We start from the raw sequence: 56,413 nt of genomic DNA, 5'->3' as shown, positions 1-56,413 counted from the left end.
CGACCCTGGTAAACGATCGTTCATTGTCGACGAGGCGGGGAACCCGGAGGTGCTGACGCGCCCTTCGGTCTCCCCGCCTCGCGGTTTATCCGGAGAAGAGCCTAGCGAGCGGCGTTCTTGATGACGGTGCGCAGCTCGTCGATGCCCGTTCCCTTTTCGGAAGAGCACACCACCAAAGGCACGTCGGCATGCAGCTTCAGCTGCTTTTTCAGGGCTGCCTTCTGCTTCATTTGCTGCTGTCGGGATAGCTTGTCGGCTTTCGTCAGCACCACGGCGAAGGGAAGTTCCGCCTCCTGCAAGAACTCGATCATGTTTTCATCCAGGCTTGAAGCGGGGTGGCGGATGTCCACCAGCGACACCACGAGCGCCAGGTTGCGATCTTGGTTGAAGTACCCTTCGATCAGCTCCGACCAGCGTCCCTTCTCGGATTTCGCCACCTTGGCGTAGCCGTAGCCCGGCAGGTCCACGAACCGTACGCCGTCACACGAGAAGAAGTTGATGGTGGCCGTCTTGCCCGGCGTTTGCGACACTTTCGCCAGGCTTTTGCGATTGAACAGCTTGTTCAGCAAAGACGACTTGCCCACGTTGGACCGGCCGGCGAATGCGATTTCGGGCAACGTGGACGCCGGCAGCTGCAGCGAGGTGCCGAACGATTTCTCGAACGCGACGTTGTTGATGTTCATGCTGGGCTCCTTGCGGTTCCGTCCCTCGCGTTGCCTGCGCAAGGGGAGGGTGCGGATGTTGTTGCGTTCATGGTAGCGGAACTGCGCCCATCGCGCGCGGAAAACCCCAAGCTCTCCTTGACGTCGCTTCGCTAGGAGCGCTTCCTGCCCGTGTACATGGCCATGGCCATGCAGGCTATGGCGGCCCAGGCCCAGAACGTATGCTTTTTCATGAGGTTCCTTTCAACGATCGATTCATATTAGTTAGCTTTAATTGACTTTTACCGGAGCTCTCATTATGCTAGAAAAGTTAACTTTAAGCAACTGTAAAGGATGTTGCGAACGATGCGCGCGAGCGCAAGAAAGGGGCATGCATGGACTTCCCGAAGAAGAGCGGCTGGCTGATCGGGGCGGGCGTGTTGCTGGGGGCGGTGGGGGCGAAGGCCCTGACGGGTCCAACGGCTAAGAAGTGCTACGTGCAGGGCGTTGCGAAGGGGCTGCAAGCGAAGGCCGCCTACGAGGGCATCGTCGAGCAGGCCAAGGCCGAAGTCGCCGACATCGTGGCCCGGGCTTCCTACATCAACGTGCAGGCATCGCTCGCTGACGAGCCGTCCGCTGCCGCCGACGAGCCGTCTGCGGTCGAACCGGCGAAGTCCAAGGCGGATTCGGCTCAGGCATCAAAGAAGTAGCCGCGATGCAGTACGCCATTGCGAACGAACTCCCGGGCCGCGTGCGCGTCAAGCTTGCCGGCCCGGTTCCCTCCGCCGACCTCGACGCACTGTATCGGGTGCTTGCGGCTATCCCAACGGTGGAGAAGGCGTCGGTCTATCCGCGCATCGGCAGCATCGCTTTGACGTACCGCCCGCTCGAGGGAGCGCGGGACCTGGTTTTGGAGCGCCTGTCCGCCATCGATGCGAAATGCATCGACGAGGCTCGATCCGGTTTCGGCCTTGACCTTGCCCCGCGCTCCCAGTCGCTTCTCATGGACCTGGCGCGCCTTGCGGGCTTGTACGTTTTGCGGCGCTGGTTCGTGCCCCGGCCACTTGCCGCCGTTGCGGCGGCGTGGCGTTACCGGCGCTTCCTGGGGGCGGGTCTGCGCTCGCTCGGGCGCTCGCGCCTTGACGTTGCGGTGCTGGACGCCGCTGCTATCGGGACGTCGTTTCTCAAGCGCGATCCTCGGACGGCCGGGCAGACCATGTTCTTGCTCGATGTGGGCGAAACGCTGGAGGAGTACACGCGCTCGCGCTCGGAAGGGGCCCTTGTCAGCGCGTTGCTCGATCTGCCCGAGACTGCCCAGCTGCTTCGCGACGACCAAGAGGTGCAGGTGCGCGCGTCCGATCTCGAGCCGGGGGATTTGGTTGTCGTGCGCACGGGCATGCCCGTATGCGTCGATGGACGCGTGGTGCGCGGCGTTGCGATGGTGAACCAGGCCTCGCTTACCGGAGAGCCCCTTGCTGTCGAGCGCGCCGAGGGCGACGACGTGTTCGCCGGCACCGCCGTGGAGGACGGCCAGATCGTCGTGCAGGTTCGCGCGAAGGCTGCCGAAACGAAGCTGCGCTCCATCGTGTCGCTGGTCGAGCAGTCCGAGGCGAACAAGGCGCAGGCCCAGTCTCGGATGGAGCGTCTCGCCGACGGCATCGTTGTGTGGAACTTCCTGCTGGCGGCGGGGGTTGCCCTGGTCACGGGCAGTTTGACGAAGGCGTCGGCTGCGCTCATGGTGGACTACTCGTGCGCACTTAAGCTGACCAGCTCGATCGCCGTGCTTTCGGCCATGAGCCAGAGCGCGAAAGCGGGTTTCGCCGTCAAGGGCGCGAAGCACTTCGAGGCCATGGCCGCTGCCGATGTGATCGTGTTCGACAAAACCGGAACCTTGACCGAGGCTACGCCGGAGGTGGCGTGCGTTTTGGCTCTTGACGGCTGGAACCGGCGCGAGGTGCTGCGGTTGTCGGCATGCCTGGAGGAGCACTTTCCGCATCCCGTGGCGCGCGCCGTGGTGCGCGCGGCGGCGCAGAAGAACCTCAAGCACCGCGAGCGCCATGCCGAGGTGGAGTACATCGTGGCGCACGGAATAGCCTCGTCGTTGGGCGGCAAGCGCGTGGTCATCGGGTCGGAGCATTTCGTGATGGGCGACGAAGGCGTTGCCGTGTCGGAGGACCAGCGCGCGAGGATCGCTTCCGAAACCGAAGGGCTCACGCCGCTGTACCTGGCGGTCGACGGCGAGCTGGTGGGCGTCATCGGCGTCTACGATCCGCTCAAGGAAGGCGTGGCGCAGGCGGTGGCCAATCTGAAGGCGCTGGGATTTCGCCGCGTGGTGATGCTGACGGGCGACGGGGACCGCACGGCGGCGCGCATCGCGCGGGAAGCGGGCGTGACCGAGTACCGGGCCAACCTGCTGCCCGAGGACAAGCATGCGTTCGTCGAACGGCTCAAGGCCGAGGGACGACGCGTGGTCATGGTGGGCGACGGCGTGAACGACGCGCCCGCGCTTTCCGCAGCCGATGTGGGGATCGCCATGGGGCAGGGGACCGCCGTGGCCAAAGAGGTCGCCGACATCACGCTTGCGGGAGGAGATTTGGGGGCTATCGTGGAGCTGAGTCGCTTGAGCAAGGGTCTGACGCAGCGTCTGGATGCATCCTTCAGAGAGGTCATGCTGGTCAACTCGGCCTTGCTCGCGGCGGGCATCGGCGGGGTTCTGACCCCGCAGGCGTCGTCGCTTCTGCACAACGCGTCCACGGTGGCGCTCAGCTTGCGCAGCGCAGGCGCGTACCGCTCGTGACCGCATGCGTGCGGCTGTCGAGCCGGCGTCCGACCGGCCGGCTCGACAGCCGCGAGCGTCAACCGCTTCTCGCGAAAGGACGTGCATGTATGCGGTCTTCGAGAAGTGCTTGCATTTCATTTTCTCTGTGGTAAGATTCAACGGTTTCTAATTACACATGCTTGCGCGACCTGATCCGCCAGTGGCCAACCGAAAAAGGCTGCGGATTCGGGGATGACCGCAGGCAGAGGACTAACGAATGGAGAAAGTCATGACGAAAGTCGGCATTAAGTCGCTGCTCGACGCAGGCGCACACTTCGGGCATCAGACCCGTCGCTGGAACCCCAAGATGAAGCCGTACATCTTCGGCAGCCGTGGGGACATCTACATCCTCGACCTCAAGCAGACGCTCGTGGGCCTGGACCAGGCGTACACCTTCGTGTCCGAGATCGCTCGCAAGGGCGGCACCGTGCTGTTCGTCGGCACGAAGAAGCAGGCTCAGGAAGCCGTCGCTGATGCTGCCAACAAGTGCGGCATGCCCTACGTGAACGCTCGCTGGCTTGGCGGCATGCTGACCAACTTCGTCACCATCCGCTCCCGCGTGACCCGCATGGAGGAGCTGGAGGCCATGGAGGCCGACGGCCGCATGGCGATGCTGCCCAAGAAGGAGCAGATCCTGCTGCGCAAGGAGCTGTCCAAGCTGCAGACCAACCTCAACGGTATCCGCAACATGAAGCGCGTGCCCGACGCCGTGTTCGTGATCGACACGAACCGCGAGGCCATCGCCATCCACGAGTCCCGTCGTCTCGACATCCCCGTGGTGGGCACGCTCGACACGAACTGCGATCCGGACGACGTCGATTTCGGCATTCCCGCCAACGACGACGCCATCCGCTCGGTTCGCCTGCTGGCCGACTTCATCGCCGATGCCGTTATCGCCGGCGTGGGCGCGCCTGTGACGGTTGCCGAGATGGCCGCTCCGGCCGAGGCCGAGGCTGCTCCGGCAGAGGTTGAGGCTCCGGCCGAGGCCGCTGCTCCCGCTGCCGAATAACCTGCTTTTCAGATGAACGAATGCGCCGCCGGTTTCGAAACCGGCGGCGTTTGACAGACCAGGGCCGCGCTTGCGCGCGGCGCATAGAGAAAGGAACAACGTGGCTGCTGTTACCGCTTCCATGGTCAAGGAACTCCGCGAGATGACCGGCGCCGGCATGATGGAGTGCAAGAAGGCGCTCGTCGAGGCCGACGGCAACCTGGACGCCGCTGTCGACGTCCTGCGCACCCGCGGTCTGGCCGCTGTTGCCAAGAAGGCCGGCCGTGCCACCAACGAGGGCACCGTCATGGCGCTCGTGTCCGAGGACGGCAAGGCTGGCGCCGTTGTCGAGCTGAACTGCGAGACCGACTTCGTGGGCATGAACGACAAGTTCAAGGCCTACGCCGAGAAGATCGCCAAGGCCGCGCTGGCCGCTAACCCCGCCGACATGGAGGCCCTCAAGGCCGCCGACGCCGAGGGCGAGACGGTGGAGGCTGTCGTGACCGACGCCATCCACACGCTGGGCGAGAACATCCAGCTCTCCCGCTTTGCGGTGGAGCAGGGCGGCGCCGTGTCGTCCTACATCCACGGCGGCGGCAAGATCGGCGTGCTCGTGCAGTTCGAGGTCGAGGGCGTCGATCCCGCGTCCGCTGAGTTCAAGGCGTACGGCCGCGACGTTGCCATGCAGGTTGCCGCTGCGTCTCCCGTTGCCGCGAACCGCGACTCCGTCGACCCGGCCATCGTCGAGCATGAGAAGGCCATCTACATGGCTCAGGCTGCCGAGTCCGGCAAGCCCGAGGCCATCCAGGAGAAGATGGCCGTCGGCCGTCTGGAGAAGTTCTTCAAGGAGAGCACGCTTACGGAGCAGGCCTTCGTCAAGAACCCGGATCAGACCGTTGCCGAGTACACGGCCGAGGTCGCGAAGAACCTGGGCGGCGAGATCAAGGTCGTCGACTTCAAGCGCTTCGTCCTGGGCGAAGAGGCGTAAACCCTCTTTTCCTTACCGGTAAAGCTGGGACCCGAAGCTTCGGCTTCGGGTCTTTTTTGTGCGTCGGAAAAGACGTGCTCTTGCGTGAAATCCGATGGGGGTCCACCAAACCAACTCCGCCGCCGCCATTGTCGATCAAAAAACAGGTTTTTTCGTCAAAAAAGGTTTTTTTGGATCGACAATGCATCCGGATGCCACTCGTGTTTCGATGCCGCCGCCCTGGCTTGCTGGGGAAGGGGCGCGCGATTCGACCGCGACCAACATTCCCCCATGCCGTTCTGCTTTCGTTGTGAAGGGCCGCATTATGCGGGCCTTCACTTTCTATAATGGACGCATTGCGAACTGAACGCGCCGTCTCACGGCGCGCATCCATAGACGAGTCAAGCCGAGGGCGCGCACCTCGGCGTTAAGGAACACCCATGGCAGAAGAGATCATCATTGTCGAAGGCAACGGCGTGCTCGCGGGCGAAGTGGCCGTGTCGGGCGCCAAGAATTCCGCGCTCAAGCTCATTGCCGCCGCCTTGCTCGGCCAGGGCAAAACGCTCGTGCGCAACGTGCCGCTCATCTCCGACATCAGCATCATGTCGGAGGTGCTGCGCCGCTTGGGCGCAACCGTGGAACGCGACGGCCATACGCTGATCGTGGACACGACCGACGTCGAGCAGTTCGAAACGCCGTACGACCTGGTATCCAAGATGCGCGCGAGCATTTCGGTCCTGGGTCCGCTGGTCGGTCGGTTCGGGCGGGCGCGCGTGGCCATGCCCGGCGGGTGCCAGATCGGCGCGCGCAAAATCGACATGCACCTCGTGGGGCTCGAAGCGCTGGGCGTGGAGTTCACCATCGACCACGGATTCCTGGAGGCGCGCACGCCGAACGGCTTGGTTGGAGCGGACGTCGTTTTGGACTTCCCCAGCGTCGGCGCAACCGAGAACTTGCTTATGGCGGCCGTGACGGCGAAAGGCACGACGGTGCTCGAGAACGCCGCGCGCGAACCCGAAATCGTGGACTTGGCGAACATGCTGGTGTCCATGGGAGCGAAGGTGGCCGGGGCCGGTTCCTCGATCATCGAGGTGGAGGGCGTTCCGCTTTCCTCGCTGCATCCTTGCGACCACACGACGGTGGGCGATCGCATCGAGGCGGGCACCTTCTTGGTGGGCGGCGCGCTCACGGGAGGCCCCGTTACGGTACGCGGCATCGATCCGTCGTATCTGCGCGTTGCCCTCATGAAGCTTGCCGCCATGGGCTGCGAGGTGCAAACCGGAGCCGACTGGGTCACCGTCAGCCGTACGCGCCCCCTTGTTCCCATCGATATTCAGACCCTGCCGCATCCGGGCTTCCCGACCGACCTGCAGGCGCAGTTCATGCTGCTGGCCGCGCGCGCGGAGGGCGTGTCGGTCATCACCGAGAACGTGTTCGAGAACCGCTTCATGTTTGCAAGCGAGCTTATCCGCATGGGAGCCGATATCACTATCGAGGATCATCATGCGCTGGTCAGGGGCGTTGCGGGCCTGCAGGGCGCCGACGTGTCCTCCACCGACCTGCGTGCGGGCGCGGCGCTTGTTCTTGCGGGAGTGTCTGCCGAGGGGCAGACGCGGGTGCACAACATCGGCCATATCGACCGCGGCTACGAAGACTACGTTGGCAAGCTGGGCGATCTGGGGGCGTGCGTTCGCCGCGCGCCCGTCGACGGTATGCCGGATATCCGCGGTTAGCGGAGGCCGCACATGGTCAAGCGCCGTAAGGGCTTTTCGGCAACGCAGTCCAAAATCACCTCGCGCCGTTTGCGCACCGCCACGCTGGGCACGCACGTGCCGCGGCGTTCGCGCGGGCGCATGAACGCCGATTCTGTCGGGTTTTCGAGCGCGCGCAAGCAGAAGCGCGCGGCGCGCGGCTACGTGGAAACCATTTTGCCGAACACGTCGTCCGGGGAGAGCGCTTCCCAGTTCTCTCGTCGCGTGAGCAGGCGCGAGTTCTCCCATGGCATCCAGCGCCGCGCGCGCATGCGGCGTCTCGTCGCGGTGGTCGCGTGCGTCGTTTTGGTGGCGGTCGTTGCGGCGGGCGTGGGGACGTTCGCGTTCTTCGGTTCGCTCGATTCCAAGATAGGCCTCAAGAACTCGGACGCCTCGTCGGCGCTTGTCGCTCCGAAAGAGGCAGCCGACGCCTTCTACACGTTGGTCGCTGCAGATTTGGACCCGGTGGGGGCGGCGAACGCCCAAGCCGGGCCTGATGCGCTTGCCCTGGTGCGGGTGGACCGAGCTGCGCGGTCGGCGGTCATCGTGTCCGTACCCGCCACCTTGCAGGTTCAGCTTAAAGACGGAAAGCCCCATCAGCTTCGAGACGCCGCTGTGCAGGAAGGCGATGCGTCCCTGATCAAAGCCGTGTCGAACTTCGCCGGGGTGAACGTGTCGCATCTGGTCAAGATCGATGCCGGCGGCGTGGCGAGCCTGGTCGATGGACTTGGCGGCGTGCAGGTAAACGTAGCCGAAGAGGTGGACGACCCGGCGGCGGGCGACGTCTACCTATCTCCGGGGGAGCAGACGCTCGACGGCAAGGCCGCCCTTACGTTTTTGCGCGCGTCGAACTTTTCGGGAGGCTTGCAGGTGCAGGCGGCCAACCAGCGCGAACTGCTTGCGGCGCTGTCCCTTCGCCTGCTTGACGAGGGGTCGCTTTCCTTCTTGTCCACGCTGGACAAGGTGGGGGGTTCTTTCGGCACCGACATGGGAGCGAAAGACGCGCTGGGCTTGGCCGATGCGCTGCGGGGCATGGACGCGTCTACGGTGAAGGGCGCCCTCGTTCCCGGTTACGAGACAACGCGCGATAGCGTCTCCTATTACGTGGCTTCAACCGACGCATGGTCGTCCATGATGGAATTGGTGAAGCAGGGGCAAGACCCGGTGGTCGAGAAGAAGATCGCCTCGGTCGATCCGGCCAGCTTCACCCTGACCGTCCGCAACGGCGGAGGCATTACCGGCGCGGCGGCCCAGATATCGCAAACGCTTGCAGGCATGGGGTTCAAGGTCGAGGAAACCGGCAATACCGATACTGCCGCTTACGCCGAAACGCTGGTCATCTACAAGGACGGCGCGTTCGAGCCGGCCGCGCAAACCGTGGTCTCCGCGTTGGGCCTTGGCCGTACGGTTGCCGACGCGGGGTTCTATACGTTCGACACGGACGTGCTGCTGGTTCTGGGGAAGGATTGGAAGCCTTCTTCGTAGCGCCATGCGCCTCGTCGATGTTTCCTCCGCATTTCCCGGCTTCGGCCGTGCGCGCCAAGGCTCTGTGGTAGAATCGGCACCTGATAACACCCATTCAGACGAAGGAGCGATTCCTATGGTGGATAAGAACGACGTGGCGGCTGTGCTCGAGCTCATTCGCCCCAGCCTGCAGGCTGACGGCGGCGACGTGAAGCTCGTCGACGTTGCCGAGGACGGCGTGGTCACGGTCGAGCTGCAGGGCGCGTGCAAGGGCTGCCCGATGTCTCAGATGACGCTCGCCAACGGCGTGGAGCGCATCCTGAAAGAGCGCGTCCCCGGCGTGACGAAGGTCGTGCCCGCGGCTGAATAGCCGTGAGCGTTCGGGATTGAAGGGAAGGCGGATATGGCGAACTGCTGGGAACTGCGCGGATGCGACGAGGAGATGATGTCGCGTTGCCCGCACAACATACCCGGAGAGCCTTGTCCTGCCGACTGCCGCTTTGCAGCCTGCGTGCGGTCTACGCATGAAGTGTGCCAGGACTTCAACGTATTGTTGAACCCGGAGCGCGACTACGATGCGGCCATCAAGGAGATATGCCGCTTCTGCACGCACTTTTTAACGCACGGGCCGCACATGGCCGATCGCAAAGAAGGCTGCGTGGCCCGACAGGGCAACCCGAACCGGTTTCTGCTCTAGCCCCGTTCTTCGCTTCGCGCGTTACGGTTGCGTTAACGTGCTCGCGTCGAGGCGCAGGAACGGGTATCGTACATGCTTGGATTCGAGCGCGGCCGCACGGCCATTCGTGCGGCCGCGCTCTGCATGCTGTCGGCGCGTTGCGGGCAGCTACTCGAACGATCGCGATGAAAGGACGGCTCGATGACCGAACAGGCGCATGGCACGCTCAAAGTGAAGACCGGCTTCGCCGAGATGATGAAGGGCGGCGTCATCATGGACGTCGTCAACCCCGAGCAGGCGAAGATCGCCGAGGATGCGGGCGCTGTGGCCGTTATGGCTCTCGAGCGCGTCCCTGCCGACATCCGCGCGCACGGCGGCGTGGCGCGCATGAGCGACCCCACCATGATCGAGGGCATCGTGGAGGCCGTGTCCATCCCTGTCATGGCGAAGTGCCGCATTGGGCATTTCGTGGAGGCGCAGGTGCTGCAGAGCCTGGGCGTGGACTTTATCGACGAGAGCGAGGTGCTCACGCCGGCCGACGACGAGTACCATGTGAACAAGTGGGATTTCGACGTGCCGTTCGTGTGCGGCGCGCGCAACCTGGGCGAGGCTTTGCGCCGTATCGCCGAAGGCGCGGCCATGATCCGCACGAAAGGCGAGCCGGGCACGGGCAACGTAGTGGAGGCCGTGCGTCACATGCGCACCGTGACGACCGACATCGCCCGTATCAAAGGCTTGCGCGACGAGCAGTTGTTCACGGCTGCAAAGGAGCTGCAGGCTCCCTACGAGCTGGTGAAGTGGGTGGCCGAGCACGGGTGCCTTCCCGTGGTGAACTTCTCGGCCGGCGGCATCGCCACGCCCGCTGACGCGGCGCTCATGATGCAGTTGGGCTGCGACGGCGTATTCGTGGGCAGCGGCATTTTCAAGTCGGGCGACCCGGCCAAGCGCGCTCGCGCCATCGTGGAGGCCACGACGAACTACGACGATCCCGACACTGTCGCGCGCGTTTCGCGCAACCTGGGCGAGGCCATGGTGGGCATCGAGATCTCCGACATCCCCGACAACGAGCTGATGGCGCAGCGCGGCTGGTAGAGACGCGTCGCGTGAACCTATGAGGTCTGGCCATGCAACCTATGAATAAAACCATCGGCGTCCTGGCGCTTCAGGGCGCGTTCCGCGAGCATCGAGCCATGCTCGACGGGCTGGGAGCGGCCACGCGCCTCGTGCGCTGGCCGCACGAGCTCGACGGCTTGGACGGCTTGGTGCTGCCGGGCGGCGAGTCGACGGCCATCGCGAAGCTCTTGGCCATCCACGGCATGTACCAGCCGCTGCGCGATGCGTTTGCGAAGGGGATGGCCGTGTTCGGCACGTGCGCCGGCGCTATCCTCATGGCGCGCGACATCGAAGGCGCGCGGCCCGATCAGGAACCGCTCGCTCTTATGAACGTGCGGATCCGGCGCAACGCCTACGGCCGGCAGATCGACTCGTTCGAGACGGCGGTGCCGTGGGCCGGGATCGAGGGCGGCCCCGTGAAGGGCGTGTTCATCCGCGCGCCGAGGTTCGCCGATTGGGGGCCGAACGTGGAGGTCCTCAGTGCCGCCGAGGACGGCGAGCCGCTTGCTGTGCGCGAAGGGCGCGCGCTCGCCGTGGCGTTTCATCCCGAGTTGACCGACGATGCGCGCGTGCATGCGTTCTTCCTCGACCGCGTAGTGGGCGAGGGGCGCGCCTCGTGCTGATGTGAAGCCCGTCGGCGTGGACGTCGTTCGGCGTTCGCGTTGGCGGGCTTCTGCTACAATGAGGACAAAAGAAGGCGGGCGAACGAGCGAAGGAGCGTGAACCGATGAGTCGAAGCGCAATCTGCCCTGCATGCGGCGCGAACGATCTGGACGTATGTCGCTACGATGCCATGATGGTCCTGCGGACGGACCTGGCCCTGTTCACGCTGCGCTGCCCGCACTGCGACGCCTCGGTTTCCATCGTGCACCCCATTCCGCCTCAGCTGCGCGACGAGGTCCGCTTCGCCGCCATCGAGGTGGGGGCTGGCATGGGCCAGGAGTAGGCCCTGTACCTCGCTTCCGAAGGCGATCGCTTCGCCTCGGATTTTTGCGAAAGGAACTTCATGCTCAACAACATCTACCAAAGCCTTGACCCGGTTGCGTTCGCTATCGGGCCGTTCGCGGTGCGCTGGTACGGCATCGCCTACGTGCTCGGGTTCGTGTGCGCGGCGCTTGTGGTATGGCGCGTAGCGCGCCGATGGCGCGTGCGCGTGGACGTGGATTCTTTGCTTACCATCATGTTCTGCGTGATCGTCGGCGTGATCCTTGGAGGGCGCTTGGGCTACGTCTTGTTTTACGGCGATGGCTACTACCTGGCTCATCCTGCCGAGATCCTTGCGTTCAACCGTGGCGGCATGAGCTTTCACGGCGGCCTGATCGGGGCGCTTCTTTCGGGTGTCGTGGCGGCTAAGCTGACGAACATCCCGTATTTGACGCTGGCCGATCTGGGCTGCATCGGCGCTCCGCTTGGCCTGCTGTTCGGTCGCTGCGCGAACTTCGTGAACGGCGAGCTGTGGGGTGCGCCCACCGACGTCGCGTGGGGCGTGGTGTTCGGTGGGGCCGCTGGAACGATGCCGCGCCATCCCTCTCAGCTGTACGAGGCGTTTCTGGAGGGAATCGTTATCTTCGCCGTGCTCTACCTGCTCTCGCGGATGCGTCCGGCTCGCCCGCGCGGCACCTTCCTGGGCTTGTTCCTGATCATGTACGGATGCTTCCGCTTTCTGGTTGAGTTCGTGCGCGAACCGGACGTGCAGCTGGGCTACTTGTGGGGCGGGTGGCTTACCATGGGGCAGCTTTTGAGCGTTCCGTTGATCCTGGTAGGTGTGGGCGTGTTGGTTTATGCGATTGTCGTGAAAAAGCCTCAGCAGGGTCTTCCCGAAATGCAACAGAGTGAGTAACATTTAAGGAAGCAAAGGGTACGGTGCTTGGCAAGCGAGGCGTTTCGACGACGTTACGGTTCGGCTCCAAGCATCGCGGTGCGCTCGCCGCGCATCGGCCCTGCGCTATCATTGGGAAGAAGCAGGTAGACCTGTACGCGAAGCTAAAGGGGGCCCGAATATGGATCTCAAGTTTTACAAGTGCATGCACTGCGGCAACATCGCTGTGAAGCCGTTCGACGCCGGCGTTCCGCTGGTTTGCTGCGGCGAGAAGATGACCGAACTCACCGCCAACACCACCGACGCCGCGCTCGAGAAGCACGTTCCCGTCGTGAGCGTCGACGGCGCGAACGTCCACGTCGAGGTGGGCAGCACGCTGCACCCCATGACGCCGGAGCACTACATCACCTTCATTTGCCTGGTTACGAAGAACGGCTACCAGATGCGCGAGCTCACCCCCGAGGATGCTCCCGTTGCCGATTTCGCCGTGGCCGAGGGCGACGAAGCGCTCAAGGTGTACGAGTACTGCAACCTGCACGGCCTGTGGGTCGCCGAGGTGTAAAGACGTTTTGCAATCGTTTCGAGAGCGCCCGTTCCGTGCAAGCGGAGCGGGCGCTTTGCGCTATCATGAAGGAAAACGGCGTACGACGGGGAGGCTATGGCTAGGCGAACGAAAATCGTGTGCACGTTGGGGCCGGCGGTCGACGACGAGGGCGCGCTGCGCGACCTCATTGCGGCGGGCATGGACGTGGCGCGCTTCAATTTCTCGCATGGATCGCACGTCGAGCACGCCGCGCGCATGGAGCGCTTGCGCACGGTATGCCACGAGGTTGACTCCCCGTGCGCGGTGCTGCTGGACACGCGAGGACCCGAGATTCGCACGGGTCGCTTGGCGGGCGGCGCGCCGGTGCAGCTTGCCTCGGGGAACCGGATCGTGCTGACTGAAGCCCAGGTAGAGGGTACGGCGCAGCGGGTTTCTCATACGTGTCCGGGTTTGGCGGACGTGGTTGCGCCGGGAACTTCCGTGCTGATCGACGACGGGCTTATCGAGTTGCGCGTGGATGCAACGGAGGGTTCCGACATTCTGTGCGCGGTTCTTAACGCGGGCATGCTGGGAGAGCGCAAGTCCGTGAACCTTCCGGGCACTTCGGTTCCGCTTCCGGTTATGACCGATCAAGATCGCGATGATTTGCTGTTCGGCGTTCGCCAGGAAGTCGATTTCGTCGCGGCCTCCTTTGTGAGGGACGCGCGCGGGGTGCGCGAGATTCGCGACTTCCTGGACCAGCACGGCGGAGCGGGCATCATGCTGATCGCGAAGATCGAGTGCTCGGAGGCTGTGGAGAACATCGAGGAAATACTCGAAGCCGCCGACGGGATCATGATCGCGCGCGGAGACTTGGGTGTGGAGGTTCCCGCGTACCGCGTGCCGCATATCCAGAAGGAAATCATCCGCGCATGCAACCGTGCGTCGAAGCCGGCTATCACGGCCACGCAGATGCTGGATTCCATGATTCGCAACCCGCGTCCCACGCGTGCCGAGGTTGGGGATGTGGCGAACGCCATCTACGACGGCACCGACGCGGTCATGTTGTCGGGCGAAACGGCGTCGGGAAGCTATCCGGTGGCTGCGGTGCGCATGATGGCGCGCATCGCCGAAGCCAGCGAACCGTACCTGTTCGAAGAGCGCGCGCCCGACCGGCGGCGCGTCCATGCGCGCGTCGCGTTGGCGGTGGGCATGGCGGCCGTGCAGACGGCCGAGAACGTGGGCGCCTCGTGCATCGTCGCCCCCACCATGTCGGGGCGCACGGCGCGCCTGGTGTCGAACCTGCGTCCGCGCGTGCCCATCTACGCGGTTACGCCGTTTTCGCGCGTCATGCGTCAGCAGCAGTTGAACTGGGGCGTCGTCCCTATGATCGGCGACGTGCAGGGCGATATGCGCTGCGTTATCGACCATGCGCACGCCACCGTGCTGCAGCGCGGTTTGGTGAACCCGGGGCAGTTGGCCGTGTTCACGGCAGGCGATCCTTTGACCAGCCCGGCGGCGGGTACGGACGCGCAGGGAGCCGAAACGGTAGCCGCCACCAACGTGATGTACGTCGTGCGGATTCGCAATGACGAAGAGCAGCCGGGCGTTGGCGCGCCGTCGCCGGCGCATGAACGATAGGAGAGGCTATGGGTTTTTTCGATGATGCTCAAGAGATGCTCGATCGGGGCGTCTCGGCTGCGAAGGGCGCCGTTTCCGGCGTCGCCGTGGAGCAGCAGCAGTTCGCGAAATCGTTCGTGCGCCTGTGCGCCGACGGGTGGGCGCAGGGGTGGCACGAAAGCAACGGCGGCAACCTGTCGTATCGCATGAAGCCCGAAGAGGTGGCTTCTTGCCGATCGTTTTTCTACGACAACCCCAGCTCATGGGTGCCGCTCGGCCTTCGCGCGGAGAATTTGAGCGGCGAGTTCTTCATGGTCACGGGCGCGGGCCGCGTCATGCGCAACGTCGCGCTCGATGCAGACGGCAACGCCGGCATCGTGGAGATTGCTCCTGCGGGCGACGCGTGGCGCATCGTATGGGGGTTCAAGGACGGCGGCCGCCCCACCAGCGAGTTCGCCAGCCACTGCGCCGTTCACTCAGTGCGCAAGGATGCTTCCTCCGGGGCGGACCGCGTGCTCTACCACGCCCATCCAACCCAGGTCATAGCCTTGACGAACGTGTTGCCGCTTGACGCGCGCACGTTCACGCGCACGTTGTGGAAGGCCATGCTCGAAAGCATGGTGGCGTTCCCGGCCGGCGTCGGCGTGGTGCCGTGGATGGTTCCGGGCGGCCCGGAGATCGCGGACGCGACCGCCGCCGCAATGCGCGATCACGGCGTGTGCGTATGGGCGCATCACGGGCTGTTCTGCGCGGCTCCCGGCTTCGACGCTGCGTTCGGCGTGGTGCAGACCGTGGAGAAGGCTGCCGGGGTGTACGCGCAGGCGCGTGCGATGAACGGGGGCGGCGACCGGTTTCTCAATACGATTCCCGACGAGGGCCTGCGCGGCATTGCCGCAGCTTACGGCCTGCCCGTCAACGAAGCGTACCTGTAAGGATCGGCGCCGGCTGTTTTCGACGCGTTTCGCGTTTCGGCGGGCTGCCGTATCGTGAAGTTATTCCGCAAAGAAGTGGTATTCGGACTGCTGGTGTGCTATAGTGCAAAGGCTTGTCTTCACCTTGGTCGGAAACCAAGGTCAGTAAAGGAGAACCAGAACCATGAAACAGGGAATTCATCCGGAGTACGGGGAGTGCACCGTCAAGTGCAGCTGCGGCAACACGTTCACGACGCGTTCCACGAAGTCTGAGCTGAAGGTCGACATCTGCAACGTCTGCCATCCGTTCTACACCGGCCAGCAGCGCTTCGTCGACACCGGTGGACGCGTCCAGCGCTTCGCCGACAAGTTCGGCGCTGCCGCCAAGGAGAGCGTGGCCGAGCGCGAGGCAGCCAGGAAGGCTGCGCGTGCCGCCGCCGTCGCCGAGGCCGAGGCCAAGAAGAAGGCCGAGCGCGAGGCGAAGGCCGCCGAGAAGGCTAAGCGTGCCGAGGAGTTCGCGAAGAAGTCCGAGGCCGAGGCCAAGAAGGCCGCCGAGGCTGAGGCTGCTGCCGCCGAGGCTGCTCCGGCTGAGGCTTCCGCCGAGGAAGCTGCCGCCGTCGACGCTCTCGTCGAGGAGGCGCCGGCCGCTGAATAGCGTGCCGAACGCATAACGCGAAACGCGCACAGCAAGGGCCGCATCGAAAACGATGCGGCCCTTGTGCATGCAGAAGCGTTCCGTACGGCCCGCATGCGGTTCGCGTGCGGGCCGTGCTGCTTCATCGGTTGGCTCGGCGTGCCTCGATGAACTCCTCGCCCCGAAGAAGCTCCACTTCCAGGAGGTCTCCTTCCTCCCAGCCTGCTTCGCCGATGGGGGATACGCGTTGCGCGTTCGACGTCATGCAGGCGGCCAGCTCGCCCGCTTTGAAGTTGAGAAAGCGGGCCGTGTAGCCCTCGCCGTCGCGCTCCACCTGCACGCGCGCGATGTTCGCCATCTTCGGGATGCTCGACTTCGCTGCATCGGCGCGCGCCTGCACCGTGGGATGACGATGCAGGGGGATGTCCAGCATGCGCGCGATTACGGCTTGCAGGCACCATTCGGATCCGAAGTAGGCCGCCATAGTCGGCCCGGGCAGGTTGACGACCGGCTTTTCGTCCACCACGGCCATCATGAGCGGGCGTCCCGGAACGGCAGCGATATAGTGATGCACCACGCGTCCCCGCCGCTTGATCAGGCGGGCGTTGAAGTCCTCCTCGCCAAGCGCGGAACCGCCGTTGATCACCACCAGGTCGGCAGTCGAGAGCGCTTCCTCGAACGCCCGCTCAAGGTCGGCGGGATCGTCGTGCACGAGAGGGAACAGCACGGGTTCCGCTCCATACTCGATCAGCAGGTGCTTGCACATGAGGCTGTTCGCGTCGACGTTCTGCCCGCGGTGCGGCTTGATGCCGGCGGGCACGAGCTCGCTGCCCGTGGGAATGAAGGCGACGCGCGGCTTGGCGCGCACGGGCACCATGGCAACGCCTCCCATGGCAAGCGCGGCCAGATCGGTGGGACGGACGATGGTTCCTGCGTTCATGAGCGCATCTCCTGCGCGCAGCGTTGATCCTGCGGGTCGTACGCCCGAGCCGGGCTCGACGAGCGCGTCCTTGTCGAGTATCACCGATCCGTCTTCCTGGATAGCCGCTTTCTCGATCATCACCACGGCGTCGAACTCGTCGGGGAAATCGTCGCCGGTATCGGCGCGCGCGTAATCGACGCCGAGCTTCCAGCTGCTCGTGTCGGGCAGTCCGTTCGCGAACGCGGCGGACTTCATCGCGATGCCGTCGAACGAGGACGCGCGCACCACCGGCAGGGTGTTCGCGGACGTCAGGTCGCGCGCCAGCACGCGGCCTACCGCATGGTCGAGCGTTACGTATTCGGTGCGCCGCACCGGCTCCCATGCGGCGAAGAAATCGTCCAGAGCCTCTTCCTTCGAGGGGAATCCATCGAGTATCTTTTCTCCCATGCGCCTCTCCTTGTCCGGTTTCCCTTGTGCGTCAGGAGAGCCCGGCGTACCGGGCTCTCCTGCGGTTCTTCTATACGAGCGCGGCTGCTATGCCTTAGGCTGCGCGTGCGCTGCGATCTGATCGAACTCGGCCTTGCTCAAATCGTAGCCGTAAAACGTCTTGAAGTAGCCCGACACCGTTTCGTGCAGATCGTTGTCGTACTTGTCAGGATAGAGCAGGCGGGGAAGCCACTGCATGCCCAGCACCTGGTTGACCGTAGGCGGGTTGTTCAGCCAGTTCCACGGCGTACTGGGCACCTCGTAGTAGGATCCGTTCTTGACGGCCGTCAGCTCTGCAAACGCGGCATCGGAACCTACGGAGTCGTAGATGCTTCCTCCTGCGAACAGGATCAGCTGCGGATCCCACAGAGCCAGCTGCTCCATGCTGATCTCGACGCCCGCGCCGCTGCCGGAGACCTTGCCCAGGTCGGCCACGTTGTTGGCAACCAGATCGACCACCTGTCCCTGATAGGAGTTCTTCGCGATGGTGTTCGTCCCCTTGCCACCCAAAAGGTAGGCAACGTTGACGCGATCGGACTCGGGGATGGTGCTCATGACGGACACGGTTTCGTCGTAGGCTGCCTTGCAGTAGTCGGACAGCTCCTTGCCGCGGTTCTGCATGCCCAGAAGCTCGCCGAGCATTTCATAGGCTTTGCCGTAGTCGCTCATCTTGGTTTCGATGACCACCACGGGGATGCCCAGCTGCTGCTGCAACGTGTCCAGGTCTTCCTTGATGCCGTCTTTGAGCTCGCCGGTATCGATGAGGATTTGGGCCCCGGAGGCGGCGACGGCCTCTTTGTTGAGGTCGCCCTTCGCGCCGAACGCTGCTCCCGTTACGGGCAGGTTCGCATAGTCCGCTCCCAGATACTTCGCCTGATCCGCGGTAAGCTCGGTCGAGATCGACACCAGCTTGTCGGGGGCCATCGTGAGCAGTACCTGTGTTGCGGTGTGGCCGGCCGGCGCAATGCGGTCGATTTGCGCCGGCACCTCGACCGTGCGCCCCGCCGAATCGGTGAACGTGCGGGTCTCGTTTTGCGCGGGCTGATCCTGCTTCGCGCCTTCGTCCGCGCTCGGCGCTTGCTGGGCGCAGCCGCTTGCGATGAACGCCAAGCCAAGACATAGCACGCATGCGATCAGCAAGCGCGCGGTCCAGGGCGCTTTCTTCGTTTTCGTAGTCCCTCCCATGGGAGCCTTCCTTTCCGTTGCTTCTTGAGCCTACCGTTCTATCTCGCGTACCGGCACGCAAACGCGCACCTTGTCGCCGTATAGGGAGTTGACCTCCACGTCCACGTGGTAGATGGCGCTTACCAGCTCCTTCGTGATGACCTCTTTGGGGTCGCCGAAGGCGTGCACGCGGCCCTCGTTGATGACGAGGGTGCGGTCGGAGTAGAGAAAAGCCTGGTCAGGCTGATGGGTTGATTGCACGATGCTCATGCCTTCGCGAGCAAGCTGACGTACGGTGGACAGCACGCGCACCGTGTTGCCGTAGTCCAGCGCGCTGGTGGGCTCATCCATGACGATGGTGCGCGCATTCTGGGCGATGGCGCGCGCGATAAGGACCAGCTGCTTCTCGCCGCCGGATATCTGCGTGTAGGGGCGGTGTCCCAAATGCGCCACGCCCACGCGCTCGAGCGCTTCCCAGGCGCGGTCCGTATGCTGGCGTTTCGGCGTTCCGAACAGCCCGACGTCGCCTCCAGCGCTCATGAGCACCACGTCGAGCACGTCGTAATCGTACGTGGACGAGTGCGACTGCGGGATGTAGGCCACCTCGCGCGCCCGTTCGCGAACGGGGAGGTCGCGCAGGTTCTTTCCATTCACGGTGATCTCGCCTGTCCAGGCGGCGTTCAGGCACAGGATGCAGCGAAACAACGTGGATTTCCCTACGCCGTTGGGTCCCAGCACGTTCACCAGCATGTTGTCGGGGATGGAGAAGCTGACGTTGTGCAGCACCTCGCGGCTTCCGTAGGAAAAGCTCAGGTTCTTGACGTCGATGCTCATAGCTTCTGCTTCTTCCGGGTGATGAGGTACAAGAAGAACGGCGCGCCTACGAATGCGGTCAGTATGCCGATGGGTATCTCCGCGGTTGCGACCAGCCGGGCGATGTCGTCCACTATCAGCATGAAGCTGGCGCCCATGAGCATGCTCGCCGGCAGCAGTTTGCGGTAGTCGCAGCCGATGACCATGCGGGAAAGGTGGGGGATGACCAGGCCGACCCATCCGATCATGCCCGATACGGCTACGCTGGAGGCGGTGATCAGGGTTGCCGCCAGAATGACGATGAGCCGTGTTCGACGCGCGTTCACGCCCATGGTGGAAGCTTCGTCGTCGCCCATGGTCAGCACGTTGATGCGCCAGCGCAGGGCGAACAGCGCTCCCAGCCCGACTGCCATGGGGATGGCCGCCAGGGCCATGTCGCTCCACTTGGCTCCGGTCAGGCTGCCCATGAGCCAGTACGTGATGGCGGCAAGCTGGTTGTTGGGATCGGCTATCAGCTTGGTGAACGAGACGCCCGCTGAAAACAGCGAGCTGACCATCACGCCCGCCAGCACCACGATGAGCAGGTGATTCCCTCGGGCTCGCGTGCCGATGAGCAGCACCAGCATCACGGCTGCGATAGAGAACAGGAAGGCGGAGGCGGAAACGCCGAACGCGCCCATGCCCAGCAGAATGGCGCACGCCGCTCCGAACGCCGCGCCTTGCGACGCTCCTAGTATGTCGGGCGATACGAGCGGGTTCTGAAACGTTCCCTGGTAGGCTGCGCCCGCTGTGGCAAGGCTGCATCCCACCATGACGGCCAGCACTATGCGCGGCAGGCGCACTTGGAAGAAGAGCGTTTCCTGCTGCGGAGTCCAGAACGGATCCACGGGAAAGGCTAAGTTGGCTAGCATTCCCACTGCTTCTACCGGCGTGATGGGATAGCGACCCAGCATGAGCGAAGCGAGCGCGCTTGCTATGAGCAGGATGCCGAGCGCGAGCAAGAGGGCGTTGGCGCGACGCGCGTTTCTTCGGGATGCGCAGCGGGCGGCGCGCATCCCGGGATCAAGGTCACGGCTGCTGTTCGCCTCTTTGCCAGGCGCGGTCGCCTTCGATGCGTCGGGCGGGTCGTTGAGCTCTCGTGTCTTCATAGTCCCCCAATGAAGAATAATATTGTTTCTCAAATATATACTAGAATGAGAATATAATCAAACAAATATAAATGGTGCCGAAGCTGGCGCGCGGGCTGCCTGAGGCGGGTTGGGGGTCGGTAGCGGAGGGTCGGCGGGGCGCGGGTCGTGCGGGAGGGCGGTCCGTGCTGCGTCCGGAGCGGGTGGGGGGGGGGTTGCGCGAGCGGGCGGCCGAGTAGTTGGTCGAGCGGGCGAAACGGGCGGGGGCGGCCCGACGAGCGATCGGTCTGCGTGGGCGAAACGGGTGGGCCGCCGACCGGCACGGGGGGCCGGATGATGCTGCCGGCCCGCTTCGCGCCCCGATTTCTCCTTCAGCAGAAAATTATGCGATCCGTGGTAGGTTTTGACGGTTTGGGGTCGTTGGGTTGGCTGATCGATCTTGCTTGTATGTGGGTCTATTGCGTTTCCGCAGGTGAGCGAGGTGACGTGAAGCTAAGTGTGCAAACCCGCACGCCCAGCACCTGTCAGGACGACCTCAAACCGTCAAAACCTACCACGGATCGCGGTTTTTCTTGCGCGCCGTCTTCGTGCGCGACGGGCGCAGCGCTTGCTCGCGCGCTCGTCCAGGGCAAGCCCGCACCGCGCTGCCCTCGCGTGCGGCGGACGGCGTGCTTGAGGGTTGCCCCACGGTGCGCGAGGTGGGATCTTGCTACGCGAGCTCCCGCGTGATCGACGTCATTTGGAGCGCTTCGCCGAAGAACTGCCCGGCTCCGCTCTTCACGGCGAAGCGGGCTTTCTCGGGATCGGCTACGACGCTGCCGGCCAGCATGTCGACGCCGCGGTCGAACAGCTGCGTCGACATGACCACGCTCGGGCCCACCATGACGGTGGTCGCGCTCTTCGCCAGGTCCAGCAAGCGGGGCGCGGTCTTGTTGATGATGGTCACGCCCGTTACGAACGCGTAATCGGCCAGGGGGACGACGTATTCGCAGGCGGGGTCGGGCGTGTCGAGCGGCTGCGAGCAGTTTCTTTCGAGCACCGTTAGATTGGCGTATTCGGCAATGCGGTCGACGTGGGGAAAGTGCCCGACCACCACGACGTTGGCGTTGCCTTGCGCCGCGATGCGCGGTCGGTACAGCTCGAACGCGTCTTTGCTTCGCACGGTTCCGTCCGGACGCTCGACGGGCTCGTCGTAGACGGCTCCCAGCGGATCGAGCAGGCGCTTCTGCGCGTAGTAGGCGTTGAGAGCCGCCACCCCAAGCGTGGCTTCCTCGAAGCACCATGACTTCGCAAGCTGGGCCATCGCGCGAAGCGAGCATCCGCGCAAATCGTTCTTGGCCTGGCGCCTCGCTCCGCCTTTGCAGGTGAAGCTCACGCCCATGCCGCAGTCGGCCTCCACGTACGACCAGTGCGTTCCCAAACAGTAATCGCGCACGGCAAGATCTTCGGGGATCCCTTCGATCAGCAAGTCGTAGAATTGCCACGGGGATCGGTTTTCCAGCGTGCCGGAGGAATCGCCCGTCTCCGCTTCGCGTGCGTTCGAGCAGGTGCTGTTCTCGGAGCGTTCCATACGGCTCTCCTTGTTCGCAGGTTTTCGTGTCGAAGCGCCTTTGCGTGCAGCGCGTCGTTTATATTGTACCTATTGGCGTATAATACACCGTTGAGAAGAATCAAGGAAGGGGCGCCGACCATGCTGTTCCTGCTAACAGGCGACGTGCAGATAGGGAAGACCCGCTGGCTGGAGGCTGCGGTGAAAGGACTTGTCGCCCAGGACGTTGCGGTGGAGGGCGTCTTGGCCCCTGGCGTCTGGCGAGGGAGCGAAGCCGGAAAAGCCGCCGGTTGTTCTGCGGCGGTGGGAGCCGAAACTCTGGAAAAGATCGGTATCGACAACGTCTTGCTTCCGGGCGGCGAGCGGGTTTCCTTTGCCCGGCGGCGCGATCTGGCTTTGGCCGAAGGAACGTTTCGCGAAGAAAGCCAGAGCGCTCGCGCGAAGCTTGCCTGGGAGATATCGGACGATGCCCTTGCGCAGGTGAACGCTCATTTCGATAGGCTGAAAGCTGCTGATCCGCCGCACAGCCCAGGTTTGCTGGTAGTGGACGAGCTGGGGCAGTTGGAGCTGCTGCGCGGCGGCGGGCTGACGTCGGCCATGGACGTGCTTTCGCAGGGCCCTTCGGCCCGAAGCGCTCACGCCCTCGTGGTGGTGCGGGCGTGGCTGCTCGAAGCTGCTGCCGAACGGTTCGGCGATGTTTGGGGCGGTGCGAAGATGCTCGCTCCCGACGGCGAGGCTCGTTCGACCTTGCGTTCGGCATTCGATCTTGTTTGAGCAAACGATACCAAGTATCATCAAAATCGACCGATCGGTATTAGACGAGACAGGACCGCGGGCAGGCGCATCGCGGCGGGAAGGTGCCATCATGATCGATAAATCGGCCTTTCATAGCTTGAGCTATGGGCTCTACATCGTTGGCGCGCAGCATGAGGGAAAGCGCTTCGGATGCGTTGCGAACACGTTTCAGCAGGTGACGTCTTCCCCTATGCAGGTGAGCGTGACGTTGAACAAGGAAAACGCTACGACCGAAGCCGTGCTCGAGTCCGGTCGTTTCACGGCAACGTGCTTGTCCCAGGAGGCGACGATGGAGCTTATCGGCACCTTCGGCTTCCATTCGAGCGCCGATGTGGACAAGTTCGCTTCGTGCGAGACGGCCGAAGACGCGGCGGGCGTTCCCTACGTGGCCGAACAGTGCGTTTCGCGCTTCTCGGCGCGCGTCGTGCAGATCGTCAACCTGGGCACGCATATCCTATTTGTGGGCGAGGTGGAGGAAGCGGAGAAAACCTGCGCGGGCGATCCGATGACGTACGCCTATTATCACCTGGTCAAGGGCGGGAAAACGCCACCGAAGGCATCGAGTTACCTGGGCGAGGAGCCTGCTTCTGCGCCCGGTGAAGGCGACGCGAAGCCGAAGTTCGCTTGGCGATGCACGGTGTGCGGCCACATGGAGTACCTTGACGAGCTGCCGGAAGATTACGTGTGTCCCGTGTGCGGCGTGGGCCGGAACATGTTCGAACGGGTCGCCGTGTAGATCGAGGGATGCGGGGCGAGGCGAGGGCGGGTTTGCTCCGCCTCGCCCGCCCTGCTCGTTTTCCCTACGCGTTGCAACTGGATGCGGGGCAGCGGGCCTCGCATCCAGGGCATGCGTCGCCCGTCCTTTTCAGCTCCTTGGCAAGCAGCGCGGATTCCTTGCAGGCTTGCGTGATCAGCATCGAAAGGCCCCGGTACAGGTTGCTGTTCGATTTTTCCAGGATCAGGTCGCGCCAACCTTCCACCCAGGAGTTCGGGTGCTCTTCCAGAAAATCATGTTGATCGGACATCGCCCGCTCGAATCCTTCTTCGTTGCCGGCGTCGAGGCTCTCCTTTGCGATGCGCGCCAGATGCGCCGCAAACAGCAGTTCGGAGGCAAGATGGTCGTCCGGTTCGTGCTGAAAGCCCTCTACCTCCAGGTTGTATGCTCGGTACGCTGCTCGTACTTGCAGCGTTCGCTCCTGAAACACCATGCGCTCGCGGCTGAAGTGCACCGATTCCCAAAGGGGGGCGGCTACCTTTTGGGCGCCCACGAACAGGCGCGTGTAGTCGACGCGGACGGCTTCGAAGTCGCTGTCGGAAAAGGGCGTCGCGCAGGCGTCCATCCAGGCAAGGAGCAGATCCTGCGGCTGCCTTGCCCGCGCGCCGTCTACGAAGGGTATGGACTCGAACAGGCGCTCTTCGACGACGCGGGCGAAAAGATCGCGATCCGGCATGCCGTACAGCAGTCTTCCGAGCAGCGTGAGCAGGGCTTCTTCTTCTGCGAGCCTTGATCGGATGGCATCGGTGTCCATGTCGTCTCCTATCGAATCGTCGACGCAAGGGGCTTCGGGCGATCCGCAGCCCCTTGCGCGTTGGGATTATTGTTCAAGCGAGAGAGGCCGTCCTGCGCCCTCTTCGAACACAGCGTCTTTGTGCGTGGCGATCGCCACGTTGGGAAGCGTTTCCGACGAAGGGGGCAGCGGTTGCACGTCGGCAACCTTGCCGTAGGTGCTGCGGAGCTCTTCGATCTCGCCTATTGCCAGGGCGCGCTGCGGGCAGATTCCCACGCATGCAGGCTCTTCGCCAAGGGCGAGCAGATCTTTGCACAGATCGCACTTGCGCGATTTCTTTTCAGCTTCGACCAGCTGGCACGCGCCGTACGGGCAGGCTGCATTGCAGGTGCCGCACCCGATGCACTTCTCGGGATCGATGGTGACGATGCCCGTGTCCGCGTCCTTCGAGATGGCCCCTTGCGGGCATTTGGCGAAGCAGGCGGGGGAGTCGCAGTGCCCGCACGAGAACGATACCGAGTACGAGAACACGCCTTGCGGGGTGAAGCAGTTCAGCGCCTCGTCTTTCTCCCACGTTCCGCCGCACATCATCCGCACGCGGCGAAGCCGAGCGCCCACGTCGAGGTTGTTCTTGTCCTTGCAAGCGAGTTCGCAGGCCTTGCAGCCGGTGCACGAAGCGCTGTCGATGTAAAAGCCCATTTGAGACATGATTAGTCCTCCTTAAACACTTCGCGCGGTTCCCAGGTGTAATCGGGGGCGAGCGGCGTTCCCGTCCATTTCTCGACCTTCACGATGCAGCTGTTCCATGCCTGATGGCCGTATCCTACGCAGTTGGGGCCGTTCAGCACGTTGACGCTGCCGGCCATGTCGATGCCGGTCTCCTCGTCGATCTCCACCCACGAGCCTTGGCCGAGGCCCAGCACTCCGGGCATCATGATCTCGGTGACCAGCAGCGGGCGCAGGCTCTTGCCCCACTTCGAGGTGATGAGCACCGTCTGGCCCGTTTCGCACCCGATGTCCGCGGCGTCGAGCGGATTCATGTACAGCGGGTGGTCGAACGCCTCGCGCAGATTGGGGACGTCGGCGAACGAGGAATGCGAATGGCGCGGAATGTGCAGGCTGACCAGCTGATAGGGGTATTCGCCCTTCACTTTGCCAGCCCAATCGGAAAACGTCTCCTCGTATCCTTCGATGCCGGGTTCGTATTTGGCGATGGGCGGGATTTCGGTCCATCCGCATGCCTTTACGCGCGCGGCGGCGTTCGGCGAGCAGATCTCGAGCTTGCCCGTTTTCGTGGTGGCTATGGGATTCGCTTCGGGATCCTTGCGGAAGGCTTCCAGCACCACGTAATCCAGACCGTCTCCTTCGGAGCGCTCCACCGTGTAGATGCCGTCGCGCTTGAAGTCGAGGATGGGCACGCGACCTTCTTGGGGCTTGCCTTCCACGCCGAGTTCTTTCAGGTCGTCTTCCGTGACGCTGACCAGGTTCTCTACGCCGCTTCCATCCTTTTTGGTTGCGGTTGCGGCGGCAACCCAATCGAAGACCTGCTGCTTGAGCTCGAGCGGGCGCACTTGCTTCGGATCGACGCCGATGTGCTCTGACAGCTCTGCGGCAATGTCCACGTCGCTTTTGGCTTCGAACAAAGGCTCGCATACTTGGCTCGTCCACAGTACTTGCTCGCGATACGCTGCGGTGAAGTCTCCGTAGCGCTCCCATTGGGTGGTGACGGGCAAGACGATGTCCGCATAGCGGCAAGCCGTGGTCATCACGATGTTCTGGGCTACGACGCAGTCCATTTTGCGGTAGGCTTCAATGGCCAGCATGGTCCCCGGTGCCTGGTTGATGATGTTCTCGTGCGTATCGTAGATCATGTGCACGTTGCAGGGGCGCTTCTTGCCCAGGCCGGTGGTGAACTCGCCGGACAGAATGCCCGTCCATGCCTCGTTGATGTTGATGCGGTAATACGGCTCTTCGGGCAGCTTGTACATGCCGTTGGGCACGCCGTACTCGATGGAGTCTCCGCCGAGGGGGTTCCAGATGGGCGCGATGTTTCCCGACGTAGTCCATGAGGGCTCGCCGAGTATGGTGCCGCCCTGCAGCAAGGTCAGGTAGCCGCCCTGCAACCAGGAGTGGCCGGCGTCGGATCCGGTGCAGCAGCCCGGCTTGCCGATGCAGCCGGCCATGGCTCCAAGCGTCATGATGGCCTGGGGCCACGTGGTTCCGTTGGTGGTGCGCGACGGCGCGGGAGACATGATGATGGACACGCGCTCGGTCTGCGCGATCTGCAAAGCAAGATCGGTGATCACGGCGGGGCTTACGCCGCAGATCTCCGCTGCCCATTCCGGCGTTTTCGGCGTATTGTCGTAGGTGCCCAGCACATAGTCTTTGAAGTTGTCCTCGGGCGCCGCTCCTTCGGGCATGTGGTCTGCGTCGAATCCGACGGTGCAGCTGTTCAGGAAATCCCAATCGATGAGCGGCTTTGCAGCGGGGTCGTCGTGGGTCAGCAGCACGTAGGCCATGGCGATGGCAAGCGCCGTGTCGGTGCCCGGTCGCACGCCGACGAACTGGTCGGCAACGGCTTGGGCGGTGGCGTGACGGAAGATGTCTATGCAGATGAACTTCGTTCCCGCAGCTTTGCATTGCATGTAGTCGTAGGTGGGAAGGCCGGTGCGGCTCCAGGCGGGGTTCGATCCCCACAGTACGATGATCTGGGCCTTTCGCAAGTCCATGCGATCGTTCGTATCTTCGGCCAGGCCGTATATCTTGGCCATCGACCCCCATGCGCCCGAAGAGCAGGCGCCCCAGTGCTCCAGGTACCCTCCGTGCAGCGCCAGCATGCGCCCGATATCCCAGTTCCCGAACAGCGAGGCCACGTAGCCCGGCACGAATATCGCATCGTGTCCGTACGCGGAGGTGATGCGCTTGATCTCGCCGGCGATCAGCTGATACGCTTCATCCCAGCTGATGCGCTCCCAGTCGTCCTTGCCGCGCAGCGCCCCGTTGGCGTTGTCGCCGCCACCGGGCTGCCAGCTTTTGCGCTTCATGGGGTACTTGATGCGATCGGCGCCGAATACCATGCCGCGCAAAGCCCGTCCGCGGGCGCACGACCTGAGCTGCGGGCAGTCGGGGGAGTCCGCGTGGGTTTTGTCCGTTCCCATGCGGACGCAGTCGCCGTCCTGCACGAACACCTTGTTGAAGCCTTTGCTGCCGCAGTCCGCCCAGCAGTTGCAGGGGATCCAGGTTCCTTCCGATGCCCCCTTCGCCGCTTCTCCTTCCGGCTTTTGGTTGAATCCTGCGCAGCCGGTCGTGCCGAGCGCGGCGGTTCCCGCTACGGCGACGCCCGTCCATTTGAGCAGGTTTCGACGGGTGATGCTCGATCTTGCTTCCGCCGTTTCGTGCGTCGATGCTCCCATGTTCCCTCCTATCGTCGTGCGGCCGCCCCCTTGCTGCGGCCGCTCCAACCCCTTGCAGGGTTCGCGAAGATCATAGAGACGACGGTGCTGCGGTGCCAATGGCCGAAGGCTCTGTATTGCAGAACGGATCGGAATGGAAGCATGCGAGCCGAATTCGGCTTGTTTTGCGGTTTCGATTATTCTCGAAACGGATGGTCGTATTAGCAAATCAACGAAATCGGAAATAAGGAGCCCGCTTGCGGGGCATCGCTCGCGTCGATGCTAGAATGGAGCGCGAGGGGAGGGAGTTTCGGCTCTTGGAGCCGGAGTGCCGCCATGCAGTATTTCGACAGACAGATCGGGCAGGACGACCTTGCGCGGCTCATCGCCGACCTCGCTTCCGTGCGTGCGGAAAAGGACAAGGTCAACCGAAAGAAGCGCTCGGGGGCGCCCTACGAGCCCAAGTTGCTGTGCCCGCGCAACTTCGTTTTGAGCAGCGAGACGGCTGCGGTTGTCGCTCGCGCGGAGATCGCGGTGGCGAAGTCCGACTGTCTGGTCGAGGGGTCGGCCTATCCGCTGCGGCGCTTGCTGTCGCGCGTGGAGGGCGTGGCTTCGGTGCGCACTAACGGCGTGAAGCCGAGCTACCGGGCGTGTTGCTATCTGGACCTTGGCTCCTGGACGCATGCGCCGGCGGGTTCTGCCCGGCTTGTCAAGAACGCAGGCCGCATGCATGCGGGCTGCACGTCGGCTCAACTTGATGCTTCGTACGCCGCTCATTTGGTGGAGGGCGCAGTGAACTTCATACTTTCCGACGTTTCTCAAGACGGCGATATAACGGTCGCGCATCTGGAGGCTTTGTACCGCGGCATCAGCGAAGGGTCGTATTGGGAGAAGGAAGCCGGCCTTCGTTCATGGGATTATAATCATCGGCGCAGCCCCGACGTGGATCTTGACATGTATCGGCCTCCGACCGCGGCGCAGCTTCCTCGGTTCATGAAGGACCTCGTGCAGTTTTGCAACCGCAATTCGTATTCGCCTATAGCGCGCTCGGCCATCGCCCATTACCAGCTTGAGGCGACCAAGGCGTTCATGGCGGGATCCGACCAGATCGGTCGTATTCTGGCTATCCTGATCTGGCGCAAGGCGGGGCTTATCGAGCATTACATGCCCCCGTTCTCCATCACGCCGGCCATGACCACCATGCGCCATACAAGAAGGCTCGAACCGTATCTGACCGAGCATGATTTCGTGGATGCGGGCGAACTGCTTGCCGTGGACGAATGGGTGTACCACTGCGCGCGAGCCTGCGAGCTTTCCGTGCGCATCGCGAAGGTGTGCTGTCGAGAGGCGTCCGCTTTGACCGACTCATGGACTGCGCAGGTCAAGGGAAACGGGATAGAGTTGCGCAAGTGCGTGCGGAAGCTGATGAACGAGCTGATAGGAAGCCCGGTCGTCAGCATCCCCTTTGCAGCCGAGTTGATCGGAAGCAGCTTTTCCACCGCCGCGCGCGCTGTTTCCGATTTGGTGGAGGCGGGCGTTTTGCGTCAGATGGGAGGCGGCGGGCGCAACCGCGTGTTCGAGGCAGCCGAGGCGATCGCGCTGTTCACGCGGATAGAAGGCGCCTTTTTGCCCGAAACGCCGCTGTCGCGCGAATTCTTGATCGAGCAAAGCAAGGGAACGATCGCGTAGCCGGCAAGGCGGGGGCGGCAGGACGCTGCCTTGGCTTCCTGCCTTGCCTTGCCGGCTACGCTTCGGCCCCTTATTTGTTCCAGGCGAGGAACGCCCAGGTGACGGTGCGCGGCTGGCGCAGGCGCAGACGTCCTTGCGCAACGCCTTTCTTGTCGGGCTGCCCGGCGTGCTCGTTGTCCACGAGGTTGTCTTTCGCCCATGCGCGCAGCTTTTCGAGCGCGTTTTCGCGCACATCGTCGTCGACCAGGCCCGTTGCCGCGTCGTTCACCATGCGCGCGAACGCCTCGTAGGCGTCTTCGCGAGAGTCGAAGGTGTCCTCGCGGGCGCTTTCGATGTAGGACAGCTCGGGCTTGAGGCCCTCGTTCGCCAGGATGTTGAAGGCGTACAGGTAGTCGTGCCCCCTTACCTGGTCAAGGCCTATGTCGGCCAGCAGGCGCTCGTCGGTGCGCGGAGAGGCCCCGGTTGACAGCGTGATGCAGACGCGTCGGCGCGCCACGTCGGTCAAGCGCAGCAGCGAGTCGCGCAGGTCTGCGGTGGCGATGGACCGAGAAGCTACGGCAACGTCGGTCATGCCGGGACGCACGCCGAAGCTGGCCCAATCGTCCTCCCAGCTCATGCGCTTGGGAAACACCGTTCGCACGCCCAGCTCCGCAAGCTCTTCCCCCATGCGGTCGAGCATGCCCTGCGAGAAGTCGGCGGCTACCACCTTGTGCCCCGCCTTTCCCAGTGGAATGCAGAGCGCGCCCGTGCCGCATCCCATGTCGAACACCGTCTCGCCCGGTTGCACGTCCGCCAGTTCCAGAAATCGTTCGACGTAGGGGTTCGGCGCGTCCTTCGTGGAGAAGGTGGACGCGCGCTTGTCCCAGTACGAGGCATCGTCCACGCGGCGGCGCAGCTTCTGCAGCGCCTTCCATTCTTCGTTCCAATCGTGCGTGGTAAGCAGGGGGACGAACGGTTCCATGGCATGCCTTTCGCGTGAAGGGCCGCTTGCCCAGCGGGTGCGCAGCCGTCGGTTTCGGGTACTATGGTAAAGAACGATACCGCATCGCGCACGGGTGGAGTGCGTGAAAACGGATTATTTCTAACAGAGGAGTATTCGTCCTATGCACGTTGAACTGCTGTACCATACGCCCGATCCCGAGCGCGCCATCGCAACGGCCGCGCGCCTGTGCTACGCGCCCGTCGGCGCTGCCGAGCTCATGGAAACCATGCCCGAGGAGCGCGTGCGAAGCGTGCTTTCGACCATCATGGCAAGCGGGCATTTCTCCACGCTCGAACACGCCAGCTACACCTTCGCCGTAGACGGGGTGTCCCGCGCGCTCACGCACCAGCTGGTGCGCCACCGCATTGCCAGCTTCAACCAGCAAAGCCAGCGCTACGTGAAGTTCACCGACGGCCTGGCCACCGTCAAGCCGGAGAGCATCGCGGGCGATGCGCAGGCCGAAGCCGTGTTCGACCGGGCGATCGAGGCGGCTATCGAAGCGTACGAGAAGCTGCTGGCCGCCGGCATTCCCGCGGAGGATGCCCGCTACCTGCTGCCCAACGCCGCCGAAACGAAGATCGTCATCACCATGAACGTGCGCGAGCTGCTGCACTTCTTCTCGCTGCGCTGCTGCAACCGCGCGCAGTGGGAGATCCGCGACATGGCGCATCGCATGCTCGAGCTGGCGCGTCCGACCGCACCGTTCGTGTTCATGGACGCGGGCGCGCCCTGCATCCGCGGGAACTGCCCTGAAGGAAAGATGACCTGCGGAAACCCGTATCCGCGCGTGAAGAGGGGCTGACGTGGCCGAGCAGAAGAGCGATCTTTCGCGCGCGTTCTCGGAGGACGGCGCGGTCAAGACCCATGTGGGAGGGCAGGCCCTTATCGAGGGCATTATGATGCGGGGCCGGTACAACTGGTCGGTCGCCGTGCGCGAACCTTCCGGCGGCGTGTACGTGGAAGAGCACGACCTGGCGTCGGGGCAGGGCAAGAACGGCTGGATGTACTGGCCGCTCGTGCGCGGCTGCCGGGCTATGGTGGAGTCGCTCGTCCTAGGCTACAAGGCTCTCGAGATCGCGGCGCTGCACGCGTTCGCGGACGAATCGGACGAAGAGGGGGTTGCTGCCGAGGGGGTCGGAGGGGTCTGCCGCTCGGACAGTCCTGCTCGCACGAACAGCCCGCAGGGCTGTTCGGCTCGTGCGGAACTCGCTTCAGATCCCTCCGGCCCCCTCGTCGACGGATCTCCGTCGTCCGATTCGTCCGCTGGGAACCCTGCGGCCGATCTCGAGGGGCTTGGACCCTCGCTCGCTGGCGGGGGCGGGGAGGGCGGGGAGAAGGCGTTTTCCTGGAAGGACGATTTCGGGCGACCGGAAACGGTGATCGACGGGCTGGGCGCCCAGAGGACGCTTGACGTGGTGGAGGAGCCTGCTTCTTCCGCTCCCGTCCAGGACCCTGCGCCGAAGGACGTCGAGAAAAAGTCGTTCATGGACGAGGAAGTCGAATTCGGCAAGAAGGAGATGGCGGTGTCCATGGTGCTCGGCCTGGTGCTGGGCGTGGTGCTGTTCATCGTGGCGCCGGCGGCGCTCACGAACCTCATCGTGGGCGAGTACGATTCCAATACGGTGCTCTGGAACGTGGTCGACGGTTTGCTGCGCGTGCTCGTGTTCGTGTTCTACCTGTGGCTGATCGGGCGCATGCAGGACATCAAGCGCATGTTCGGCTACCACGGCGCCGAGCACAAGACCATCCACTGCTACGAGCACGGCCTGCCCCTTACGCCGGAAAACGCGCGCAGCTTCCCCCGCTTGCACGTGCGCTGCGGCACCGCGTTTCTCATCATGGTCATGATCATCGCCATCTTCGTGTACACGGTGACGCCCATCAACGCGCTCATCGACGCATGGGGCGTGGCCGACGGCGCGCCCAAGCTGGCGCTGGTCATTTTGATCCGCATCCTGCTCATGCCGGTCATCGCGGGCATATCCTACGAGATCACCGTGAAATGGGCGGGCAGCCACCCGGACAATCCCATCGTCAAGGTGGTTCTGTGGCCCGGCATGCAGATGCAGTACCTTACCACGCGCGAGCCTGACGACGGGCAGATCGAATGCGCTATTGCGGCCATGCAGCGCGTGCTCGAGCGGGAGGAAGCAGAGGACGCGAAGGCGAACGCCGCAGCGGAGGCTCCCACGCCTTCCGCGGCGTAGCGCCGGTTCGGCACGCGCGGTCAACGAACGAAAGGGCATATCTTGGGAGCGGCTATAACGGCGCAGGACCTTCGGAAGTCGTTCAGGCTTTCCGCGAAGCAGCGCAAGATCGAGCGAACGGACAGTCGGATGAAGACGGCTGTCGACGGCTTGTCGTTCGAGGTGCAGCACGGCGAGATCTTCGGGCTGCTGGGTCCGAACGGAGCCGGCAAGACCACCACGCTGCGCATGCTGGCGGCCTTGGTCAAGCCCGATCAGGGCGATGCGTTCATCGACGGAAAGTCGGTCGTGTCCGACCCCGTGGGCGTGCGCAGCTCTATCGGGTTTCTCACGAGCGACCTCAAGTTGGAGGACGTGTTCTCTCCCGATTACCTGTTCGACTTCTTCAGCGAGCTGCATCGCGTTGATCCCGCCGTGCGCGACGAACGCAAGCGCGCCCTGTTCGAGCGCTTCGGCATCGATCGTTTTGCGCAAACGAAGGTGGCCGATCTGTCCACGGGCATGAAGCAGAAGACCTCGCTTGCGGTGTCGGTCGCGCACGATCCGTCGATCATCGTGTTCGACGAGCCCACCAACGGCCTTGACGTCCTTACGGCCAAGACGGTCACGGACTTCTTGGTGGAAATGAAAGGGGAGGGCAAAACCATCTTGCTGTCCACGCATATATTCACCCTGGTCGAGAAGGTGTGCGATCGCGTGGGCATCGTGATCGACGGGCGCATGGCCGCATGCGGCACGCTGCCCGACGTCACGCACGGGCGCTCGCTCGAAGACGCGTTCTTCGATTTGTACGCGGCGGCGGTTCGGAGGGAATCATGAGCAACGGCGCTTTCACCATTACACGCAAGGAGCTTGCGAAGTTCTTCAGCAACCGCGTGTCCGCGCTGGTTTCCATCGTTTTGCCCGGTCTGCTGATATTCGTCGTGTGGACGGTGATGGGCGATGCGATGGGCAGCATGTTCCAGCCCGATGCCGCCAAACGGCCCGTGGTTGCCGTGGTGAACGAACCCGCCAGCCTTGAAGCGCTGGCGGACGCGGCGGGCATCGATGTCGTGAAGGAGGGTTCCTTGCCCGACGCCGATCGGATGCGCGAGGCCATCGAGCAAGGAGACGTCAAGGCGTTCGCCCTGTTCCCCGAAGGGTTCGACGAGTCCGTCGCGGCCTACGATCCCGCTTCGGGCACGGCGGCGCCTCGCGTGGAACTGTACCGCAATTCCACGGATCCCGATTCGGTGCAGGCGTTTTCCGCGCTCAAGGCCGCGCTCGACGCCTACGAGTCGTCGCTGTCGAACCGGTTCGACGTGAACGTCGGCGATGCGTCCTACGATGTTGCCGAAGAGCGCGACGTGGCCGGTTCCGTCGTGGTGTCGATCGTGCCCATGCTGTTGCTTATCTTGCTGTTCACCAGCTGCATGTCCGTGGCGGCTGAGTCGGTTGCCGGCGAAAAAGAGCGCGGCACCATGGCAACGCTTCTGGCGACGCCGGTTCGTCGGCGCGACATCGCATTGGGAAAGGTGCTCGCCGTGTCGATCATCGGCTTGCTGATTGCCGCATCGAGCGCGATCGGCATATTCGCGGGGCTGCCCAGCATCATGCAGGGCAGCGTGAGCATGAGCGTGTACGGCGTTTCCGACTACGTCTTGCTCACATTGGTCATCGCGTCCACGACGCTGGTCGTGGTCGTTCTCATCACGATGGTCTCGGCGTTGGCGCGCACGACCAAGGAAGCGTCCATGTACCTGACGCCGCTCATGATCGTGGTGATGCTCGTGGGCGCTTTGGGCATGTTCGGGGGCGCAACGCAGACGGAGCCGCAGTTCTACCTCATACCGCTGTACAACAGCGTGCAGTGCATGATCTCCATTTTCACGTTCGATTTCCAACCGATGAACGTGGCGTTGTGCGTAGCTTCCAACCTCGCGTACACGGGGGCGGGCGTTCTGGTTTTGCAGCGCATGTTCGACAGCGAGCGCCTGATGTTCGCGCGCTAGGCGCTTCGTCGTTCGAAAGAGAGCCGTTCGAGGGCTTGGCGGAAGGGATCGGCTTGCGGTTCTTGTCGGTTTCGGTTTGCCGGCGGGTTCCCGGCGTCCTGTCGATGCGCAGAGGCTAGAGGACGAAGAAGCCGCTTTTGCCCGCTCGCTTCGCTTCGTACATGGCCTTGTCCGCCTGGTCGTACAACTCCAGGTAGCTCTCGCCGCCCCGTGCGCGCACGGCTCCGATGCTCACGCTGAAGGGAAGACCCGCCTCGGCTGAAGCGGTCGCTACGCGCACGAGCAGCTCTCGGCAGCGTTTTTCAAGCGCATCCGCGCTGACCATCCCGGCCAGGCAAACGGCGAACTCGTCGCCGCCGAAGCGGCAGACCAGGTCGTCTTCGCGAAAGGTTTCCTTCATCATGCTGGCCAGCAGGCACAGCGACTCGTCGCCCGCCTTGTGCCCGTAGGTGTCGTTCACAACTTTGAAGTCGTCGATGTCCACTACGACGAACGCGCCCACGTTGTTTCGGTCGACCAGCGTTTGCGCTTCGTTTTTGAACGCGCCTACGCCGAGCAGCCCGGTCAGGCCGTCGCGTTCGGCAACCGCTTTCAGGCGGTCTTTTTCGGCACGGGTGATCTCGAGGGCTTTCGCGCGGTTTCGCGCGTAGCCTATCGACAGCGCGATGATGACGCTTGCCACGACAAGGCTGATCAACGCGATCTCTTTTACGTGCGCTTCGGCGAATTGCACGAAGGTCATCTGATTCTCCTGCAGGGCTTCGGCGTAGATGCTGTCGTTGACTATCCCGACGGGCATCTGCCGGATCGCCTCGTTGAACACGCGCAGCAGGCGATGGTCGCTCGAGGACGCGAACGCGAAGCAGATGCTGTTCTCTTCGTTGGGGTTCATGTAAGCGGTGACGTTGGGATAGCTTTCCATGTTCTCGAAGTAAGGCCCGCTGTAGCCGTCTGCGTACGTGTAGTCGGCGCGCCCGGTGTCGACGGCTTCGACGCAGTCTTCAAGCGTGTTGCAGACGAGCGCGTTCTCTCGGTCCGCTTCTTCGCAGGTCGCGCTGCGGATCAACGCGGCGCGACCTTCTGTCAAATTGGAGGCGTTGACGCCGCTGCGAGTTACGATCCATTGGTAGGACGAGAGGTACGGGGTGCTCAGCGACAGGTTGTGCTGGTGGGCGAAGGGGAAGTCGTGCACGATGCCGGCTATGGCGTCCAGGTCGAACTCCTGGATAGCTTCGTCCCAGTTGAGTTCGCCCGTAACGGGGACGATCTCCAGGGAGAGCCCCGTGTACTCGGCGATGTAGTCGAGCACCGCTTTCGAGGCACCCACGGGCAGCCCGGTTTTTTCGTCGACGTCTTGGACGGGCGCCGCGCCCGCCAGATACCCGACGCGGATCGTGCCGGCTTGGGCAACGAACGCGCGCATGTCCTTGGCAAGCCCGGTCGATCCCTGGTGCGTGTCGAAGTGCTTCGCGTACAGGTCGTGCTGCAGCATCGGCTCGGCCCTGTCGATTTGAACGATGGCCTCGTTGAGGGACGCGACGATGTCTTTCTCGCCTTTCGAGGCGGCGAAGTAAAACGGATTGGAGGCCATGGACGCCACGACGTGCATGCCTTCGATGGGCGATATGTCCACGCCGGTAAGCACGTCGGCTTTTCCCGACAGCACGGCGTCTATCTGCGCTTGGATGCTGTCGCACTCGACGGCTTCCATCTGGATGCCGTTTGCGTCGCAAAACATCTGGGCGCCGGAATGGGACTTAGGGGATGGTCCGTTGAACGCGATGCGGAGTTTTTCTTGCAGGTAGATATTGGTTTCGGTCAGATTGTCGTTGGAGCTGGCGGCCAGCAGGGCAGAGGTGGCCGCTCCGTACGAGTTGGTGGCGTAATCGAACTGCTGCGCCAGCGAATCGTTGTACGCCATGGCTCCCATGATGTCGATCTCGCCCGCTTCCATCATGGCCAACAGGGTGGTGAGCTGCTCGTTGATGCTTCCTTCGGCCTCGACGAATTGATAGCTCCATCCGGTGTACTGCGCCACTTGCTCGAGGTAGTCGTAGGTGTAGCCCGAATAGGAACCGTGTCCGTCCGATTCCGACAATCCCGGCTGGATCGGCCAGCCTACGCGTATGATGCGGTGGTCGGATACGGCGTCGGCGGATCCGTCGTGCGCGATGGCGGTTGCAGGCAGCGAGCACGCCGCGATCATGGCGACCGTCGCGATGGCGGCCCACGTCCTTGCAAGACGCGAAAGCATGTTTTTCATGCACCGGCTCCTCGCCCGATTCGGTTGCGCCGTTTCCTCAAACGATTAATTAGTATAGCAAAGGTAATGATTAAAAGTAATCGCTCGGTCGCATTCCCTTCGCTGGCGGGCTCGCAGCGGCAAGCGGTGCGGGTCGGGGCGGGGTTTCGCCTCGGGTTGCACGGCCGTTTACCTTTCGAGCGAGCCGTCAAGGTTTCGTAACCTGTTCTCCTCTCAGGGGCGTGGTCGCTTTGATACCATCGAAGCATTCAGATCATCGATGGAGGGTGCAAGGCGCGTTCGCGTCCGGCCCCCCGCAGGGCGAAAGCGTAGGTGCGGGGCGTGCAAAACGCAATTTCAGTTCAAAACATCGTGAAGAACTTCGGCGCGGTCGAGGCGCTCAAAGGAGTTTCGCTCGAGGTGGCTGAGGGCGAGAAGGTCGTCGTCATCGGGCCGTCGGGTTCGGGCAAAAGCGTGCTGATCCGGTGCATCAACGGGTTGGAGGTTCCCGATTCGGGGACCATCGTGGTCGAGGGCATGAACCTGGGCGATCGCAAGGTGAACAGCCGGGCGCTCGCGCGCGACGTGGCCATGGTGTTCCAAAGCTACAACCTGTATCCCCATAAAACCGTGCTGGAGAACGTCACGTTGGCGCCCATCAAGGTGCTCAAGGTGCCGAAGGCCGAGGCCGAGAAAACGGCGCGCGCCTATTTGGAGCGCGTGGGGTTGATCGACAAGGTGGACAAGTACCCCGATCAGCTGTCGGGCGGCCAGCAACAGCGCGTGGCCATCGCGCGCGCTCTCAACATGCATCCCAAGATCATGCTGCTCGACGAGCCGACGAGCGCGCTCGATCCCGAAATGGTGCAGGAAGTGCTCGACGTCATCAAGTCCCTGGCGGAAACGAACATGACCATCGTCATGGTCACCCATGAGATGGGCTTGGCGCGCGAAGCGGCCGACAAGGTCGTGTTCATGGAAAACGGCCTGGTGGTCGAGCAGGGCAGTCCTCGGTACATCTTCGACGAAACGGACAACGAGCGCATCAAGAGCTTCTTGTCCAAGATCTTGTGAGGCGCATCGTGATCACAAGACGGACATTCTTGCGCGCATCCGCCCTGGGGGTAGGGTCGATCGCGCTGTGCGGGGCGGCGGGCTCGCTTGCCGGGTGCGCGTCCGGCGCGGACGTGCTGCGCGTGGGCACCAAAATCGACGTGCCCTCGTTCGGCTTCCAGAATCCTGAAACGGGCACCATCGAGGGCATGGAAGTGGACATCGCGCGCGAATTGGCGCGTCGCATCAAGGGCAGCCCCGACGCGTTGCAGGTGACCGGCGTGAACGTGACCACGCGCGGGGCAATGCTCGACAACGGCACGCTCGACGCCACGTTGGCTACGTTCACCATCACCGAGACGCGCAAGAAAAGCTACAATTTCTCGCGTCCGTACTACACCGACCATATCGGCGTGCTGGTGAAGAAGTCCTCGGGCATCGCCGATCTTGCCGGGCTTGACGGCAAGACGGTGGGCGTGGCGCTTTCCGCCACGACTCGCGAAAAGCTTGCGCAGGCCGGCGACGAGATTGGTATCCACATGCGCTTCGCGGAGTACTCCACCTATCCCGAAATCAAGATAGCGCTGGTCACGGGGCGCGTTGATGCGTTTTCGGTAGACCGGTCGATCCTGAACGGCTATGTGGACGACTCGACCATGCTGCTTACCACGCAGTTCGCTCCGCAGGAGTACGGCGTGGCCACGAAGAAGTCGAACGTCGAGCTGGCGGCGCAGGTGGACGACGCTATCGCCGCCATGCAGGCCGACGGCACGCTTGACGAGCTGTATGCGCGCTGGGGCCTTTCCGAAGACGGGGTTTCAGGCGGCGTCGCGGCTGCGCAAGGGGGCGGATCGCATGCTTGATATCTTCGCTCCGTTCAAGTGGGAGGCGCTTTTCCAGCGTTGGCCCGACATCTTGTCCGCATTCGGCATGACCGTTGGCATTTCCGTGCTCGCGCTGCTTATCGCACTGGTTCTGGGCGTGGTGTTCGGCGTGCTGTCCGTGTCCCGCATACCGGTGTTTCGCTGGATCACGCGCGTGTACGTGGAGGTCGTGCAGAACGTGCCCCTGCTTTTGCAGGTGTTCGTGTTCTACGCTATATTCCCGCTTCTGGGATTGTCGCTTGCGGCGTTCTGGATCGGCGTGCTGGCCATCGGCATCTATCATGGCGGCTACATTTCAGAGGTCGTGCGTTCGGGCATCGGTTCCATCCATCGCGGCCAGTTCGAGGCGGCGAAAAGCCAGGGGTTCTCGTACTGGCAGACCATGTTCGTGATCATTTTGCCGCAGGCGATTCGCATCATCATGCCGCCTTTGGCGGTGCAGGCCGCCAACCTTGTGAAGAACACGTCGGTGCTCGCGTTGATCGCGGGTGGCGAGCTTATGTACTTCGCGAACTCGTTTGCGGGATCCACCAGCTACTACGGTCCCGCTTACGTGGTTGCCGCCATCCTGTACTTCATCATCTGTTTTCCGTTGTCGCGCTTGGCGCTGTATCTGGAGCGTCGGACGCGCGCGCATCGGCACGTGGCTACCGGGGACGCGACGGAAGAGCTGTCCGAGGACGTGCTCGAAGTCACGCCGGGATCGCACGACATCACGGGTCGTGCGGCTGCCGACGCCATGGCCGGCGGAGTCGACACCATGCTGGGCACGGTCGATATAGCGCCTGCTCGCGTGGCTCCGTCGCCGCGCCATCCGCTGCACGTGCTGGGCGAAGACGCAGACGGGGCGATGCAAGGCGCGCGTGGGCCGTTTGAGCAGGCGTTCACCGGAAAGCAAGCGGCTGAGATCGCAGACGACATCGGCCGGGAGATCGCGCAGGAGATCGTCGCGTCGTGCGCAGGCGACGAAGCGTGCGCACGACGCGCCATGCACACGAGGACCGGTCGCTCGAGGGCCCTGCGCCGCTTGGAGCAGCGACGCGCTGCCGCTCGCGAAGAGGCGGAGCGTTCGGAGCGCAAGGGTGCGACCGATGAAGAAGGACGGGAGGAGGACCGATGAGCGATATCGCCGCTCTGTTCACGTGGGTGAACATGCGCTTTCTCCTGCAGGGTTTGGGGATGACGCTGCTCATATCTGCGCTCGCCATCGCGTGCTCGGTGGTGCTGGGAACTCTCATCTCGGTTATGCGCACGTCGAAGAGCCGCGTGCTGCGCGGCGTTGCGACCGTGTACATCGAGGTGTTCAAGAACACGCCGCTTCTGCTGTGGATCATGTTCACGTTCTTCGTGGCGCAGCTGCCGCCCATCGGCGCAGCCGTCCTGGCCTTCACGCTGTTCACCAGCGCCAGCGTGGCCGAGATCGTGCGCGGCGGCTTGGCGAGCGTGCCGTTCGGGCAGTACGAGGCCGCGAAGAGCCAGGGCTTTTCCGGGGCGCAAACCTATGTGCTGATCATCTTGCCGCAGGCGCTGCGCAACATGGTTCCGGCGCTGCTTTCCCAATTCGTGACCACCATCAAGGATACGAGCTACCTGTGGGGCGCCATGGCTCTGCAAGAGCTCATGGGCCGCGGCATGATCCTCATGAACAGCTACAACTCCACGGCTCAGATCTTCGTCATCTTCGGCATCATGGCTCTGGTGTACTTCGTGGTGTGCTTCACGCTGTCCCAGATCGTGCGTGCGTACCAGCGAAAGATCAAGCAGGCTCGCACCGCGTAGCGTCTTTGCGCTTCGGGGCGGGTTCCAGACACGCCGACACGGCCGGGGCGCGAGTTCCGGCCATGTCGCTTTGGCGCCGTAGGGCCTTCTACTGCAGGGATCCTAGCAGGGGCAGGTACTGCTGGGCGCTTTCGGGAACCGTCAGCGTGATGCGCTGCCCGTAGGCTTCCACGGTCACGTAGCCGGGGTTGTCGTACGTGGTGACCGACGCTTCCACTCCGCCGTACGTGCCGCTGAACGAACCCGTCGGCGACGCCTCTGCGGGCAACGAGGAAGCTTTCCAGCTGTCGATGTTCAAGCTGGCCACGGCTTCTTCCACCTGCGCCGTGCTCAAACCGGTTGCGTTGGCGATGGCCTCGCTGTTCGCGGCAAGGGCGTCTTGCACGTTCGACTTGATGCCCGATGCGTCGATGGCCGCGTTCGCGGCATTGTTCTTCACGTCGCTGACCAGCGATGAGACCGGATCTGAGGCAGAGCCTCCGCTTGGGGAAGGCGCCATGAGCAGGGCGACCGAGCCGGCTATGAGCAGGGCGATGAGTCCTAGGAATACGCCGAGAACTTTCTTCATCGAAGGTGTCTCCTTTCGAGCTCGGGCTACGAGGGCGCCGCCGGTGATGCGTTTTCTGGATCGGATGGAGAACGGCTGTTGGGCTGTTCGGCGGCCATCCCGAACCATAGCCTATACGAGAATCGATCGCTTCATGAAACGTCCGCTCCATCTTCAGAGCCTGGTGACGAAATCCCCACTCGATTTCCGGAACTGGCCCTTCGGCCGCGAAGCGCGCGCCGTGCGACGCCTGCCGCACGGCGGGCCAGCGCCCGCGCGAAGGGCGTCGGGTTCGTTTCGGCTTGGGTAAAGTTCTCCTCCCTTCGCTCAAAATCGTGTATGCTAGCGTCTATTGCGTCGCGGACGGCGCGTCGCAAGCGCGCTTTTGCGCGTTTTCATCCCCGCACACGTTAATAAATAGGTGGGGCAACCGTGTGAACGATGCGAGGCCGCCAAGGCGGCTGGTTAGACAGGAGGGAACCGCGTGAAGCTGGTGGTAACCGAGAAGAACGACGCGGCTCAGAAGATCGCCGATTTGCTCGGCGTGAAGAAACCGAAGGCGGACAAGGTGTACTCCACGCCGGTGTACCGATTCGACGTCGAAGGCGAGGAATGGGTGACCATCGGCCTGCGCGGCCACATCCTGGAGCCCGATTTCACTCCCGCCATGGTGTACAAGAAGCGCGGCGGCTGGCAAGGCGTCACCGAGGAGGGGGAGACGTTTCCCGCGGACCTGCCCGACACGCTTGCGAAGCCCCCTTTCAAAAAGAAGAAGCCCTTCACCGAGGACGGCGTGGAGCTGAAGGCGTGGAAGATGGATGCGCTTCCGTACTTGGTGTACGCGCCCATCAAGAAGCTCCCCAAGGAAAAAGAGATCATCCGCTCCTTGAAGAACCTAGCGAAAAAGGCCGACTCCATCGTGATCGCAACCGACTTCGACCGAGAGGGCGAACTGATCGGGAGCGACGCCCTCAGCTGCATGCAAGAGGTGAACCCGACCGCGCCCGTGTCGCGCGCGCGGTATTCGGCGTTCACGAAAGAGGAGATCACGCATGCGTTCGACAACCTGGTCGAGCTTGACGTGAACCTGGCGAGCGCCGGCGCGTCGCGCCAGGACATCGACCTTATCTGGGGCGCGGTGCTCACGCGCTACCTGACGCTCGTCAAATTCGCAGGGTACGGCAACGTGCGCTCGTCCGGTCGCGTGCAAACGCCCACGCTCGCGCTCATCGTGGCGAAGGAGCGCGAGCGCCTTGCGTTCGTTCCCGAGGACTACTGGGTGATCCGAGGCGCGTTCGGGGCCGAGCCCGACGCGTTCGAGGCACCGCATGCCACCGCGCGCTTCAAGAGCGAAGCCGAGGCCAACGCCGTCATGGCTCACGTCGACGGCGCGGCAAGCGCCACGGTGGCCTCGATCGAGAAGCGCAAGCGCACGGTGCAGCCGCCGGCTCCGTTCAACACCACGTCGCTCATGGCGGCGGCGTCCGCCGAAGGCCTGAGCCCTGCGCGCACGATGCGCATCGCCGAGAGCCTGTACATGGACGGCTACATATCCTATCCGCGCGTCGACAACACGGTGTACCCGTCTTCGCTCGATTTGGCGGAAACCGTGAAGGCTATTTCCGGGAATCCGGCTTACGCGCCGTATTGTAAAGAGCTGTTGGCGAAAGACCAGCTCACGGCTACGCGCGGCAAGAAGGAGACGACGGACCACCCGCCTATCTACCCCACGGCAAAAGCCACTCCTGACGACCTGGCGCCCGCCGACTACAAGCTGTACAACCTGATCGCGCGCCGGTTCCTGGCCACGCTGTCCGAACCTGCCGTGGTGGAGGGCACGAAGGTCACGCTCGACGTGAACGCCGAGCCGTTCGTTGCGAAGGGCGACGTGCTGGTGAAGCCCGGGTTCCGCGCGATCTACCCCTACGGGCTGAAGAAGGACGAGCAGCTGCCCGTCCTTTCCGAGGGGCAGGCGATCGCGTTCGGCGGTGCCACCTGCACGAAGAAGCAGACCGAGCCGCCCGCGCGCTACAGCCAAGGCAAACTCATCCAGGAGATGGAGAAGCTGGGCCTGGGCACGAAGTCCACGCGCCACGCCATCATCGAGCGCTTGTACACGGTGAAGTACATCCAGAACGACCCCATCGAGCCCAGCCAGCTGGGCATGGCCGTATGCGACGCGCTCGACAAGTTCGCCCCGCACATCACGCACCCCGAGATGACGGCCGAGCTGGAAGAGGAGATGGACCGCATCGCCGAGGGACGCACCACGAAGACCGACGTGGTCACCACGAGCCGCAACCTTCTGGCCGAGCAGCTGGCCAGCTTGCTGCCGCATTCGGAGGAGGTCAAAGATGCCCTGGCCGACGCCGTGGCCGCCGACGCGTACGTGGGTCCGTGCCCGAAATGCGGCAAGGACCTGCAGCTGCGCGCGTCGCAGAAGACGCGCAGCATGTTCATCGGCTGCGCCGGCTGGCCCGATTGCGACGTGACCTACCCCTTGCCGAAGGGCAAGGTGGAGGCTGTGCCCGAGCCGTGCCCGACCTGCGGCATGCCTCAAGTGAAGGTGACGGCGTTTCGCTCGAAGCCGCGTACCATCTGCATCGATCCGCATTGCTCCACCAACAAAGAACCCGACGTGGTGGTGGGCGAGTGCCCGGCCTGCAAGGAGAAGGGCATCGCCGCGAAGCTGATCGCGCAGAAGAACCCCCGCACCTTGAAGCGCTTCATCCGCTGCGAGAACTACGACGATTGCGGCACGGGCTACCCGCTGCCCCAGTACGGCGCCCTTGCCGCCACCGACGAGGTGTGCGAGCACTGCGGCGCGCCGATGGTCGTCGTCACCACGAACCGCGGTCCCTGGAAGCTGTGCCCGAACTTCGATTGTCCGGGCAAGGAGCAGGACGAGGCGAAGGGCGCCAAGGGCAAGGCTCCCGCCAAGAAGGCGCCTGCGAAAAGCAGCGCCAAGATGGCTCCGGCGAAGAAGCCGGCTGCAAAGAAATAGCGTGATCGCGAACGACCGATCCTAACGTCGAAGGGCCCCGCATGACGGGGCCCTTCGACGTGGATGACGGCTGCTCGGCTTCCGCTCGCTCGTGCCGCAACGCGCCGGTCCGATGCGTTGCGGGCTACGCTTGCGCGTTCTCGATGGCGCGGTACAGGTCGGTCCCCTGGGCGTCCACCGCCACGAAGCAGGGGAAGTCTTGCAGCGTCAGACGGCGCAGCGCCTCGGTCCCCAGGTCTTCCCAGGCTATCGTCTCGCTTGCGACCACGTGGGTGGCCAGCAGCGCGGCGATGCCGCCGACTGCCGCAAAGTACGCGCTGCCGTTGCGCACGCAAGCGTCGATGACGTCGGCTGCGCGCTTTCCCTTCCCGATGCACGCGATCACGCCCGCATCCATGAGCGCGGGCGTGGCGAAGTCCATGCGGCTCGCCGTGGTGGGACCCACCGACCCAAGGGGCCTGCCCGCGGCGGCAGGGGTGGGACCGGCGTAGAACAGCGTCTGCCCTTCTAGGTCGTACGGCAGGCGCCCGTCCGCGCGCAGCGCTTCGAGCGCGCGCGCATGCCCGGCGTCGCGCATGGTGTAGACGGGTCCTGAGAGGCGCACTTCCTGCCCGGCCTTCAGGCGGCCGACCTGCTCGCGATCAAGGGGTAACGTCAGATGGACGGCGCTCGGCTCGCTTTGGTCCGCAGGGGCGTCGGATTTGCAACGTGAAAGCTCGTTCATCGTTCATCACTCCAGGAAATCAGCTCGACGGATGCGGTTCGCATGGCGCAGCAGCCCATGTTCACGGCTACGGGCAGCGCGGCGATGTGGCAGGGGGCCGTTTCCACGTGCACGGCCAAGGCGGTGGTCGAGCCGCCAAGGGCTGCGGGCCCTATGCCGGTTGCGTTCACGGCGCGCAGCAGCTCGTCTTCGAACCGGGCCGTTTCGGGCGTGGCCGCCGGGCTTCCGATCGGCCTGAGCAGCGCGTGCTTCGCCAGGCCCGCCACCTTGTCGAACGTGCCGCCTACGCCTACGCCGACGATGAGCGGGGGGCACGCGTTCGCAGCCTTCTCGCGCACGCATTCGAGAACCGTTCGGCGCACGCCTTCGGCTCCGGCTCCCGGAGCCAGCATGACCACGCGGGAGGCGTTGTCCGACCCGCCGCCTTTCAGCATTACGTGCAGGGTGGCGCCCTTTCCGGGACGGAAGCTGACTTCCGTGAACGCCGGAGTGTTGTCGGACGTGTTGGTTCGGTCGGTCAGGGCGTCGCGCACCACGCTCATGCGCAGGCGCGCGTCCGCGTAGGCTCGCGCGACGGCGTCGTTTACCAGCGAAAGCGCGTTTCCGGGCAGCATGAGGTCTTCGCCGACCTCCAGGCTGACCCAGACCGTGCCCGTGTCCTGGCAGATCGGCACGCCGTCCTGCTGCGCGATGCGTGCGTTTTCGAGCACTTGGCCCAGCACTGCCCGCGCGCGCGGCTCGCGTTCCGTTTCTCTCGCGCGCTCGATGCCGGCTCGAACGTCTTCGCGCAGCGTCACAGCGCATTCGACGATGCTTTGGTAGACGGCGTCGGCCACCGCTTCAGCGGTCGGCCCCGGCTTTCGTTGCGGGTGCGTCATAGGCGGTTCTCCTTCGCTTGGGGTTCGGGCTATTCTACCACGGAGGCGCGGCGCGGCCGCGCCGCTCGTCTTCGGGCGCCGGCTTCCCCCGGACGGTCGATGCTGCCGGCATGCCCGCGCCGCTGCATGCCGCCGGGCCTCGTTTCGGGCGCGCATGTGTTTTTTTGCATCAGCGCGGCCCAAGAAAGCGCCTCCGGCAGCGCGGGGCCGCCCCTCCCGGCGCGCGAAGGTATATAATTGTACGCGATCGCCGAAATCAGCCGAAGGATAGAGCATGAACTTGAACGAAGAATCGCTGCGCTTGCACAAGGAATGGCGCGGCAAGCTTGATACCGTCCCGAAGATGGACATCGCAACGCGCGAGGCCCTGTCGCTGGCCTACACGCCGGGCGTAGCGGAGCCGTGCCGCAAGATCGCGGAGGATCCGCAGGCCGCGTACGAATACACGATGAAGGCGAACACCGTCGCCGTGGTCAGCGATGGCAGCGCCGTCTTGGGTCTGGGCAACATCGGGCCTTTGGCGGCTATGCCGGTCATGGAGGGAAAGTGCGCGCTGTTCAAGGCGTTCGGCGGCGTGAACGCGGTGCCGTTGTGCCTGGACACGCAGGACACCGACGAGATCGTCGAGACCGTGGTGCGCCTGGCCCCGTCGTTCGGCGGCATCAACCTGGAAGACATTGCAGCTCCGCGCTGCTTCGAGATCGAGCAGCGCCTGATCGAGGCGCTCGACATCCCGGTGTTTCACGACGACCAGCACGGCACCGCCATCGTGGTGCTGTCGGGCGTCATCAATGCGCTGCGCTTGACCGGCAAGCGCAAGCAGGACTGCCGCGTGGTGGTCAACGGCGCGGGGTCGGCGGGCATCGCCATCGCGAAGCTGCTTTTGAGCTACGGGTTCCGCCATCTGACGCTGGTCGACCGTTGCGGCATCATCTGCTCGAAGTCCCAGGGCATCAACGAGGCCCAGCGCGCCATGCTGGAAGTAACGAACCTGTCCGACGCCGAAGGCTCGCTGGCCGACGCCTTGGCAGGCGCCGACGTGTTCGTGGGCGTGTCCGCGCCGAACCTGGTCAGCGCCGACATGGTTCGCTCCATGAACGACGACGCCATCCTGTTCGCCATGGCCAACCCCGATCCTGAGATCTACCCGGACGTGGCCAAGGCCGCCGGCGCGCGCGTCGTGGGCACCGGCCGCTCCGATTTCCCGAACCAGATCAACAACGTGGTGGCGTTCCCCGGCATCTTCAAGGGCGCGCTCGAGGGACGCGCGACGCGCATTACCGAGACCATGAAGCTGGCGGCTGCCGAAGCGCTGGCCGGGCTCGTGTCCGACGAGGAGCTGTGCGAGGACTTCATCATGCCCGAGCCGTTCGACCCGCGCGCAGTGGAGTGCGTGGCGAAGGCGGTCAAGGACTGCGTGGAGGATTAGCGGCATGCCCGAAACGCAAGATCTTGCCCCGCGGGGCATCTTCATAACGTTCGAGGGGGGCGAAGGCGCCGGCAAGACCACCCACATTCGTTTTCTAGCAGAAGCGCTGCGCGCGCACGGTCACGAAGTGCTGTGCCTGCGCGAGCCCGGCGGCACCGACATCGGCGAGCAACTGCGTGCCGTGGTGCTCGACCCGCGCAACGTCGCCATGACCGACGAAGCCGAGCTGCTGATCTACGAAGCCGCGCGCGCCCAGCTGGTGAAGCAGGTTATCGCGCCTGCGCTTGCGCGCGGCGTGGTGGTGCTGTGCGACCGGTTCACGGATTCCACGGTTGCCTACCAGGCATACGGTCGCGGGCTTTCGCGCGAATTCGTGGACGGGGCGAACGCTTTTGCCTGCCAAGGGCTGCGGCCCGACCGGACCATCCTCATGGCCACGGGCGGCACGGCGCGCACGGGTCTTGCGCGGGCGACGCATCGCGGCGCCGATCGCCTCGAGCGCGCGGGCGAAGAGTTCCACGCGCGCGTGAACGAGGCGTTCATGGACATCGCGCGACGCGATCCCGATCGTGTTCGCGTAGTGACCTCGGCCGATCGCAAGTCGCGTACCGCTTCGGCTGTGTTCTCGCAGTTGAAGGACTTGTTTCCCTGGATGGCCGACGTCGAGCAGCGCGACCCTGCGTTTTTCGATCGCCTGGATGTGAAGCGCAGCCAGGTCGGTCGCGCGGGGCTGCGATCGTCCGCCGAAAGCGCGCCGGGCGCGTCGCAGGGGGTCTGATCCGTGGCCGACGCGTTCGAGAACATACTGGGGCAGCCGAAGGTGCGCGAGTTCTTGCGCGCCACGGTATCCCAGGACAAAGTGAGCCATGCGTACCTGTTCACGGGTCCGGCTGGGTCGAACAAGACGCTTGCGGCCTACGCGTTCGCCCAGGCGGTTCTGTGCCCGAAGGGTCCGCAAGGCCCGCGCGGCGGCAACTGCGGCGCATGCGACGCGTGTCGGCGCATCATGCGCAAAAAGCACCCTGACGTGCGCTATTTCGCGCCGGAAGGTGCCAGCGGGTACTTGGTGGAGCAAATTCGCGACATCGTTTCCGACACGTCGTTCGCTCCCATTCAGGCCAAGAAGAAGATATACATCCTCGATCGCGTGGACCTTCTGGGCGTGCAGGCGGCGAACGCGTTTCTCAAGACGCTCGAAGAGCCTCCGTCGGATGTCGTGCTCATCCTGCTCGGCCGTACGCGCGAAAGCGTGCTGCCCACCATTCTCTCGCGTTGCCAGGTGGTGCCGTTTCGCACCATCCCGGCCAGCGAAGCCGCCGGCATCATCGTGCAGAATTCGGGCGCCTCGCTCGAACAGGCCCGCATGGCGCTCGAAGCATGCAACGGGTCCATCACGCACGCCGTGGAATTCCTCAAGTCCAACGAGCGCTTGGGCTTTCGCCGACGCGTGCTCGAAGTGGTCGGCTGCCTGCGTAAAGCGGACGATTGGGACGTCATCGGGTTCGCAAGCGAGCTGGTGGTACTGGTCAAGGCGCCGCTCGACGTGGTGCGGGCCGAACAGGAGCAGGAGCTGGCCGAGAACGCCGATTTCCTGGCGAAGTCGGCCATCCGTCAAATCGAGGCGCGCAACAAGCGCCAGCTGACGGCGAAGACCTTCGAGTCGCTGCGGCATCTGACCGCCGTCGTGCGCTCGTGGCTGCGCGACGTCGTGGCCGTGTGCGCGGAAACGCCGGAGCTCGTCATAAACGTGGACGTGCGCGAGTCCATCGCCGAAACGGCGGCGGTTACCGACGAGGCGCGCGCTGCCGCGGCGTTGGCGTGCGTGCGTCGCTGCGACGAGGCTATCTCGTATAATGTATCTCCCGAGACGTGCATCGACGCGATGCTGTTCGAAATTCGTGACACGCTGTACGGTCGCGCGCCCCATGCTTCGGGCGCGTCGACCCGGATAAGATAGAGAGGTGCGCCATGGTTCGCATAGCGCCTGTTAACCTGTACTACAATCCCAAAACGCTCTGGTTCGACGCCGGGGACCTCGACGTGCGCACCGGCGACGGCGTGGTGGTGTCCACCGCGCGCGGAATCGAGTTCGGCCGGGCTTCGGGCGATGTGTTCGAGGCTGACGAAGCTCAGGTGAAGAAGCTGAAAAGCCCGCTCAAGCCGGTGAAGCGCATCGCTTCGCCCGAGGACGAGGCTCAAGCGGCCGCCATGGAGCGCAAGAGCGCCGAGGCCCTTCCCGTGTTCAAGGAGATGGCCGCCGAGGCAAGCGCCGACATGCACCCCGTTTCGGTGGAGTACCTGTTCGACGGCGACAAAGCCATCTTCTACTTCGAGGCGGAGGAGCGCGTGGACTTTCGCGAGCTGGTGCGAAAGCTGGCCTCGTACTTCCATGTGCGCATCGACATGCGCCAGATCGGCGTGCGCGACGAAGCCCGCATGGTGGGAGGGCTGGGCCATTGCGGCCAGGAGCTGTGCTGCAAGCGCTTGGGCGGCGAGTTCTGCCCCGTGTCCATCCGCATGGCGAAAGAGCAGGATCTTTCCCTCAACCCGCAGAAGATCTCGGGCGTGTGCGGCCGCCTTATGTGCTGCCTGCGCTACGAATTCGATGCCTACAAGGATTTCAAGAGCCGCGCGCCCAAGCAGAATTCTCAGGTGGAAACCCCTATCGGCACGGCCAAGGTGATCGATCTGGACGTGCCGCGCGAAGTGGTGACGCTCAAGGTCGACGGCGAGAAGCCCGTGAAGGTGCCCCTGGCTGATTTCGATCCGCCCGAGGAAGGCGTGCAGCGCCCGAAGGTGGTGGGCTCGGAGGCTTGGGAGAACGCGACGGCCCAGGCGGCTATCGGGGTTGCCGGGGAGTCCACGGTGTTCGCAACCTCGCAGCTGACGGGCTCGGACAAGCTGGCCGATCCTTCCGCCGTGCGTCGAACCGGACGCGGTGGGCAGAAGCCCGCGCGCGGCGGGTCGAACGGAAACGGCAAGCAGCAGGGGCGCAATGGCGGGGGTCGTGGCGGCTCGAACAAGGTTTCCGAGTCCGGTTCGCCTTCGGGCCGCAAGCCGCGCCGTCGTCGTTCGACGAAGGTCGGGGGAGAAGCGGGCGCCGCCGAGGCGGTCGAAGCCCCCAAGCGCCGCCAGAGCCAGGGCAGCCAGCAGAAGTCGCAGCAGCCGGGTCAAGGCCAGAAGAAGCAGGGCGGCTCCAAGAAGCAGCAGCCCCGCACGTCCGATGCCAAGAAGCAGCAGCCACGTTCGGGCGAGGCCAAGCAGCCGGCGCGCGCCGGCGACGCCAAGAAGCAGGGGCCTCGTCCCGGCCAGAAGTCGTCGGGCTTGCGTCAGCAGAAGCCCCAGCAGAAGTCTCCGCAGAAGCAGGGCGGTGCTCCTCGTCCGGATCGCAACGCAAGCGACCAGGGCAAACCGGCAGGCGAAGGCGGGCATCGCCGCGCGCGTCGTCGCAGCCACCGGTCGGGAAGCGACGGCTCGTCGAGCGGATCGAACGGCTCTGCGGACAACGCCAGCAACAGCTAGGAGGGGCAAGATCTCATGAGGATCGATTACGAGCTTCTGACCGATCTGTACCAGTTGACCATGGCTCAGGGGTATTGGGAAACGGGCCAGGGCGACACGCAGGCTTGCTTTCACATGTATTTTCGCGATTACCCGTTCAAGGGCGGCTATGCCGTGGCATGCGGCCTGGCGCAGCTGGCGGACCTGGTCGATACGTTCGAGTTCACGGACGACGATGTCGCGTATCTGGCCTCGCTCGATGCTCCGGGCGGCGGGTCGTTGTTCAAGCCGGAGTTTCTCGACTACCTGAGAACCTTCAGGCTCAACGTCGACATCGACGCGGTGCCCGAAGGAACCATCGTGTTTCCCCACGAGCCCATCGTGCGCGTGGTCGGGCCCATCATGGATTGCCAGTTGGTGGAGACCGCGCTGCTCAACTGCGTGAACTTCCAGACGCTTATCGCAACGAAGGCCGCGCGCGTGTGCCTGGCCGCTCAAAGCCCCGTGGCCGAGTTCGGCTTGCGCCGTGCGCAGGGCGCGGGCGGCGGCCTGTGGGCTAGCCGCGCCGCCGTGGTGGGCGGATGCGCGTCCACGTCGAACGTGCTGGCGGGCAAGCTGTTCGACCTGCCGGTTTCGGGGACGCATGCCCATTCGTGGGTCATGTCGTTTCCCGACGAGCTCACGGCTTTCCGCGCCTATGCCGAGGCGTTTCCGAAGAACTGCGTGCTTCTGGTCGACACCTACGATGTCGAGCAGGGGATCGAAAACGCCATTACGGTTGGTCTCGAGATGCGCGACCGCGGCGAGCGTTTGAGCGGCATTCGCATCGATTCGGGCGACTTGTCGTGGCTTGCGAAGATGGCTCGACGCATGCTTGACGAGGCGGGTTTGAGCGACTGCGGCATCGTCTTGTCGAACGATTTGGACGAATACGCCATCCAGTCCATTCGCGACGAAGGCGCTCAGGTGAGCTCATGGGGCGTGGGCACGAAGCTTGCCTGCGCGTACGACCAGCCCACCTTGGGCGGCGTCTACAAGCTGTCCGCAACGCGCGCGCCGGGCGACGCGGCATGGACGGATCGCATCAAGATATCCGAGTCGGCGGCGAAGCTGACCACGCCGGGCGTTTTGGACGTGCGGCGCTACTTCTACTGCGACGGCGGTCGGCTGGCCGGCGATATGGTGTTCGACGTGAACGCGGGCGTCGGCGTGCGCGAGGTCATCGTGGATCCGTCGGATGACCTGCGACAGAAAAACCTCGCGGGCTTGTGCTTCGAGACGCTGCTCAAGCCGTTGGCGCGTGCTGGCGAAACGGTGCTCGCTCCCGAGTTCCGCTCTGCTTTGGCGGCGCGCGAGCGGGCTCGCGCGGGGCTTGCCACGCTCGATGAGAGCCAGAAGCGCATGTTGCATGCGCATACGTATCCCGTTGGTCTCGAATATGGTCTTTTTGAGCGCCGTCGCGATTTGGTTGTGCGGCTGCGGGGCATCGCGTAAGTTTGATAGAGGGAAGCCGGGCGCCAGCCCGTTTGCCGTCGTCCGTTCCAGCTCGAGGAAGGAAGCTATGATCAAGATACTGACCGATTCGGTGGCCTCCATTCCCGCCGACATGGCGAAAGCTGCGGGCATCGAGGTGATCACGCTTTTCGTGAACCGTGCGGGCGTGGAGTACGCCGATGCGACGATGGATCTCGACGAGTTCTATGCAGGCATCTACGATATGGTCGACGATATCCCCACCTCGAGCCAGCCCTCTCAGCTGACGCTCGAGCGGGCGTTCGAAGAGGCGGCGCTCGCTGGCGACGACGTGCTGGGGATATTCATCTCCACCGGTTTGTCGGGCACGTACGAAGGGGCCGTGCGCGCCGCGCGGGCCGTGAAGGCGCGCAACATCCATTTCTCCTACGTCATGATCGACTCCGCATCGTGCGGGTTCGACGAGGCGTGGCCCGTGCTCGATGCCGTTGCCGCACGCGATGCGGGCGAAGACCTGGCGGGATGCGCCGCCGCCGCGCTTTCCGGCATCGAGTCCACGCGCTTTCTGTTCACGCCGGAAACCTTGACGTTTCTGCAGAAAGGAGGCCGCATCGGCAACGCGGCGGCTCTTTTGGGGAACCTGATCCAGCTTGCTCCCGTCTTGACGGTAACCGACGGGTCCGCCACTACGCTTGCGAAGGTCCGCACGCGCAAGAAGGCCCTCGAAAGGATCGTGTCGACGTTCAAGCAAGACGTCGAGGAGCGCGGCTTGAAGAACGTGGTCGTCCATTACATAGGCGACAAGGCTCCGGCGGTCGAATGGGCGCGCGAAGTCATCGACCCGCTTGTCGGCCGCGCGGTGGACGTGCTGCCGGTGAGCCCCGTCATCGGGTTGCATGTGGGACCCGCCGTCGGACTGGCGTACGAATGCGCCGCGCCCGTAGCCGGAAAGCTGACGGCTACGGTTCGCACGCGCGTCGTTTCGTCGTAACGCCCGAACGAACCATCGTCCAAATCGCTCAACAGCGAAGGAAGCGAGACATATTACTATGCAGCATCAATGCAACCTTATTATCGACTCCTGTTGCGACCTGCCCTTCGAGGTGGTCGACCGGGAAGGCGTCGAGTTGATCAAGTTCCCCTACGTCATGCGCGACGGGGAGCATGCGGACGATCTGTACCAGACGTCGTCGGCGTACGATTTCTACCAGGCTATGCGCGACGGCGACGAGCCGACCACGGCGCAGGTTCCCGTGCCGGTGTTCCGCGACGCGTTCACGCGCGCTATCGAAAGCGGCGTGCCCACGGTGTACCTGAGCTTTTCAAGCGGTCTGTCGGGCAGCTACGATGCCGCCGCCCTTGTCCACGAGCAGTTGATGGCCGAGCATCCCGAGGCCGAGCTGTACCTGGTCGATACGCGTTTGGCTTCGATCGCCGAGGCGCTTCTCGTGCACGAGGCGCTGCGTCAGCGCGACAATGGGCTCACGGCGCACGAGCTGGCGCTTTGGGCCGAAGAAGCGCGCTTTTTCGTGGACGCCGAGTTCATGGTGGACGACCTGGAATCCCTTCGCCGGGGCGGGCGCATCCCCGGTTCGGTTGCATACGCCGGCTCCAAGCTTGATGTGAAGCCGCTGCTCACCATTACCTGCGACGGCAAGCTGTCCTTGTCGGGCGTGGCGCGCGGACGGAAGAAGGGAATCAAGCAGCTAGCCGATTACTACCACAAGCGCAAAGCCGATTCCCGGCCGGGTCGTTTCGTGGTCATCGGCAATGCCGATTGCCCGAAGGATGCGGCGCGACTGAAAGACGCGCTCGCGAAGGAAGACGACAGCATCCTGTTTCTGGAGAGCAGTATCGGGCCGGTCATCGGAAGCCATGTGGGGCCCGGCATGATCGCAGTGGTGTTCTGGGGAAACGACAAGCGCGAGGAGCTGTCCGTGGCGGACCGCATCGCGAAGAAGGTAAAGGGCGGGGAGTGAGGATTTCAATGGAGAGCACGTATGCGTTTGTAGGGGACCAGACGGTGGGCGCCATGGTGGAGGCGCGCATGGAGGCTGCAGGATGCAGCCGCGCGGAGAGCGTCGCCGAAGCCGATACGGTGATCACGTACTACACGACGCAGACCGCCTTGGAGGATGCGTACTTCGACGAAAGCGGCTTGATCCAGTCGGCTTGCCCGGGCACCCTGCTGGTCGACCTGTCCTCGTCCACCCCGAGCTTCGCGCGCGAGCTTAACGCGGTGGCCGTGGTAAGCGATTTGGTTTCCGTGGAAGCCCCGCTTATCGTGCTCGACCTGTCTCTTCCCGATGCGTTCGCCAAGAAGGACAACCTTGCGTGCCTCGTGGGAGGCGAGGAGGACGCCGTGCAGCGAGCGCTTCCCGTGGTGGAGGCCCTTGCAGGGGATGTGCAGGATACGGGCGGCCCGGGGTCGGCGCAGCTTGCGCGCGCGGCGTACACGCTGCAGACCACGGCTCAGGTTATTTCCGCCATCGAGGCGGATGCTCTGTACCGCGTCGTTCGGCGTTCGTCGGCGGTTCCCGGTCGCGGGGTCGGACGCGTGGGCGCTGCAACGCCGGTTGCCGAGCAGGTTCTTGCGGCGGTCGAGACCGGCAGCTTCGCGGGCACCTATACGGTGGAGATGCTCATGTCCGAACTGTCGGCTGCTTTGACGGCCGCCGACGACGTGGACCTGATACTGCCCCAGGGCGAAGCGTGCCTGCACCTGCTGGAGCTTTTGGCCGTCATCGGCGGAACCGGGAAAGCGCCCTCCGCCCTGTCGTTGGTGTACGGCGACGAATCTGCCTGCGCGGCCGAGGGGCTTGACTGGACGCGCGCCGAGCAGACGTACGGCGACGCTTCGGACGACCTCGGGTTTTCCGAGTACGACGACGTCGAGGACGGCTGCGGGTGCGGTCACGATCATTCCGGGGACGACCCGTATTCGGGGTATTCGATCTATCCCGGATATTCGGCTAACTAAGGTTCGGCGGTCCGGGATCGCCGAAGCCTTGCAATGTCGAGGGCGGACGCGAGATTCGGTTTCGTCGATCGATAGGGGAAAGCACTATGACCGACATCATGCTTCCCGCCGCGTGCGACCTGTGCCCGCGCGCCTGCGGCGCAAACCGCTATGCGGGAAAGCGCGGCGCGTGCGGGGCGGACGACAAGCTGATGGTTGCGCGCGCTGCGCTGCATTTTTGGGAAGAACCTCCCATCAGTGGGACGCGGGGCAGCGGCACCGTGTTCTTCGCCGGCTGCCCGCTGCGCTGCTCGTATTGCCAGAACGCGGTCATCGCCGTAGGGGGCGCGGGCGCGCCTATCGGCGTCGATCGCCTGGCGGATATATGCTTGGAGCTCGAAGGGCAGGGCGCGCTCAACGTGAACTTCGTCACTCCGACCCAGTACGCCTTGCAGGCGAGGGCGGCCGTTGAAAAGGCGCGCGCCCTCGGTCTGACGGTGCCGGTCGTATGGAACACCTCGGGGTACGAGACGGTTCGCAGCGTGCGGGCGAACGCAGGCGTCGTCGATGCGTATCTGACCGATTTCAAGTACGCCGATCCCGCCTTGGCCGCGCGCTACTCGAACGCCCCCGATTACCCTGCCGTCGCCCTTGCTGCGCTCGAGGCCATGGTGGAAGAAGCCGGTCCTCCTCGGTTCGACGAGGTGGACGGCGAGCGTCGCCTTATCGGCGGCGTGGTGGTGCGCCACCTTATGCTGCCGGGCGCGTTGGAAGATTCCAAGCGCGTCGTGCGCTTGATCCGCGAGCGCTTCGCGGACAGCGTGTTGCTGTCGCTCATGAACCAGTACACGCCGGTTTTGCCCGAAGCGGCCGCTTCGGGCGATGCACGGGCGGCGGCATGTTTGGACAGATGCCCGGAATTGGCGCACCGCGTTCCCGACCGCGAATACGAGCTTCTCCTTGATTTCGCAGATGCTCTTGGCATCGAGGATTACTTTTGGCAAGAGGGGGGCGCTGCCGAAGACAGCTTTATTCCGCCGTTCGACCTGGTGGGAGTGCATAGCGGTGATTCGGAATAGCTTCAGCTGAGCAAATTTCCAAACTTTTCGAAAAAAGTTCTTGACGCCGGGCGGGGGCACGGGTAGTATATCTCCTTGCGCTTCGGGCTTCGGCCCCAGGCGGAGAACCTTGAAAACCGGATACTGAGAAGCATAACAAGCGAGAAAAAAGCCAAGTGAACGGATCCGCATGAGACGGACCCCGGCCGGCCGCGGACCCTTCGGGGGAGCGGGCGGCGGGAAACCAAGATCGAACGCGGCAGCGATGCCGCACTCTTTTAAACGGAGAGTTTGATCCTGGCTCAGGATGAACGCTGGCGGCGTGCCTAACA

The 56,413-nt window shown here is 63.9% G+C and carries 52 protein-coding genes (1 of these 52 cut by a window edge); 38 read left to right on the top strand and 14 right to left on the bottom strand.

Translation table 11 applies throughout. The features are described from left to right. Nucleotides 1-12, top strand: partial view of a coiled-coil domain-containing protein gene (locus tag ACTQZK_RS10340; RefSeq protein WP_114567871.1) — the end only. Its footprint begins 1,113 nt before the window's first position; 12 of the gene's 1,125 nt are visible here — the last part of the coding sequence; its start codon lies off the left edge, out of view; its stop codon occupies nt 10-12. 89 nt (nt 13-101) lie between these two features. Here the strand turns inward: ACTQZK_RS10340 and yihA are convergent, their stop codons facing one another. Then, nucleotides 102-683: a ribosome biogenesis GTP-binding protein YihA/YsxC gene (gene yihA / locus ACTQZK_RS10335; RefSeq protein ID WP_114567872.1), complete on the bottom strand. Its 582-nt coding sequence runs from the start codon at nt 681-683 to the stop codon at nt 102-104. A 353-nt stretch (nt 684-1,036) separates the two neighbouring features. Here yihA and ACTQZK_RS10330 point away from each other — a divergent pair, with 353 nt between their 5' ends. The 16 genes from ACTQZK_RS10330 (at nt 1,037) to rpmE (ending at nt 15,946) form a co-directional block, all read left to right on the top strand. Then, entirely contained in the window at nt 1,037-1,351 is a 315-nt protein-coding gene (locus ACTQZK_RS10330) for a DUF6110 family protein (RefSeq protein ID WP_441899608.1), read from the top strand. Nucleotides 1,352-1,356: 5 nt separating this feature from the next. Continuing rightward, the gene (locus ACTQZK_RS10325; protein ID WP_114567873.1) at nt 1,357-3,438 is read left to right on the top strand and encodes a heavy metal translocating P-type ATPase; all 2,082 of its coding nucleotides are present in this window, start codon (nt 1,357-1,359) and stop codon (nt 3,436-3,438) included. Nucleotides 3,439-3,688: 250 nt separating this feature from the next. Continuing rightward, nucleotides 3,689-4,468, top strand: coding sequence for a 30S ribosomal protein S2 (gene rpsB, locus ACTQZK_RS10320; protein WP_114567893.1), 780 nt, complete (start codon nt 3,689-3,691; stop codon nt 4,466-4,468). Between the two features lie 100 nt (nt 4,469-4,568). After that, the gene (tsf, locus tag ACTQZK_RS10315) at nt 4,569-5,435 is read left to right on the top strand and encodes a translation elongation factor Ts (protein ID WP_114567874.1); all 867 of its coding nucleotides are present in this window, start codon (nt 4,569-4,571) and stop codon (nt 5,433-5,435) included. A gap of 419 nt (nt 5,436-5,854) precedes the next feature. Then, nucleotides 5,855-7,147: a UDP-N-acetylglucosamine 1-carboxyvinyltransferase gene (gene murA / locus ACTQZK_RS10310; RefSeq protein WP_216529789.1), complete on the top strand. Its 1,293-nt coding sequence runs from the start codon at nt 5,855-5,857 to the stop codon at nt 7,145-7,147. A 12-nt stretch (nt 7,148-7,159) separates the two neighbouring features. After that, nucleotides 7,160-8,650 (top strand): LCP family protein, encoded by a 1,491-nt coding sequence (locus ACTQZK_RS10305; RefSeq protein ID WP_114567876.1) that lies wholly within the window; start codon nt 7,160-7,162, stop codon nt 8,648-8,650. Between the two features lie 115 nt (nt 8,651-8,765). Next, nucleotides 8,766-8,999 carry a NifU family protein gene (locus tag ACTQZK_RS10300; RefSeq protein WP_114567877.1) on the top strand — a complete coding sequence of 78 codons (234 nt, stop codon included), beginning with the start codon at nt 8,766-8,768 and terminating at the stop codon, nt 8,997-8,999. A gap of 33 nt (nt 9,000-9,032) precedes the next feature. Further along, on the top strand, nt 9,033-9,326 hold the full coding sequence (locus ACTQZK_RS10295) for a hypothetical protein (RefSeq protein WP_114567878.1): 294 nt from the start codon (nt 9,033-9,035) through the stop codon (nt 9,324-9,326). 180 nt (nt 9,327-9,506) lie between these two features. Beyond that, complete coding sequence (gene pdxS, locus ACTQZK_RS10290; RefSeq protein ID WP_114567879.1) at nt 9,507-10,397, top strand: pyridoxal 5'-phosphate synthase lyase subunit PdxS; 891 nt, start codon at nt 9,507-9,509, stop codon at nt 10,395-10,397. 32 nt (nt 10,398-10,429) lie between these two features. Continuing rightward, the gene (gene pdxT / locus ACTQZK_RS10285) at nt 10,430-11,041 is read left to right on the top strand and encodes a pyridoxal 5'-phosphate synthase glutaminase subunit PdxT (protein WP_114567880.1); all 612 of its coding nucleotides are present in this window, start codon (nt 10,430-10,432) and stop codon (nt 11,039-11,041) included. A gap of 104 nt (nt 11,042-11,145) precedes the next feature. Further along, nucleotides 11,146-11,364, top strand: a complete 219-nt coding sequence (locus ACTQZK_RS10280) for a UDP-N-acetylmuramoylalanyl-D-glutamate--2,6-diaminopimelate ligase (RefSeq protein WP_114567881.1) — start codon at nt 11,146-11,148, stop codon at nt 11,362-11,364. A gap of 60 nt (nt 11,365-11,424) precedes the next feature. Beyond that, complete coding sequence (lgt, locus tag ACTQZK_RS10275; protein WP_441899607.1) at nt 11,425-12,258, top strand: prolipoprotein diacylglyceryl transferase; 834 nt, start codon at nt 11,425-11,427, stop codon at nt 12,256-12,258. A gap of 160 nt (nt 12,259-12,418) precedes the next feature. Next, nucleotides 12,419-12,799: a desulfoferrodoxin family protein gene (locus tag ACTQZK_RS10270; protein ID WP_216529791.1), complete on the top strand. Its 381-nt coding sequence runs from the start codon at nt 12,419-12,421 to the stop codon at nt 12,797-12,799. A 96-nt stretch (nt 12,800-12,895) separates the two neighbouring features. Continuing rightward, nucleotides 12,896-14,401, top strand: a complete 1,506-nt coding sequence (pyk, locus tag ACTQZK_RS10265) for a pyruvate kinase (protein ID WP_441899606.1) — start codon at nt 12,896-12,898, stop codon at nt 14,399-14,401. A gap of 8 nt (nt 14,402-14,409) precedes the next feature. Continuing rightward, the gene (rhaD, locus tag ACTQZK_RS10260) at nt 14,410-15,312 is read left to right on the top strand and encodes a rhamnulose-1-phosphate aldolase (protein WP_114567885.1); all 903 of its coding nucleotides are present in this window, start codon (nt 14,410-14,412) and stop codon (nt 15,310-15,312) included. A gap of 163 nt (nt 15,313-15,475) precedes the next feature. Beyond that, nucleotides 15,476-15,946 (top strand): 50S ribosomal protein L31, encoded by a 471-nt coding sequence (gene rpmE, locus ACTQZK_RS10255; protein ID WP_114567886.1) that lies wholly within the window; start codon nt 15,476-15,478, stop codon nt 15,944-15,946. Between the two features lie 121 nt (nt 15,947-16,067). On the opposite strand, the gene ACTQZK_RS10250 is transcribed toward rpmE, so the two are convergent. The 5 genes from ACTQZK_RS10250 to ACTQZK_RS10230 form a co-directional block, all read right to left on the bottom strand. Next, nucleotides 16,068-17,294, bottom strand: coding sequence for a molybdopterin molybdotransferase MoeA (locus ACTQZK_RS10250; protein WP_114567887.1), 1,227 nt, complete (start codon nt 17,292-17,294; stop codon nt 16,068-16,070). Nucleotides 17,295-17,381: 87 nt separating this feature from the next. Then, entirely contained in the window at nt 17,382-18,518 is a 1,137-nt protein-coding gene (locus ACTQZK_RS10245) for an ABC transporter substrate-binding protein (protein ID WP_441899605.1), read from the bottom strand. A gap of 30 nt (nt 18,519-18,548) precedes the next feature. Then, nucleotides 18,549-19,331 carry an ABC transporter ATP-binding protein gene (locus tag ACTQZK_RS10240; RefSeq protein ID WP_114567889.1) on the bottom strand — a complete coding sequence of 261 codons (783 nt, stop codon included), beginning with the start codon at nt 19,329-19,331 and terminating at the stop codon, nt 18,549-18,551. Further along, on the bottom strand, nt 19,328-20,458 hold the full coding sequence (locus tag ACTQZK_RS10235) for a FecCD family ABC transporter permease (protein WP_258552759.1): 1,131 nt from the start codon (nt 20,456-20,458) through the stop codon (nt 19,328-19,330). The genes ACTQZK_RS10240 and ACTQZK_RS10235 overlap by 4 nt, the downstream gene beginning before the upstream one ends. Before the next feature lie 688 nt (nt 20,459-21,146). After that, nucleotides 21,147-22,007 carry a Rossmann-like domain-containing protein gene (locus tag ACTQZK_RS10230; RefSeq protein ID WP_418830255.1) on the bottom strand — a complete coding sequence of 287 codons (861 nt, stop codon included), beginning with the start codon at nt 22,005-22,007 and terminating at the stop codon, nt 21,147-21,149. A gap of 120 nt (nt 22,008-22,127) precedes the next feature. On the opposite strand from ACTQZK_RS10230, the gene ACTQZK_RS10225 reads away from it, so the two are divergent. Together ACTQZK_RS10225 and ACTQZK_RS10220 are read left to right on the top strand one after the other, a co-directional pair. After that, complete coding sequence (locus tag ACTQZK_RS10225; protein ID WP_114567919.1) at nt 22,128-22,760, top strand: hypothetical protein; 633 nt, start codon at nt 22,128-22,130, stop codon at nt 22,758-22,760. Nucleotides 22,761-22,851: 91 nt separating this feature from the next. Then, the gene (locus ACTQZK_RS10220; protein WP_441899604.1) at nt 22,852-23,517 is read left to right on the top strand and encodes a flavin reductase; all 666 of its coding nucleotides are present in this window, start codon (nt 22,852-22,854) and stop codon (nt 23,515-23,517) included. A 64-nt stretch (nt 23,518-23,581) separates the two neighbouring features. Here the strand turns inward: ACTQZK_RS10220 and ACTQZK_RS10215 are convergent, their stop codons facing one another. The 3 genes from ACTQZK_RS10215 to ACTQZK_RS10205 all read right to left on the bottom strand — a co-directional run bounded on the left by ACTQZK_RS10215 (nt 23,582) and on the right by ACTQZK_RS10205 (nt 27,702). Then, entirely contained in the window at nt 23,582-24,310 is a 729-nt protein-coding gene (locus ACTQZK_RS10215; RefSeq protein WP_441899603.1) for a TorD/DmsD family molecular chaperone, read from the bottom strand. Nucleotides 24,311-24,376: 66 nt separating this feature from the next. Then, nucleotides 24,377-24,997: a 4Fe-4S dicluster domain-containing protein gene (locus tag ACTQZK_RS10210; RefSeq protein ID WP_216529818.1), complete on the bottom strand. Its 621-nt coding sequence runs from the start codon at nt 24,995-24,997 to the stop codon at nt 24,377-24,379. Between the two features lie 2 nt (nt 24,998-24,999). Further along, a complete protein-coding gene (locus ACTQZK_RS10205; protein ID WP_441899602.1) occupies nt 25,000-27,702 on the bottom strand; it encodes a molybdopterin-dependent oxidoreductase in 2,703 nt (900 codons plus the stop codon). A 315-nt stretch (nt 27,703-28,017) separates the two neighbouring features. Between ACTQZK_RS10205 and ACTQZK_RS10200 the strand changes: the two genes are divergently transcribed. Continuing rightward, nucleotides 28,018-29,370 carry a Fic family protein gene (locus ACTQZK_RS10200; protein WP_441899601.1) on the top strand — a complete coding sequence of 451 codons (1,353 nt, stop codon included), beginning with the start codon at nt 28,018-28,020 and terminating at the stop codon, nt 29,368-29,370. A 70-nt stretch (nt 29,371-29,440) separates the two neighbouring features. Here the strand turns inward: ACTQZK_RS10200 and ACTQZK_RS10195 are convergent, their stop codons facing one another. Next, complete coding sequence (locus ACTQZK_RS10195; RefSeq protein ID WP_216529799.1) at nt 29,441-30,331, bottom strand: class I SAM-dependent methyltransferase; 891 nt, start codon at nt 30,329-30,331, stop codon at nt 29,441-29,443. Nucleotides 30,332-30,473: 142 nt separating this feature from the next. Here ACTQZK_RS10195 and thyX point away from each other — a divergent pair, with 142 nt between their 5' ends. From thyX to ACTQZK_RS10175, 4 genes are read left to right on the top strand one after another with little or no spacing between them, the layout of a single operon-like run. Further along, the gene (gene thyX, locus ACTQZK_RS10190) at nt 30,474-31,154 is read left to right on the top strand and encodes an FAD-dependent thymidylate synthase (protein WP_216529800.1); all 681 of its coding nucleotides are present in this window, start codon (nt 30,474-30,476) and stop codon (nt 31,152-31,154) included. A 1-nt stretch (nt 31,155) separates the two neighbouring features. Continuing rightward, the gene (locus ACTQZK_RS10185) at nt 31,156-32,559 is read left to right on the top strand and encodes a DUF1385 domain-containing protein (protein WP_216529801.1); all 1,404 of its coding nucleotides are present in this window, start codon (nt 31,156-31,158) and stop codon (nt 32,557-32,559) included. Between the two features lie 42 nt (nt 32,560-32,601). Continuing rightward, complete coding sequence (locus ACTQZK_RS10180) at nt 32,602-33,378, top strand: ABC transporter ATP-binding protein (protein WP_216529802.1); 777 nt, start codon at nt 32,602-32,604, stop codon at nt 33,376-33,378. After that, nucleotides 33,375-34,550 (top strand): ABC transporter permease, encoded by a 1,176-nt coding sequence (locus ACTQZK_RS10175; protein WP_216529803.1) that lies wholly within the window; start codon nt 33,375-33,377, stop codon nt 34,548-34,550. Before ACTQZK_RS10180 ends, ACTQZK_RS10175 begins: the two co-directional genes overlap by 4 nt. Before the next feature lie 115 nt (nt 34,551-34,665). Here ACTQZK_RS10175 and ACTQZK_RS10170 read toward each other — a convergent pair whose 3' ends face one another. Next, nucleotides 34,666-36,813, bottom strand: a complete 2,148-nt coding sequence (locus tag ACTQZK_RS10170; protein WP_216529804.1) for a transporter substrate-binding domain-containing diguanylate cyclase — start codon at nt 36,811-36,813, stop codon at nt 34,666-34,668. A 321-nt stretch (nt 36,814-37,134) separates the two neighbouring features. On the opposite strand from ACTQZK_RS10170, the gene ACTQZK_RS10165 reads away from it, so the two are divergent. The 4 genes from ACTQZK_RS10165 to ACTQZK_RS10150 are packed head-to-tail and all read left to right on the top strand — an operon-like array spanning nt 37,135 to nt 40,508. Beyond that, nucleotides 37,135-37,866, top strand: coding sequence for an amino acid ABC transporter ATP-binding protein (locus ACTQZK_RS10165; RefSeq protein WP_216529805.1), 732 nt, complete (start codon nt 37,135-37,137; stop codon nt 37,864-37,866). 8 nt (nt 37,867-37,874) lie between these two features. Beyond that, nucleotides 37,875-38,708 carry a transporter substrate-binding domain-containing protein gene (locus ACTQZK_RS10160; protein WP_114567946.1) on the top strand — a complete coding sequence of 278 codons (834 nt, stop codon included), beginning with the start codon at nt 37,875-37,877 and terminating at the stop codon, nt 38,706-38,708. Next, on the top strand, nt 38,701-39,849 hold the full coding sequence (locus ACTQZK_RS10155; RefSeq protein WP_225748869.1) for an amino acid ABC transporter permease: 1,149 nt from the start codon (nt 38,701-38,703) through the stop codon (nt 39,847-39,849). Before ACTQZK_RS10160 ends, ACTQZK_RS10155 begins: the two co-directional genes overlap by 8 nt. Further along, complete coding sequence (locus tag ACTQZK_RS10150) at nt 39,846-40,508, top strand: amino acid ABC transporter permease (RefSeq protein ID WP_418830225.1); 663 nt, start codon at nt 39,846-39,848, stop codon at nt 40,506-40,508. Before ACTQZK_RS10155 ends, ACTQZK_RS10150 begins: the two co-directional genes overlap by 4 nt. 88 nt (nt 40,509-40,596) lie before the next feature. Here ACTQZK_RS10150 and ACTQZK_RS10145 read toward each other — a convergent pair whose 3' ends face one another. After that, nucleotides 40,597-41,076: a hypothetical protein gene (locus tag ACTQZK_RS10145; protein ID WP_216529807.1), complete on the bottom strand. Its 480-nt coding sequence runs from the start codon at nt 41,074-41,076 to the stop codon at nt 40,597-40,599. A gap of 463 nt (nt 41,077-41,539) precedes the next feature. Here ACTQZK_RS10145 and ACTQZK_RS10140 point away from each other — a divergent pair, with 463 nt between their 5' ends. Continuing rightward, nucleotides 41,540-44,059: a DNA topoisomerase I gene (locus ACTQZK_RS10140; RefSeq protein WP_441899598.1), complete on the top strand. Its 2,520-nt coding sequence runs from the start codon at nt 41,540-41,542 to the stop codon at nt 44,057-44,059. A gap of 124 nt (nt 44,060-44,183) precedes the next feature. Here ACTQZK_RS10140 and ACTQZK_RS10135 read toward each other — a convergent pair whose 3' ends face one another. Further along, entirely contained in the window at nt 44,184-44,783 is a 600-nt protein-coding gene (locus ACTQZK_RS10135) for a FumA C-terminus/TtdB family hydratase beta subunit (RefSeq protein ID WP_441899596.1), read from the bottom strand. Continuing rightward, nucleotides 44,780-45,661, bottom strand: a complete 882-nt coding sequence (locus ACTQZK_RS10130) for a fumarate hydratase (protein WP_418830216.1) — start codon at nt 45,659-45,661, stop codon at nt 44,780-44,782. Before ACTQZK_RS10130 ends, ACTQZK_RS10135 begins: the two co-directional genes overlap by 4 nt. 274 nt (nt 45,662-45,935) lie before the next feature. Between ACTQZK_RS10130 and ACTQZK_RS10125 the strand changes: the two genes are divergently transcribed. The 9 genes from ACTQZK_RS10125 (at nt 45,936) to ACTQZK_RS10085 (ending at nt 56,102) form a co-directional block, all read left to right on the top strand. Further along, a complete protein-coding gene (locus ACTQZK_RS10125) occupies nt 45,936-47,090 on the top strand; it encodes an NAD(P)-dependent malic enzyme (protein ID WP_441899594.1) in 1,155 nt (384 codons plus the stop codon). Nucleotides 47,091-47,094: 4 nt separating this feature from the next. Beyond that, nucleotides 47,095-47,868: a dTMP kinase gene (tmk, locus tag ACTQZK_RS10120; RefSeq protein WP_441899592.1), complete on the top strand. Its 774-nt coding sequence runs from the start codon at nt 47,095-47,097 to the stop codon at nt 47,866-47,868. 3 nt (nt 47,869-47,871) lie between these two features. Beyond that, entirely contained in the window at nt 47,872-49,047 is a 1,176-nt protein-coding gene (gene holB, locus ACTQZK_RS10115; RefSeq protein WP_441899590.1) for a DNA polymerase III subunit delta', read from the top strand. An 11-nt stretch (nt 49,048-49,058) separates the two neighbouring features. Beyond that, nucleotides 49,059-50,612: a PSP1 domain-containing protein gene (locus ACTQZK_RS10110; RefSeq protein ID WP_418830210.1), complete on the top strand. Its 1,554-nt coding sequence runs from the start codon at nt 49,059-49,061 to the stop codon at nt 50,610-50,612. A gap of 15 nt (nt 50,613-50,627) precedes the next feature. After that, nucleotides 50,628-52,085: a nicotinate phosphoribosyltransferase gene (locus ACTQZK_RS10105; RefSeq protein ID WP_428420797.1), complete on the top strand. Its 1,458-nt coding sequence runs from the start codon at nt 50,628-50,630 to the stop codon at nt 52,083-52,085. A gap of 67 nt (nt 52,086-52,152) precedes the next feature. Then, nucleotides 52,153-53,055, top strand: a complete 903-nt coding sequence (locus tag ACTQZK_RS10100; protein WP_441899588.1) for a DegV family protein — start codon at nt 52,153-52,155, stop codon at nt 53,053-53,055. Between the two features lie 58 nt (nt 53,056-53,113). Next, the gene (locus tag ACTQZK_RS10095) at nt 53,114-54,043 is read left to right on the top strand and encodes a DegV family protein (RefSeq protein ID WP_114567943.1); all 930 of its coding nucleotides are present in this window, start codon (nt 53,114-53,116) and stop codon (nt 54,041-54,043) included. Between the two features lie 8 nt (nt 54,044-54,051). Then, nucleotides 54,052-55,044: an NAD(P)-binding domain-containing protein gene (locus tag ACTQZK_RS10090; protein ID WP_418831260.1), complete on the top strand. Its 993-nt coding sequence runs from the start codon at nt 54,052-54,054 to the stop codon at nt 55,042-55,044. An 86-nt stretch (nt 55,045-55,130) separates the two neighbouring features. After that, entirely contained in the window at nt 55,131-56,102 is a 972-nt protein-coding gene (locus tag ACTQZK_RS10085) for a radical SAM protein (RefSeq protein ID WP_114567945.1), read from the top strand. Nucleotides 56,103-56,413 lie beyond the last annotated feature (311 nt).

Origin of the sequence: Paraeggerthella sp. LCP19S3_G8, assembly GCF_052119225.1 — a bacterium.
GTDB lineage: Bacteria > Actinomycetota > Coriobacteriia > Coriobacteriales > Eggerthellaceae > Paraeggerthella > Paraeggerthella hominis.
Note: the sequence above shows the minus strand (reverse complement) of the source record. Positions and strands in the feature narration are given on the sequence as shown.

Coding starts and splice junctions, on each gene's coding strand:
- yihA (WP_114567872.1), bottom strand. CDS start 683: ATGAACATCAACAACGTCGCGTTCGAGAAATCGTTCGGCACCTCGCTG.
- ACTQZK_RS10330 (WP_441899608.1), top strand. CDS start 1,037: ATGGACTTCCCGAAGAAGAGCGGCTGGCTGATCGGGGCGGGCGTGTTG.
- ACTQZK_RS10325 (WP_114567873.1), top strand. CDS start 1,357: ATGCAGTACGCCATTGCGAACGAACTCCCGGGCCGCGTGCGCGTCAAG.
- rpsB (WP_114567893.1), top strand. CDS start 3,689: ATGACGAAAGTCGGCATTAAGTCGCTGCTCGACGCAGGCGCACACTTC.
- murA (WP_216529789.1), top strand. CDS start 5,855: ATGGCAGAAGAGATCATCATTGTCGAAGGCAACGGCGTGCTCGCGGGC.
- ACTQZK_RS10305 (WP_114567876.1), top strand. CDS start 7,160: ATGGTCAAGCGCCGTAAGGGCTTTTCGGCAACGCAGTCCAAAATCACC.
- ACTQZK_RS10300 (WP_114567877.1), top strand. CDS start 8,766: ATGGTGGATAAGAACGACGTGGCGGCTGTGCTCGAGCTCATTCGCCCC.
- ACTQZK_RS10295 (WP_114567878.1), top strand. CDS start 9,033: ATGGCGAACTGCTGGGAACTGCGCGGATGCGACGAGGAGATGATGTCG.
- pdxS (WP_114567879.1), top strand. CDS start 9,507: ATGACCGAACAGGCGCATGGCACGCTCAAAGTGAAGACCGGCTTCGCC.
- pdxT (WP_114567880.1), top strand. CDS start 10,430: ATGCAACCTATGAATAAAACCATCGGCGTCCTGGCGCTTCAGGGCGCG.
- ACTQZK_RS10280 (WP_114567881.1), top strand. CDS start 11,146: ATGAGTCGAAGCGCAATCTGCCCTGCATGCGGCGCGAACGATCTGGAC.
- lgt (WP_441899607.1), top strand. CDS start 11,425: ATGCTCAACAACATCTACCAAAGCCTTGACCCGGTTGCGTTCGCTATC.
- ACTQZK_RS10270 (WP_216529791.1), top strand. CDS start 12,419: ATGGATCTCAAGTTTTACAAGTGCATGCACTGCGGCAACATCGCTGTG.
- pyk (WP_441899606.1), top strand. CDS start 12,896: ATGGCTAGGCGAACGAAAATCGTGTGCACGTTGGGGCCGGCGGTCGAC.
- rhaD (WP_114567885.1), top strand. CDS start 14,410: ATGGGTTTTTTCGATGATGCTCAAGAGATGCTCGATCGGGGCGTCTCG.
- rpmE (WP_114567886.1), top strand. CDS start 15,476: ATGAAACAGGGAATTCATCCGGAGTACGGGGAGTGCACCGTCAAGTGC.
- ACTQZK_RS10250 (WP_114567887.1), bottom strand. CDS start 17,294: ATGGGAGAAAAGATACTCGATGGATTCCCCTCGAAGGAAGAGGCTCTG.
- ACTQZK_RS10245 (WP_441899605.1), bottom strand. CDS start 18,518: ATGGGAGGGACTACGAAAACGAAGAAAGCGCCCTGGACCGCGCGCTTG.
- ACTQZK_RS10240 (WP_114567889.1), bottom strand. CDS start 19,331: ATGAGCATCGACGTCAAGAACCTGAGCTTTTCCTACGGAAGCCGCGAG.
- ACTQZK_RS10235 (WP_258552759.1), bottom strand. CDS start 20,458: ATGAAGACACGAGAGCTCAACGACCCGCCCGACGCATCGAAGGCGACC.
- ACTQZK_RS10230 (WP_418830255.1), bottom strand. CDS start 22,007: ATGGAACGCTCCGAGAACAGCACCTGCTCGAACGCACGCGAAGCGGAG.
- ACTQZK_RS10225 (WP_114567919.1), top strand. CDS start 22,128: ATGCTGTTCCTGCTAACAGGCGACGTGCAGATAGGGAAGACCCGCTGG.
- ACTQZK_RS10220 (WP_441899604.1), top strand. CDS start 22,852: ATGATCGATAAATCGGCCTTTCATAGCTTGAGCTATGGGCTCTACATC.
- ACTQZK_RS10215 (WP_441899603.1), bottom strand. CDS start 24,310: ATGGACACCGATGCCATCCGATCAAGGCTCGCAGAAGAAGAAGCCCTG.
- ACTQZK_RS10210 (WP_216529818.1), bottom strand. CDS start 24,997: ATGTCTCAAATGGGCTTTTACATCGACAGCGCTTCGTGCACCGGCTGC.
- ACTQZK_RS10205 (WP_441899602.1), bottom strand. CDS start 27,702: ATGGGAGCATCGACGCACGAAACGGCGGAAGCAAGATCGAGCATCACC.
- ACTQZK_RS10200 (WP_441899601.1), top strand. CDS start 28,018: ATGCAGTATTTCGACAGACAGATCGGGCAGGACGACCTTGCGCGGCTC.
- ACTQZK_RS10195 (WP_216529799.1), bottom strand. CDS start 30,331: ATGGAACCGTTCGTCCCCCTGCTTACCACGCACGATTGGAACGAAGAA.
- thyX (WP_216529800.1), top strand. CDS start 30,474: ATGCACGTTGAACTGCTGTACCATACGCCCGATCCCGAGCGCGCCATC.
- ACTQZK_RS10175 (WP_216529803.1), top strand. CDS start 33,375: ATGAGCAACGGCGCTTTCACCATTACACGCAAGGAGCTTGCGAAGTTC.
- ACTQZK_RS10170 (WP_216529804.1), bottom strand. CDS start 36,813: ATGAAAAACATGCTTTCGCGTCTTGCAAGGACGTGGGCCGCCATCGCG.
- ACTQZK_RS10155 (WP_225748869.1), top strand. CDS start 38,701: ATGCTTGATATCTTCGCTCCGTTCAAGTGGGAGGCGCTTTTCCAGCGT.
- ACTQZK_RS10150 (WP_418830225.1), top strand. CDS start 39,846: ATGAGCGATATCGCCGCTCTGTTCACGTGGGTGAACATGCGCTTTCTC.
- ACTQZK_RS10145 (WP_216529807.1), bottom strand. CDS start 41,076: ATGAAGAAAGTTCTCGGCGTATTCCTAGGACTCATCGCCCTGCTCATA.
- ACTQZK_RS10135 (WP_441899596.1), bottom strand. CDS start 44,783: ATGAACGAGCTTTCACGTTGCAAATCCGACGCCCCTGCGGACCAAAGC.
- ACTQZK_RS10130 (WP_418830216.1), bottom strand. CDS start 45,661: ATGACGCACCCGCAACGAAAGCCGGGGCCGACCGCTGAAGCGGTGGCC.
- ACTQZK_RS10125 (WP_441899594.1), top strand. CDS start 45,936: ATGAACTTGAACGAAGAATCGCTGCGCTTGCACAAGGAATGGCGCGGC.
- tmk (WP_441899592.1), top strand. CDS start 47,095: ATGCCCGAAACGCAAGATCTTGCCCCGCGGGGCATCTTCATAACGTTC.
- ACTQZK_RS10110 (WP_418830210.1), top strand. CDS start 49,059: ATGGTTCGCATAGCGCCTGTTAACCTGTACTACAATCCCAAAACGCTC.
- ACTQZK_RS10105 (WP_428420797.1), top strand. CDS start 50,628: ATGAGGATCGATTACGAGCTTCTGACCGATCTGTACCAGTTGACCATG.
- ACTQZK_RS10100 (WP_441899588.1), top strand. CDS start 52,153: ATGATCAAGATACTGACCGATTCGGTGGCCTCCATTCCCGCCGACATG.
- ACTQZK_RS10095 (WP_114567943.1), top strand. CDS start 53,114: ATGCAGCATCAATGCAACCTTATTATCGACTCCTGTTGCGACCTGCCC.
- ACTQZK_RS10090 (WP_418831260.1), top strand. CDS start 54,052: ATGGAGAGCACGTATGCGTTTGTAGGGGACCAGACGGTGGGCGCCATG.
- ACTQZK_RS10085 (WP_114567945.1), top strand. CDS start 55,131: ATGACCGACATCATGCTTCCCGCCGCGTGCGACCTGTGCCCGCGCGCC.